General features: G+C 45.9%; 38 protein-coding genes (1 of these 38 running past the window's edge). 19 read left to right on the top strand and 19 right to left on the bottom strand.

Annotation, left to right across the window (positions count from 1 at the left end; all coding sequences use genetic code 11):
- Nucleotides 1-67 precede the first annotated feature (67 nt).
- Nucleotides 68-1,227, top strand: a protein-coding gene (locus WJM94_RS18545) for an IS3 family transposase (protein ID WP_444492974.1) whose coding sequence is annotated in 2 segments (ribosomal slippage) — nucleotides 68-326 and nucleotides 326-1,227 — 1,161 coding nt in all. Because the reading frame shifts where the segments join, the coding sequence is not laid out codon by codon here.
- A 302-nt stretch (nucleotides 1,228-1,529) separates the two neighbouring features.
- Here WJM94_RS18545 and rpmG read toward each other — a convergent pair.
- The 4 genes from rpmG to WJM94_RS18525 form a co-directional block, all read right to left on the bottom strand.
- Complete coding sequence (gene rpmG, locus WJM94_RS18540) at nucleotides 1,530-1,700, bottom strand: 50S ribosomal protein L33 (RefSeq protein WP_004410866.1); 171 nt, start codon at nucleotides 1,698-1,700, stop codon at nucleotides 1,530-1,532.
- Nucleotides 1,701-1,713: 13 nt separating this feature from the next.
- Entirely contained in the window at nucleotides 1,714-1,950 is a 237-nt protein-coding gene (gene rpmB, locus WJM94_RS18535) for a 50S ribosomal protein L28 (protein WP_444495677.1), read from the bottom strand.
- 302 nt (nucleotides 1,951-2,252) lie between these two features.
- Entirely contained in the window at nucleotides 2,253-2,927 is a 675-nt protein-coding gene (radC, locus tag WJM94_RS18530) for a RadC family protein (protein WP_444495676.1), read from the bottom strand.
- A 113-nt stretch (nucleotides 2,928-3,040) separates the two neighbouring features.
- On the bottom strand, nucleotides 3,041-4,714 hold the full coding sequence (locus WJM94_RS18525) for a methyl-accepting chemotaxis protein (RefSeq protein WP_444495675.1): 1,674 nt from the start codon (nucleotides 4,712-4,714) through the stop codon (nucleotides 3,041-3,043).
- Nucleotides 4,715-5,054: 340 nt separating this feature from the next.
- On the opposite strand from WJM94_RS18525, the gene coaBC reads away from it, so the two are divergent.
- The 3 genes from coaBC (at nucleotide 5,055) to lpxL (ending at nucleotide 7,960) form a co-directional block, all read left to right on the top strand.
- Nucleotides 5,055-6,254 (top strand): bifunctional phosphopantothenoylcysteine decarboxylase/phosphopantothenate--cysteine ligase CoaBC, encoded by a 1,200-nt coding sequence (coaBC, locus tag WJM94_RS18520; protein WP_444495674.1) that lies wholly within the window; start codon nucleotides 5,055-5,057, stop codon nucleotides 6,252-6,254.
- 159 nt (nucleotides 6,255-6,413) lie between these two features.
- Nucleotides 6,414-7,004 carry a nucleoid occlusion factor SlmA gene (gene slmA, locus WJM94_RS18515; protein WP_444495673.1) on the top strand — a complete coding sequence of 197 codons (591 nt, stop codon included), beginning with the start codon at nucleotides 6,414-6,416 and terminating at the stop codon, nucleotides 7,002-7,004.
- Nucleotides 7,005-7,009: 5 nt separating this feature from the next.
- The gene (gene lpxL / locus WJM94_RS18510) at nucleotides 7,010-7,960 is read left to right on the top strand and encodes an LpxL/LpxP family Kdo(2)-lipid IV(A) lauroyl/palmitoleoyl acyltransferase (protein ID WP_444495672.1); all 951 of its coding nucleotides are present in this window, start codon (nucleotides 7,010-7,012) and stop codon (nucleotides 7,958-7,960) included.
- Between the two features lie 222 nt (nucleotides 7,961-8,182).
- On the opposite strand, the gene pyrE is transcribed toward lpxL, so the two are convergent.
- Both pyrE and rph read right to left on the bottom strand, forming a co-directional pair.
- Complete coding sequence (gene pyrE / locus WJM94_RS18505; protein ID WP_444495671.1) at nucleotides 8,183-8,824, bottom strand: orotate phosphoribosyltransferase; 642 nt, start codon at nucleotides 8,822-8,824, stop codon at nucleotides 8,183-8,185.
- A gap of 153 nt (nucleotides 8,825-8,977) precedes the next feature.
- A complete protein-coding gene (gene rph, locus WJM94_RS18500; protein WP_444495670.1) occupies nucleotides 8,978-9,694 on the bottom strand; it encodes a ribonuclease PH in 717 nt (238 codons plus the stop codon).
- 198 nt (nucleotides 9,695-9,892) lie between these two features.
- Between rph and WJM94_RS18495 the strand changes: the two genes are divergently transcribed.
- Entirely contained in the window at nucleotides 9,893-10,759 is an 867-nt protein-coding gene (locus tag WJM94_RS18495; protein WP_444495669.1) for a YicC/YloC family endoribonuclease, read from the top strand.
- A gap of 409 nt (nucleotides 10,760-11,168) precedes the next feature.
- On the opposite strand, the gene WJM94_RS18490 is transcribed toward WJM94_RS18495, so the two are convergent.
- Together WJM94_RS18490 and tnaA are read right to left on the bottom strand one after the other, a co-directional pair.
- Nucleotides 11,169-12,383, bottom strand: coding sequence for an aromatic amino acid transporter (locus WJM94_RS18490; protein WP_444495668.1), 1,215 nt, complete (start codon nucleotides 12,381-12,383; stop codon nucleotides 11,169-11,171).
- Between the two features lie 168 nt (nucleotides 12,384-12,551).
- Nucleotides 12,552-13,967: a tryptophanase gene (gene tnaA, locus WJM94_RS18485; RefSeq protein ID WP_444495667.1), complete on the bottom strand. Its 1,416-nt coding sequence runs from the start codon at nucleotides 13,965-13,967 to the stop codon at nucleotides 12,552-12,554.
- 615 nt (nucleotides 13,968-14,582) lie between these two features.
- On the opposite strand from tnaA, the gene WJM94_RS18480 reads away from it, so the two are divergent.
- Nucleotides 14,583-15,026, top strand: coding sequence for a hypothetical protein (locus WJM94_RS18480; RefSeq protein WP_444495666.1), 444 nt, complete (start codon nucleotides 14,583-14,585; stop codon nucleotides 15,024-15,026).
- A gap of 19 nt (nucleotides 15,027-15,045) precedes the next feature.
- Here WJM94_RS18480 and WJM94_RS18475 read toward each other — a convergent pair whose 3' ends face one another.
- From WJM94_RS18475 to WJM94_RS18450, 6 genes are all read right to left on the bottom strand, one after another.
- Nucleotides 15,046-15,471, bottom strand: coding sequence for a phosphate-starvation-inducible protein PsiE (locus WJM94_RS18475; protein WP_444495665.1), 426 nt, complete (start codon nucleotides 15,469-15,471; stop codon nucleotides 15,046-15,048).
- A gap of 128 nt (nucleotides 15,472-15,599) precedes the next feature.
- Nucleotides 15,600-16,439: an ABC transporter ATP-binding protein gene (locus tag WJM94_RS18470; protein WP_444495664.1), complete on the bottom strand. Its 840-nt coding sequence runs from the start codon at nucleotides 16,437-16,439 to the stop codon at nucleotides 15,600-15,602.
- Between the two features lie 73 nt (nucleotides 16,440-16,512).
- Complete coding sequence (locus tag WJM94_RS18465) at nucleotides 16,513-17,370, bottom strand: ABC transporter ATP-binding protein (protein ID WP_444495663.1); 858 nt, start codon at nucleotides 17,368-17,370, stop codon at nucleotides 16,513-16,515.
- A 9-nt stretch (nucleotides 17,371-17,379) separates the two neighbouring features.
- Nucleotides 17,380-19,206, bottom strand: a complete 1,827-nt coding sequence (locus WJM94_RS18460; RefSeq protein ID WP_444495662.1) for an extracellular solute-binding protein — start codon at nucleotides 19,204-19,206, stop codon at nucleotides 17,380-17,382.
- Nucleotides 19,207-19,244: 38 nt separating this feature from the next.
- Nucleotides 19,245-20,288 (bottom strand): ABC transporter permease, encoded by a 1,044-nt coding sequence (locus WJM94_RS18455; RefSeq protein ID WP_444495661.1) that lies wholly within the window; start codon nucleotides 20,286-20,288, stop codon nucleotides 19,245-19,247.
- Between the two features lies 1 nt (nucleotide 20,289).
- Nucleotides 20,290-21,315: an ABC transporter permease gene (locus WJM94_RS18450; protein WP_444495660.1), complete on the bottom strand. Its 1,026-nt coding sequence runs from the start codon at nucleotides 21,313-21,315 to the stop codon at nucleotides 20,290-20,292.
- An 819-nt stretch (nucleotides 21,316-22,134) separates the two neighbouring features.
- Between WJM94_RS18450 and WJM94_RS18445 the strand changes: the two genes are divergently transcribed.
- The 13 genes from WJM94_RS18445 to WJM94_RS18385 all read left to right on the top strand — a co-directional run bounded on the left by WJM94_RS18445 (nucleotide 22,135) and on the right by WJM94_RS18385 (nucleotide 38,643).
- Nucleotides 22,135-24,738, top strand: coding sequence for a TonB-dependent receptor plug domain-containing protein (locus WJM94_RS18445; RefSeq protein ID WP_444495659.1), 2,604 nt, complete (start codon nucleotides 22,135-22,137; stop codon nucleotides 24,736-24,738).
- 72 nt (nucleotides 24,739-24,810) lie between these two features.
- Nucleotides 24,811-25,575 (top strand): DUF3450 domain-containing protein, encoded by a 765-nt coding sequence (locus WJM94_RS18440; protein ID WP_444495658.1) that lies wholly within the window; start codon nucleotides 24,811-24,813, stop codon nucleotides 25,573-25,575.
- Between the two features lie 3 nt (nucleotides 25,576-25,578).
- Nucleotides 25,579-26,940, top strand: a complete 1,362-nt coding sequence (locus WJM94_RS18435; protein WP_444495657.1) for a MotA/TolQ/ExbB proton channel family protein — start codon at nucleotides 25,579-25,581, stop codon at nucleotides 26,938-26,940.
- Between the two features lie 9 nt (nucleotides 26,941-26,949).
- Nucleotides 26,950-27,477: a MotA/TolQ/ExbB proton channel family protein gene (locus tag WJM94_RS18430; protein ID WP_444495656.1), complete on the top strand. Its 528-nt coding sequence runs from the start codon at nucleotides 26,950-26,952 to the stop codon at nucleotides 27,475-27,477.
- A 25-nt stretch (nucleotides 27,478-27,502) separates the two neighbouring features.
- Entirely contained in the window at nucleotides 27,503-27,910 is a 408-nt protein-coding gene (locus WJM94_RS18425) for an ExbD/TolR family protein (protein WP_444495655.1), read from the top strand.
- Nucleotides 27,911-27,914: 4 nt separating this feature from the next.
- Nucleotides 27,915-28,547 (top strand): energy transducer TonB, encoded by a 633-nt coding sequence (locus WJM94_RS18420; RefSeq protein WP_444495654.1) that lies wholly within the window; start codon nucleotides 27,915-27,917, stop codon nucleotides 28,545-28,547.
- A gap of 12 nt (nucleotides 28,548-28,559) precedes the next feature.
- Nucleotides 28,560-29,774 carry a tetratricopeptide repeat protein gene (locus WJM94_RS18415; protein ID WP_444495653.1) on the top strand — a complete coding sequence of 405 codons (1,215 nt, stop codon included), beginning with the start codon at nucleotides 28,560-28,562 and terminating at the stop codon, nucleotides 29,772-29,774.
- Nucleotides 29,775-30,080: 306 nt separating this feature from the next.
- Nucleotides 30,081-30,704 carry a guanylate kinase gene (gene gmk / locus WJM94_RS18410; protein ID WP_444495652.1) on the top strand — a complete coding sequence of 208 codons (624 nt, stop codon included), beginning with the start codon at nucleotides 30,081-30,083 and terminating at the stop codon, nucleotides 30,702-30,704.
- 196 nt (nucleotides 30,705-30,900) lie between these two features.
- Complete coding sequence (gene rpoZ, locus WJM94_RS18405) at nucleotides 30,901-31,173, top strand: DNA-directed RNA polymerase subunit omega (protein WP_005379346.1); 273 nt, start codon at nucleotides 30,901-30,903, stop codon at nucleotides 31,171-31,173.
- Between the two features lie 39 nt (nucleotides 31,174-31,212).
- Nucleotides 31,213-33,333 carry a bifunctional GTP diphosphokinase/guanosine-3',5'-bis pyrophosphate 3'-pyrophosphohydrolase gene (gene spoT, locus WJM94_RS18400; protein WP_444495651.1) on the top strand — a complete coding sequence of 707 codons (2,121 nt, stop codon included), beginning with the start codon at nucleotides 31,213-31,215 and terminating at the stop codon, nucleotides 33,331-33,333.
- A gap of 213 nt (nucleotides 33,334-33,546) precedes the next feature.
- Nucleotides 33,547-34,230: a tRNA (guanosine(18)-2'-O)-methyltransferase TrmH gene (gene trmH, locus WJM94_RS18395; protein ID WP_444495650.1), complete on the top strand. Its 684-nt coding sequence runs from the start codon at nucleotides 33,547-33,549 to the stop codon at nucleotides 34,228-34,230.
- 723 nt (nucleotides 34,231-34,953) lie between these two features.
- Nucleotides 34,954-37,035, top strand: coding sequence for an ATP-dependent DNA helicase RecG (gene recG, locus WJM94_RS18390; protein ID WP_444495649.1), 2,082 nt, complete (start codon nucleotides 34,954-34,956; stop codon nucleotides 37,033-37,035).
- Between the two features lie 222 nt (nucleotides 37,036-37,257).
- Nucleotides 37,258-38,643 (top strand): uracil-xanthine permease family protein, encoded by a 1,386-nt coding sequence (locus WJM94_RS18385; protein WP_444495648.1) that lies wholly within the window; start codon nucleotides 37,258-37,260, stop codon nucleotides 38,641-38,643.
- Between the two features lie 77 nt (nucleotides 38,644-38,720).
- Here the strand turns inward: WJM94_RS18385 and envZ are convergent, their stop codons facing one another.
- The 5 genes from envZ to WJM94_RS18360 all read right to left on the bottom strand — a co-directional run.
- Entirely contained in the window at nucleotides 38,721-40,013 is a 1,293-nt protein-coding gene (gene envZ, locus WJM94_RS18380) for a two-component system sensor histidine kinase EnvZ (protein WP_444495647.1), read from the bottom strand.
- A 126-nt stretch (nucleotides 40,014-40,139) separates the two neighbouring features.
- On the bottom strand, nucleotides 40,140-40,859 hold the full coding sequence (ompR, locus tag WJM94_RS18375) for an osmolarity response regulator transcription factor OmpR (protein ID WP_444495646.1): 720 nt from the start codon (nucleotides 40,857-40,859) through the stop codon (nucleotides 40,140-40,142).
- A 193-nt stretch (nucleotides 40,860-41,052) separates the two neighbouring features.
- A complete protein-coding gene (locus WJM94_RS18370) occupies nucleotides 41,053-41,352 on the bottom strand; it encodes a DUF1090 family protein (RefSeq protein WP_444495645.1) in 300 nt (99 codons plus the stop codon).
- Nucleotides 41,353-41,461: 109 nt separating this feature from the next.
- Nucleotides 41,462-41,953, bottom strand: a complete 492-nt coding sequence (greB, locus tag WJM94_RS18365) for a transcription elongation factor GreB (RefSeq protein WP_444495644.1) — start codon at nucleotides 41,951-41,953, stop codon at nucleotides 41,462-41,464.
- A 128-nt stretch (nucleotides 41,954-42,081) separates the two neighbouring features.
- Nucleotides 42,082-42,096: the end of a putative ATP-dependent zinc protease gene (locus WJM94_RS18360; protein ID WP_444495643.1), read on the bottom strand. It continues 1,866 nt past the right edge of the window; only the last 15 of its 1,881 coding nucleotides appear in the window; the start codon falls outside the window, past its right edge; the stop codon is at nucleotides 42,082-42,084.

Below are 42,096 nucleotides of genomic sequence, written 5' to 3'. Positions count from 1 at the left end.
TGTAGTGGTTTAATGATCCCGGACACCAAATTAGGTGGTAAAGTCTCCACCATAAATGAGGTGTTCCATGACAAAACGACAACGACGTACATTTTCTGCTGAATTCAAAATGGATGCTGCAAGCTTGGTGCTTGACCAAGGATATTCGGTACCTGAAGCAGCACGCTCCATGGATGTTGGTGAAACAGCTTTACGACGTTGGGTCGACCAACTCAAGATTGAGCGTGGTGGTACAACTCCGGCGGCCAAGGCCCTTACGCCTGAACAACAAAAAATCCAGGAATTAGAAGCCAGAATTAGTCGATTAGAAAGAGAGAAAGCCATACTAAAAAAGGCCACCGCTCTCTTAATGTCGGACGAACTCGAACGTTCTCGTTAATTGATCAGTTAAGGGAGCATGAGTCGGTCAAGATGCTTTGCGAACTGTTCAATGTGGCTTCTTCCTGTTACTACGAGTTTAAACAGAGAAAGCCGGACGCTAATCGCATTCGGCTAGCAAGCCGAATTAAAGAGCTCTTCAACATGAGCCGAGGTGCTGCTGGCAGTCGTGCCCTTGTATCCATGTTACGTTCAGAAAACATCGACATCGGGCGATTTAAGGTGCGGAAGATAATGCAAGAAGCCGGTCTGATGAGCAAACAGCCAGGCTCGCATCGATATAAGCAGGCCAAATCAGAGCGGTTGGATATCCCGAATCTGCTGAAGCGTGAATTCTCTGTGGTTGCTCCAAATCGAGTGTGGTGCGGTGACATTACTTATATCTGGTCAGGTTCTAAGTGGAGTTATCTCGCCGTGGTACTTGACCTCTTTAGCCGGCGCGTCGTGGGTTGGTCTCTATCGGATAAGCCTGATGCTAAATTAGCTTCTAAAGCCCTAGATATGGCCTGGGAGCAAAGGGGGCGGCCTCAGAACGTGATGTTCCATTCAGACCAGGGATGCCAGTACAGCAGTCGTAAGTTTCGTCAAAGACTTTGGCGATATCGCATAACCCAAAGCATGAGTCGTCGAGGTAACTGTTGGGACAACGCTCCAATGGAGAGGCTATTTAGAAGCCTAAAAACTGAATGGGTACCAGCAACGGGTTACTTGACCCAAACTCAAGCGAAGAAAGATATCAGCTACTATTTGATGGACTACTATAATCGGCAACGGCCTCATCAAGCCAATGATGGGCTGTCGCCAGTCAATGCCGAAAATCGGCTTAAATCTGTGTCCGGAATTTGTTGACCACTACAAAGCGCTCCGTATTCCAAAGCAACAAGCACCTGAGCTTACGTTTAGCACTGAACTTACCGCAGACACTTCTAGCACCTAGGACCCTAGCCACCTAGGACCTTTCATTACCTGTATTCCGTAAGCGAAGCGCTCCGTATTCCAAAGCAACAAACACCGGAGCTTGCGTTTAGCACTGAACTAACCACATACACGCCTAGGGCCTAGAACCTAATACCTAGGATCCTTTCTTTTACCCAATAAAAAACCCAACTCGAAAGTTGGGTTTTTCAATTCGTAAAAGAGTCAGAAACCAATTATTTGATTTTTGCTTCTTTGTACATAACGTGCTGGCGTACAACTGGATCAAATTTCTTGATCTCAAATTTGCCTGGCATGTTACGCTTGTTCTTATCAGTTGTGTAGAAGTGGCCTGTACCTGCAGAAGATACTAGACGGATTTTCTCACGAACGCCTTTCTTTGCCATTGCTTATTTCCTCTTAAACGTTTTCGCCACGTGCACGGATATCAGCAAGAACAGTATCAATACCTTTCTTGTCGATGATGCGCATACCTTTAGCAGATAGACGTAGTTTAACAAAACGTTTTTCGCTCTCTACCCAGAAACGATGAGTTTGTAGGTTCGGCAGAAAACGACGCTTAGTAGCATTTCGTGCGTGTGAACGGTTGTTACCCGTTACTGGACGCTTACCAGTTACTTGGCATACTCGTGACATGAATGTCTTCTCCAAAATCGTTTCAGCTCGATATCAACCTTGGTGGCCGAACCTCTCTATCTCTCGAAAAGAAGTTAGAGGTTAAGAACCGCTATGGAAAATCCATACAAGGCTATCAAAGGTCGCGCATTATACTAACTTGACATGCATTGCTCAAGACCCGAACAGATCCTTTTTACAGGTTTTCGTGATCTTTTTTTAGACAGCAGGTTTTTCTAGCAGTCCAAGCTGAATTCAGTTTAAAATTTAGTGGCGTGGATAATAGCAGATTTTTTGCAACTAACAACCTAAAAAACGCTCAGTTATATCCATCCTCTTTCAGCAAAAGAGACACTTTCCCCATCACCGATGACGAAATGGTCCAAAATTCGTATATCCACCAGTGCTAAAGCATCGATTAAACGGCGCGTAATTCTTCTGTCAGACTGACTTGGCTCTGCGACACCGGATGGATGATTGTGGGCTAATATCAGTGCTGCTGCGTTGTGATGTAAGGCGCGCTTCACCACCTCTCGCGGATAAACCGACGCCGCATCCAGTGTTCCTTCAAATAAAATCTCATCTTTTATTACTCTGTGCTGATTATCGAGGAAAAGAATATAAAAAGCCTCTCTTTGCCGATCTCTTAAAATAGAAGAGAGATACAGTTTGGTTTGTTCCGGGCTAGTCAAGGCATCGCCACGCTTTAAAGTTTCGGCTAAATAACGCTGAGTCATCTCAAGCACAGCTTGCAACTGGACATATTTCGCTTGTCCTAACCCTTTATGCTGGCAGAACTCTTTCTCTGATGCCGAAAACAACTGCCTGAGCGAGCCAAAGTCCCGAATAAGGAAGTCCGCCAACTCAATCACATTCATCCCCTGCGTGCCTGTCCGCAGAAATATCGCCAGTAATTCAGCATCAGTCAGCGCTTGGGGCCCTCTATTGAGAAGCTTTTCTCTGGGCATCGACTCATTCGGTAAAGATTTGAGTATCATCGACTGTCTCTCTGAAGGTAAGAATCCCTATTCCACAAAACAAAAAGCGAAAGTCGAGGATGACTTTCGCTTTTTTGGTTCTGTTTTGATTTTCTGTGTAATTTAGTAGTTCATCAGAGTTTAAAATTACCAACCAGATCGTTAATCTCGGTTCCGGATTGCGACAGCTTGGTGCTGATCGCTTCCGCATGCTGCAGGGTATCGGTAATGTTATTGACGATCTGTTGAATCGCGACCAAGTTATGATTGATATCTTCAGCGACCGCACTCTGTTCTTCCGCTGCCGAAGCGGTCTGAATTCCCATCTCCCTGATGGTGCCAATAGAGTCGTGAACATTCGAAAGAGATTGCTGGATCAGCGCCGACTCTTCTGCCGTTTTCACTCCGCGCTCCTGACTAGCAGACATGGTGGTCACGGCACGCGAAACGCCGCTTCTCAACTGTTTCAACATGTCGCCAATTTCATGGGTGCTGTTTTGCGTGCGGCTGGCAAGCGAGCGAACTTCATCGGCAACTACCGCGAAACCTCTTCCTTGCTCACCTGCTCGCGCTGCTTCAATCGCCGCGTTCAACGCCAGCAAGTTAGTTTGTTCAGCAATCTCTCCAATCACATCCAGTACTTTGGTAATTTGATCCGTCTGCTGGCTCAGCTCAGAAATAGCATCTGATGTGCTGTTAATTTCCGCAACCAAGTCGGTGATCCCGTCAATAGCCTGCTCAACTTCACGCTGCGCTTCGGTCACTTGACTGTTTGCATCCTCGATCGCCTCTGCGGTCGCGCTGGTATTACTTGCCACCTCTTTTGCGGTCATACTCATTTGCGTTACCGCAGTCACCACCTTATCGGTTTCCAGACAGTGGTTCTGCATCTGGTCACTGGCTGTGATGGTTTTGTCATTCAGCTCTTCAGAAACACTCTGTACTGTAGATGCCGAACGATGAATATCTGTCATTAACGGATGCAGCTTATCCATGAATTCATTAAATGCTGCAGCCAGTTCACCCACTTCATCTTTACTTTCTACTTTCAGTCGAGCGGTTAAATCACCACCGCCAGCAGCAACATCTTTAAGAGAATTGGCCACATACTGCAAAGGCTTGATGCCTTTAGAAACGACGATACTAGTCAGGATACTGGTAAAAATGAGGCCAATGACCGAGATCATCACGGCAAATAAAGTGTTTTGATTCAGCTCCTGAGTACGTAATTCCCGCTGCATGGCAACCTGTTGGTCGATATCATCAATGTAAATTCCAGTACCGAGAACCCAGTCCCATTCCGGTAAATACTCTGCGTAACCTAACTTAGGCGCTTGTGCGTCGATGGTTGGCTTGTGCCAAGAGAAAGACAAAAAACCATCGCCCTGTTTCGATGAGTCAATTAAGCCAGCAATTACTGCCACGCCATTTTCATCTTTAAGGTTGTACAGGTTTTTGCCTTCTAGTGATGGTTTAATGGCATGCAACGTATTCACGCCTTTGGAGTTATAAGCAAAGAAGTAGCCATCGCTTTCAAAGCGCATTGCCTTCAAGATTTCTTTCGCGGCTTCTTTGTTACTGCCATTTACGTCAGAGTCATAAAGCGGCTTAATCGCTGTTACCCCCATCATCATGTAGGCTATCAGCTCTTTCTTGCGCGTTTCTAATAACTCTTGTCTATCGCGAACCAGCTCCTCTTCTAAGCTCTTACTACTATTGATGTAATACACCACAGAGATCAATGTGGTGATCAACAGTAAGGGAATTAAAGTGATCAGCAGCAATTTATTTCGACTTTTTAATACCATGGATTATGACCTTATTTTCCTTTCAATCATTCAAACTAGGCTCAAATTTGCCGTGAAGTATGCGTAATTTTTATAGCTGCTCAATCGAATACTATTCCAAGTTTGATTTCGATTAGTTTCTGATTAGAAATATAACTTTAGAGCGTTTAGCTGGTCCCAATCCAAGCAAAATAACGCCATTGCACTACAAGATCTTGCGAAGTAATTTGATGAAGAAATGCAATCAGTGAAACTCGTGCAAGGGAGGGCTGAACCAGCATCTCGAGGTTATTTTGGGTTATACGGGTGGCAGAAGTTTGAGTTGTGATAAACTCGTCACCAGTAAATTTGGAGATCTCACATGCAAACACTAGCAGGAAAGAAAATTCTACTCGGCATGAGTGGCGGTATTGCCGCGTATAAATGTGCGGAGCTAACCCGTCGCCTCATAGAAAGAGGTGCAGAAGTACACGTCGTGATGACCAAGGCAGCCAAGGAGTTTATTACTCCGCTCACCATGCAAGCGGTTTCTGGTCATCCAGTCTCTGACAGCTTATTCGATCCCGCAGCAGAAGCTTCCATGGGACACATTGAGTTGGCAAAATGGGCAGATTTGGTTCTGCTTGCGCCAGCTACCGCAGATTTGATTGCTCGTCTGGCGGCAGGGATGGGTAACGACCTAGTGACTACCTTAGTGTTAGCCACTGATTCGCCAGTCGTGGTATCTCCGGCAATGAACCAACAGATGTATAGTAATGTGGCAACACAAGAGAACATCGCAACCTTGGCTCGCCGTGGTATGCACATCTGGGGGCCTGGTGCTGGCGAACAAGCATGTGGTGATGTTGGTCCAGGCCGTATGTTAGAACCAATGCAACTGGTGCACCTATGCGAGCAGTTTTTTCAGCCTAAAGTGCTCGAAGGCAAATCCGTATTAATCACAGCAGGTCCAACCCAAGAAGCCATTGACCCTGTGCGTTACATCACCAATCATAGTTCTGGCAAAATGGGCTATGCACTGGCGAGTGCGGCAGCGCAAATGGGCGCGAAAGTTACACTGGTTAGTGGTCCGGTGAGTTTGAACACACCCGCTGGTGTTGAGCGTATTAGCGTCTCAAGCGCTCAAGACATGTTTGATGCTGTGATGGAGCATGCCACCAGCCATGATGCATTTATCAGCTGCGCAGCGGTTGCTGATTACCGCCCTGAAGAAATCGCGTCTCAAAAGTTGAAAAAGACCGAAGACAACGATCAGATGGTCATCAAAATGGTAAAAAACCCTGATATTGTTGCATCGGTTGCCGCAATGACTGACAAGCGCCCATTTACTGTTGGCTTCGCCGCTGAAACTAATAACGTTGAAACTTATGCGCGCGGTAAATTAGTGAAGAAAAACCTCAACATGATCTGCGCCAACGACGTGTCGGTTGAAGGTCAGGGATTCAACAGCAATGACAACGCGATTACCCTTTTCTGGCCAGAAGGTGAACTCGCTCTCGCTTTAGAATCAAAAGAAGCATTGAGTTTTAAAATCCTCGAGAAAATGCACGCATTAATGTAATTAGTGCTCATTTTTTGCTAAAACTTGGCGAAAATTTAGTACAACCATGACAATTGAGGGTGTTATATCTCCCAATCCACCCTCAGTAGTCTAGTTTGATCCAACGTAGCGTCTTATAATCCCCTCCGCTCAACTTTGTATTTTGAAAGGAAATAACTAATGGCCGGCAGTAAAAAATCCAATCGTCGTGAAGAAATCTTGCAAGCTTTGGCAGAGATGCTTGAATCGACAGAAGGCGCTTCACGCATTACTACGGCAAAACTGGCGAAACAAGTTGGTGTTTCAGAAGCGGCGCTCTACCGCCATTTCCCAAGTAAAGCTCGTATGTTCGAGGGTTTGATCGAATTCATCGAAGAAGCATTAATGACGCGCATCAACCGCATTCTGGATGACGAAAAAGATACCTTAGAGCGCATTCGTATGGTGATGCACCTGATTCTGGTCTTCTCTGAACGTAACCCAGGATTGACGCGCATTCTTTCAGGTCATGCTTTAATGTTTGAGAATGAGCGTCTGCGTGATCGAATCAATCAGTTGTTCGAGCGTATTGAAACTCAACTGCGTCAGATCCTGCGCGAACGTAAAATTCGTGAAGGTAAATCCTTCCCGGTAGAAGAACGTATTCTTGCGGCGCAGATTTTAGGACAAGTAGAAGGCAGCCTTAACCGCTTTGTTCGCAGCGACTTCAAATACCAGCCTACTGCAAACTTTGACGAATATTGGGCACTGCTCAGCGCACAAATTAAGTAGAGATTATGAGTAAAGACAACCACATGCAGCCAGAGTTTTCTCTTTCCCTTCTTCACCCACGAAACTGGGGAGTGTGGATTGGGTTTGGTCTACTGGCGATCATCGTCAATATTCTCCCGTACCGCTTGCTACTGTCATTAGGTCAGTCGCTGGGCAAACTGGGTATGCGTTATGGTAAAAAACGCGTTCACGTTGCAAAACGTAATCTGGAACTGGCTTTCCCAGATAAATCCCAAGAAGATATTGACCGTATCGTCACAGAAAACTTCAAAAATACCGGCATGGCGCTGATCGAAACAGGTATCACCTGGTTCTGGCCTACCTGGCGCTTCAAAACCCTGCTGATAGAAAAAGATCTCGGCGCACTGAAAGACAAAGCGGCAGAAGGCAAAGGTGTCCTGCTGTGCTGTGTGCATGCACTAAATCTGGAAATCACCGCACGCGCTTTTGCGGTCATGGGGCTGGCGGGTTACGGCGCATTTCGTCCGCACGACAACCCGGCTTATAACTTTATTCAGTACTGGGGACGCACCCATAACGGCAACAAACTGATTGATCGTAAAGACGTGAAAAAAATGATTCGCGTACTGCGTAGCGGTGAGCGCCTGTTCTACCTACCGGATCACGATTACGGCCGTAACAAGTCGGTGTATGTGCCATTCTTCGCAGTAGAAGACGCGTGTACGACCACTGGCACAAGCATTCTGGCTTACACCTCTAAGTGTGCAATCATTCCGGGCTCAGGCTTCCGTAATGACCAAGGTAAATACGAGATCATCGCAGACAAATGCATTGAAGCGGACTACCCGCAAAAAGATGAAGTCGCGGCAGCCGCATACATGAACAAGTATGTGGAAGAAGTCATCTTGCGCGCCCCTGAGCAATGGATGTGGCTGCATAAACGCTACAAAACCATGCAGGATGAAAACGTACCGAAAGGGATTCGTTATAGATAACCAAGATCCTAGGGGCTAGGATCCTAGGTTCTGGGTTCACTTGTTGAACGTTCGGTGCTTTATTCGACGTTTGTGCTTGTTGTTCGGGAATACAGATTACTGAATACAGAAAAGAATCCGTAATCCGTAATCCGTAATCCGTAATCCGTAATCAAAAATATAAGTTCCTAGGCCCTAGGATCCTAGACACCTAGGACCTTTTTACCTAGGTCCTTTCCTTTATTAAATCCCGTATTCCGCGCGGTACGCTTTTACTGCTTCCAGGTGCTCTGTCGCGTTACCTTTCTCTTCAAGGTAAGTGATAAGGTCGCCCAAGCTCACGATAGAGATCACCGCACAGCCGAAGTCACGCTCCACTTCCTGAATCGCAGAAAGCTCACCTTTGCCTTTTTCCTGGCGGTCGATAGCTACCAATACGCCTGCTAGGTCAGCACCATTCGCCTTGATGATTTCCATCGATTCACGAATCGCCGTACCTGCAGTGATAACATCATCAACCAGCATAATACGACCTTCCAGTGCTGAGCCTACTAAGCTGCCGCCTTCACCGTGATCTTTTGCTTCTTTACGGTTAAAACAGTATGGCGTGTCGATATCGTGGTGATCTGCCAATGCAACAGCCGTTGTCGTCGCGATAGGAATACCTTTATACGCAGGGCCAAATAGCACGTCAAACTCGATGCCTGAGTCTGCCAATGCTGCTGCGTAAAAACGACCAAGGCGAGCAAGGTCACGACCTGTATTGAAAAGACCAGCGTTAAAGAAGTAAGGGCTCTTACGGCCTGATTTCAAAGTAAACTCACCAAACTTAAGAACTTCTTTCTCAAGTGCAAACTCAATAAATTCACGCTGGTATGCTTTCATGGATTTCTCTCAATTGTCAGTGTGTGGATATAGGTATTTAGGTTCTAGGTTCTAGGTTCTAGGTTCTAGGTTCTAGGTTCTAGGTTCTAGGTTCTAGGTTCTAGAATAAGTAAAAAAATAGCTTCCTTTTTGGGGAAGCTATTTTTTAAATAATTAATTCTCTAACGCCGCCTTCTGCGCCGCGACGATCTCGCTAATGCCGACTTTCGCCGACTCTAGCAATGCCATCAGCTGCTCATGACTGAACGGTTCACCTTCTGCGGTGCCCTGGATTTCGATCATCTTACCTTCTTCGGTCATAACAACGTTCATGTCGGTATCGGCTGCTGAATCCTCTACATATTCAAGGTCACATAGCACTTCATCACCCAACAAGCCAACCGATACAGCAGCTACATGGCCTTTCATTGGATTAGCTTTTAATTTGCCATTATTTACCAGATGCTGGAATGCGTCGGCCAACGCAACGCTCGCACCACTGATTGAAGCAGTACGTGTGCCGCCATCAGCCTGAATAACGTCACAGTCAACAGTGATCATGAACTCGCCCATCGCTTGCAAATCAACAACAGCACGTAGGCTGCGCGCGATAAGACGTTGGATTTCCATGGTGCGGCCACCCTGTTTGCCATTTGTCGCTTCACGACGGGTACGAGAGTGTGTTGCACGTGGCAGCATGCCGTATTCTGCAGTTACCCAGCCTTTACCTTGGCCTTTCAGCCAGCGTGGTACAGATTCTTCGACGGTCGCATTACACAACACTTTGGTATTACCGAACTCCACTAATACTGAGCCTTCAGCGTAAGCGGTGTAGTTACGAGTAATTTTGATTGGGCGAACTTGGTCCGCCTTGCGATCGTTTGGACGCATGGGCATCTACCTTAAATATGAGGAGAAGACGATTTGATTGGGCGAAGATTATAGCGGAATCGATTCCGGATTCCTAGGTCACAAGTCATGCAATCGATGCGCATTTCCCCGCGACATTACTCTTCATCGCGCGCACCAATTTCTACTCCGTGATACACTCTCTAGGTAATTTTCAAAAATTGAAGACAGGAAAATTCGATGATTTACAGTATGACGGCGTATGCGCGCAAAGAAGTGAAAGGCGACTGGGGTTCAGCGGTATGGGAAATCCGCAGTGTAAACCAGCGCTATCTGGAAACTTACTTCCGCATGCCAGAACAGTTCCGAGCTTTAGAACCTTTACTACGTGACCGTTTTCGTAAGCGTCTTGCTCGCGGTAAAGTTGAGTGTAACCTTCGTTTTGAAGCCAACCCGGCAGCAAAAGGCGAGCTTAGCATCAACGAAACGCTGGCAAACCAAGTGATAAAAGCGGCAGAACAAGTGATGCACATGACTGGTGAACTTAGCCGCATCAACCCATTCCAGGTTATGCAATGGCCGGGCGTAATGGAAACACCTGAACAGGACATGGATGAAGTCAATAAGATCCTATTAAGTGCTTTTGATGAAGCATTGAGCGAGTTTATTGATGCACGTGGTCGTGAAGGCGACAACATGAAAGTGCTGATCGAACAACGTCTCGATGCAATTACCGCGGAAGTAGTAAAAGTGCGTGCGCGCATGCCAGAAATTCTGGAGTGGCAACGTGAGCGTCTGTTCTCGAAGTTTGAAGATGCCAAAGTCGAGCTGGATCCGTCTCGCGTCGAGCAAGAGCTGATCCTGTTAGCGCAGAAATCAGACGTCGCGGAAGAATTGGATCGTCTGGACTCTCACGTAAAAGAAACCAATAACATTCTGAAAAAAGGTGGCGCAGTTGGCCGTCGTCTGGATTTCATGATGCAGGAGTTCAACCGTGAATCTAACACGCTGGCATCTAAGTCTATCAGCACGGACATCACCGCTTCTGGCGTTGAGCTAAAAGTTCTGATTGAACAAATGCGTGAGCAGATTCAGAACATAGAATAAGTTTCCAGCCTATCTATGCACACCTTTAAAGCCCTTATTTATAAGGGCTTTTTCATGCCCCTGAGCTAAAATTCCTATTCAAAGCAATCAAAAAATCGAACAATAATTAAACTTTTTTTGATTAAATATTTGACACTAATCACACTAGTAGTAAAATACGCCGCGTTCTTAGACACTTACTATTAACAACGGTGAAAAAATGAACTCAGCACTTTTATCAATATTAGATGGCAAAAATAATTTTGAGCTAGGAAAAGTGTTAACGCCTTCAATCTCTGCTGCACTAATGTGCTTTTCTACTACAGCAGTGATTGGACTGTTAAGTCTAATTTCTATGGCATAGTTTATTGCCCGTCAGAATTAAAAGTAAAAAAGACGCTATGTGAAGCGTCTTTTTTATTTTCTGCAATTAACTGCTAAATACAGGGAGCAGATTTAGCATCGACATAAAATGGAACACTGCTGTCGCCACACCAAACAAAATCAATACACCAATCATCACATTGCCACCTGGCGCGACAAATCCTTCGTCACTATCCTCTAAGCGACGAGACTTACGAGCTAATAGTGCAGGAATCAGACAGGCCCACACGGTAGCCGCTGCACCTGCATATCCGATAGCGATAACGAAACCAAATGGAAAAAGTAAAGACAGGATGAGTGGTGGTAAGAACGTGACCAACCATGTTTTCGTGCGCCCTTGTTTGGTGTCTTCAAACTTGAATAAGTCAGCTAAGAAATCGAAAACGCCGAGTCCAACACCGATGAAAGAAGAAAGAATAGCAGCCATAGAGAAGGTGTTAATTGCACTAGCGACTTTGTCAGAGTCAATCGCGGAGCCCAGTGCAGAAAGTAATGCTTCAACGTTGCCACCCTGCGCAATCACTGGCCCAAATTCACTACGAGGAAGATTGCCGTAAATGCTCACCATCCATAAGAAGTAAAGTGTTAGAGCTATGGCTGTACCACCTAAGATGGCATTCTTTGCACGGTGCTCGCAACCATAGTAAGAACGCATACTTGCGACGGAATGATGGTAACCAAATGATGTCAGAGCAACTGGAAGCATCGCCATCGCATAAGGGGCATAGCTTGCTTCTTGATTGACGCGATCCAAAAGAATGGAAATATCGATATTTGCGGCTAAACCAGAGACACCGAAGATAAAGCTCAAGCCCATAAAAGCAATGAGAACTACGGAAATTCTATCGACTGCTCGAGTGGAATGCCATACGAAAAGGGAAAAGATCGCAACAAATAAAACTGAAGCTATTTTATTATTAATACCCAGAACACCTTCTAAAATTAAACCTGAAGAAGTGATATAGGCATATAATAAAATACCGCCAACGAAATATACGGCTAAATTATTAATACGGTTTACGTTATCACCCAACATATCTTTAGTAACTGTATTAAAAGATACTTTTAAATCATAACGTTTAAAGGCTTCCAACAACATCCAGCCAGATACTGTCATCATCACCATAGTAAAAGTAATTGCTATTAACGACCATGCGGTCCAAGCGCCTGCGCCTGCACTTGGTAAACCAAGCATTCCCGCCCCAACACAGACACTTGCGATAATACAAGATCCGCCGACTAAAGATGGACTATTTTCCATGACCATGTCTCTATAATTTGTTTTTAATTAGGGATATACAATAAGCCAACTCTTATAATTAAAACTTAATACTTTTTATAATATTATATTTATCGATAGGTAAGAATTTAGAACAGACGCGCCTCAATGTAGAAAAGAGGCGCGCTAATTATTTAATAATTTCTTTAATTACACTTCTTTTAGTCGAGCAGTGAAGTGACGCAATACTTGTGGCTCGTAAGTGAAATCCAGACCTTTCACGTTGGCCGCGTTTTCTTTCACTTTTTCGAATGCTTCGATAACAAAGTCCATGTGTGTTTGCGTATACGTTGCACGAGGAATTGTTAGGCGTAGTAGTTCAGCCGGACATTCATGTTGCTTACCTGTCGCCGGATCACGACCGAGTAGCAGAGAGCCAATTTCAACTGCACGAATACCCGCTACTTTATACAGTTCACAAGCAAGAGCATGAGCTGGGAACTGGTGCGAAGGAATATGAGGTAGTAGTTTACCTGCATCTACGAACGCAGCATGTCCACCCGCTTGCTGACAAACGACACCAATCGCTTCCAGACCATCAACTAAGTACTGAACCTGGCCGATACGGTACTCCAGCCATTCCTGACGCATACCATCATAAAGGCCAACCGCTAGACGCTCCATTGCGCCGCCTTCAAGACCACCGTAAGTAGGGAAACCTTCCTGAACAACACAGAGTGTACGAGACTCGGTATATACATCCATCATGGATTCATCTTTGAAACATAGCAGACCACCCATTTGCACCATCGCGTCTTTCTTCGCAGACATCGCAAGGGCATCCGCATACTTGTACGTTTCGCGGGTGATCTCTTCAATCGTCCAGTCTTGGTAACCTGGTTCTCGTTGTTGAATGAAATACGCGTTTTCTGCGTAACGCGCCGAGTCCATGACAACAGGGATATCGTAACGTTTTGCGATTTCATACACTGCTTTCAGGTTTGCAATTGAAACCGGTTGGCCTCCAGCTGAGTTACAAGTAATCGTACTTACAATGTATGGCACGTTAGCCGGACCCGCTTCTTCAATAGCAAGTTCTAGTTTTTCCAGGTCAAAGTTGCCTTTAAAGTCAGCATTAACTGAGGTATCGAAGGCTTCTTTTGTATAAACATTTTTCGCTACACAGCAGTTAACCTGAGTGTGACCTTGGGTCGTATCGAAGAAGTAGTTAGATAGAGCCACCATCTTAGAACGATCTAAGCCTTTCTCTTGCTCACGCTTCTTAATAAGAATTGGAATGTAAATTTGCTCCGCACCACGACCTTGGTGAGTTGGGATCGTCAATTCATAACCAAAGATATCTTTAACGGCATTTGCAAGAGCGTAGTAACTGCGGCTGCCACTGTAAGCTTCATCACCCATGAGCATTGCCGCTTGCATTTTTTGTGTGATAGAGCCGGTACCGCTATCAGTGAGCAGATCAATAAATACGTCCTCACTGTCTAGCAAAAATGGGTTCATGCCTGCTTTTAAAATAGCTTCTTCACGGTATTCTCTGGTTGTGGTTTTTACTGGTTCAACAACACGAATGCGGAATGGTTCTGGTAGATGCTTAAAATTTTCCATGATAATACCTATAAATAATATATCTATTAAACAGACGACATTAATTCAGCCAACAGTTTATTAAAGGCGTAAAAGGTCGCACTGCTTAATTAAACAGTTAAATTGAAATCAATTAAATTTAAATAAAATACGACCTATGAACTGGATTAATAAATACAGAACGTTGTTGTCGGATTTTTAACGAAGATGTCGTATAGGTAACGAATATTTAACTAGATTGAAAAATCGTTAAATAGTCGTATAAATTAGGCGTGAAAGCAGGCAGGAAGGAGCTTTAGCTCAAAATCGTGCGTATACCAAGCTAATGAACTTGACCATAACTTATTTTGATTTTTTAGATTTTCTATCATTTCTAATTCCATCATTAGTTACAGCAGATTGACTGATGAACTCATCTTTAGCCAAAAGATAATTAAAGTAAATTATACGAAATAATAAATGTGACAAATATCCTTATTGATAAATTGATAATAAGTCACAGGTCACAAATAACACAGAAGCACTATACTCTTTACCTAAAGGCATTTTTTCGAGAAAGCGAAATGACTTATTCGTGCAGAAGAGAATCATCTTACCCTTTTCGAAGAGAACTCAGAAAAATAGTCAGGATTCCATATGATTAATCAACCTCTTACTTATTGTGCCTTACTGTTAACGCTTTTGTTTTCTCCGCTTAGCAAAGCAGAGCTAGAACCAGAAGTCGACTTAGAACGTACTGAGGAGCTTCTACATTGCTCGTTCATGGCAAACCGGTTGGGATGGACAGGTTATTTATCTATGACATTCGCCTTTGAAGCTTACAAACCCTTCAAAGCTCCCAAACCATGCGGGCATTTGAAAGATGTAGACGAGCGGAACCAGTGCTTAATCCCGATTCGCTCCATAGTCCAGAGAGCCAAAACAGAGCAGCGCTTTACGGAATCGGACTTAGACTACTGCATCAGCCTGCTCGGTGATGAGCAAGAAACGGCGAAGCTCCGAAAAGAGCTCGGTGAGCGACAACGACGGTACTATGAAAAAGTGGCCGAGCAGAATCAGCCCGGCCACTCATCAAAGTAGAAATATCAATATGTCTACATTACTCGTCTTTTTCTGCCGTGCGCTTATCCACGTATGGCCAGTAATGGTGACCCACGCGAATTAATAGTGTCGCAGCCGCAAGAATCAGCGCCGCGAGAGATAGCCACACAACAGGAACGGCATCTAACTCTTTCATGCCCAGCGTGATGTAACGGGCAATCGCCATCATCGCGATATAGATCGGATAACGGACTGGGATTTTTCCGTTCATCACGAACTGTCTTACCATCGCTAACACTTCGAGATAAATAAACATCAACAAGATGTCGGTGAGCAAAACTCGTTTTGCAACAAAAACATGGACGAACTCTTCCACCATGGCATACAAGGTTGCCAAAGTAATGGCGACTAACAATATCGCCTCAAAAAAGTGGAAGACTTTTAAGAACGGTCGACTGAATGATTTAGGTAACTCTGACGCCATAGTCAATTATCCAAACAAAACCAAAGAGATAAGAACGAGTTTAGCACGCCAGTTCAAAAAGAATACAAAAGAAAAACGCTCCGACTATTTAGCGGAGCGTTGGTTATTTAAACTTGCGGTGGCACGGCTTACGCCACTTGCTGCTTCTTTTCTGCTAAACGCTTTTTCTTCCTGAACTTAGGATGCGTAATTGGGATGGCAGAAAGCAGTTTCTTGGTGTACTCATTTTGTGGGTTGGCGTAAATTTCTTTCGCACTACCCGCTTCAACCACCTTACCAAAGTACATCACTGCCACTTTATCGGATACATGCTTAACCACCGATAAGTCATGCGAGATAAAGATGATTGCCAGATTCATTTCCTTTTGCAGTTGTAGCAGCAGATTCAAAATTTGCGCCTGAACGGATACATCCAGTGCCGAAACGGACTCATCACAGATCAGCAACTTAGGTTTAAGCGCAATTGCGCGGGCAATACCGATACGTTGGCGCTGACCGCCTGAGAATTCATGCGGGTAACGGTTTACCGCCGTTTCTGGCAGACCTACTTTAACCAATAGGTCTTTGACCCACTCCTTGCGCTCCGCAGGCGTACCGACTTTATGAATCACAAACGGCTCTTCCAAAATCATACCGATGGTGTGACGCTGGTTAAGTGACTCCATCGGATCCTGAAAAACGATCTGCATATCTTTACGCAGAGAGCGCATCTCTTTTACCGACAGCTTGGTGATATCTTTACCTTCGAAAAAGATTTTACCTTCGGTCGGTTCGTAAAGCTTTAATATTGTCCGACCTAAGGTACTTTTGCCACAGCCTGACTCTCCTACCAGACCCAGCGTTTCCCCTTCTCCGACAGACAGAGACACCCCATCTACCGCTTTAATCGTATAGCCTTTCTTAAACAGGCCTTTGCCAGATACAAAGTGCTGCTTAAGATTTTCAATTCTTAATACTTCTTTTGCCATAACATCCTCTTTTATGACGGATACCAATCAGGATAAGTAAGTACTTGTTTAGATTGGTATCATTCACTTTGCACTAGCTCGCAAACATGCTTGCATCTATTGGTTTGATATCAATCATCTGCTTAGGTTCATTATCTAAGCTTGGCATCAAGCCCATCAATCGCTCAGTGTATGGGTGCTGTGGATTGTCAAACAGTTCAAAAATTTCTGCTTTTTCGACGATACGTCCGCCATACATCACAGCAACGTCATCGCACACTTCCGCCACCACGCCAAGGTCATGGGTAATGAAGATCATCGCCATGCCAGTCTCTTCCTGAAGCTCATTCATTAGTTCAAGAATAGACGCCTGTACGGTAACATCCAGCGCAGTTGTCGGTTCGTCACATATCAGGATGTCTGGTTTACAGGCCAATGCCATTGCGATCATCACACGCTGACGCATACCGCCAGATAGGTTGTGTGGGTATTCATTGAGACGTTTCTCTGGCATTGGAATTTTCACTTTATCCAGCATTTCAATCGCATAGGACTCACGTGATTTTTTATCCAACTCAGGGCGGTGCAGCTCCAACACTTCACAAATCTGACGACCTATGGTGTGAACAGGGTTCAGTGCCGTCATTGGATCCTGGAAGATAATAGAAATATGGTTACCACGCATCGCGTACATTTCGTTGGCTGGCAGCTTCACGAGGTTGGTTCCTCGGTAGTTCACCTCACCCTTAACAATATTACCGTATGGCTTAGGAAGCAGGCCCATGATTGACATCGAGGTTACACTCTTGCCACTGCCCGACTCTCCAACTAAGCCAAGCGTACGGCCAGCACGAACTTCAAAGTTCACGCCATGCAGTACTTTTACCGGACCGTCGTCCGTCATAAATTCTACTTCGAGGTCTTTAACCGTTAAGATTACATCGTTTTTCATAACACCTCCCTACAGCTTATAGGTGTCGTCGATTTCAATTACAGGTTCGAAAGCCTTACCTGATTTCATCGCTTGTTGAGTTTCTTTTTTCACATCACTGTCGATCCAGTATGTGCCGTCACCAATGACGCCATCGCTGTATAACGATTCTGTCATACGGGTCATCGGCTTTTCTGGCAACTTCAGCCAGCGCCAGTGGCCGTAGCGAACATAAGGCACCATATAACCTGAAATGATCACGTATGCGTCGGTAATATCACGCTGGATCTCGTGTCCCAGTTTGATCTTCTTATCCATATCCAGGCTGAAACGATACTCCATAATTTTTTCATCGAGCTCAGGCGTGCTGTAGTTGGTGAAGTTATTCGTTTGTGGCTTATTGGCGTTAGCCGAATGGAAGTATTCCCAATAGGTCGGAATCTCTGAGGTACTCATGGTCAGGAAAGCGAGAGCATGCTTCTTCTCACTTACATATTTAAACATTGATGAGCCATCAATCAGCTTCAGTTCGATGTCCAGACCAGCCAATTTGGCTTGCTCTTTAAGATAAGCAATTCGCGGAGTATGAACTGGCGTTCCGTAAGTCAATTCAAAACTCAGACGCTGACCTTTGTCGTTGATACGAATACCGTCAGTACCGATCTTGTCAAAACCTGCAGCCTCAAATGCAGCAATGGCTTTATCCACGTCAAAGGCTGGCGCTTTTGCATCCGGTAAGGTGTATTTACCATGACCAAAACCGGTTGGATTTGGCTTACGTGTGTAATCACCACGCATGACATTTTCAATCATGCCATCGAAGTCAGTCGCATAGGTCACGCCTTTGCGAATGTTGAGATCGTTTAATAGTGGCTGAGCGGTGTTAATCCAAATACCGCCAGCGCCAACTGGGTACTGGTTGTAGCCCCAGAATTTCTCGATATACCCTTTTTGATACGGTTCTGTGTTAGATTTGTCATGCCACAGACTCGGGAGTATTAGAGCGAAGGCATCGAGATTGCCTTTCTCGAAGTGTTTCATCGCGATGTCATTATCGCGAATGACGGTGATACGAATCTTGTCGACGTTGTAGCGGTTCTGATAGTACTTATTGGTGTAACCCCACCAGTCTTTACCTACGTGTTTGAAGGTAACGCTTTTACCCTTTTTAATATCGTCCAGGTAATAGGCACTCGTGGTTGGTTCACTTTTAAAGTTGTAATAACGGACAAAATCATCGTGGATGCCGTCACCGTTTTCATCTTTAGCTGGATTCGCGTAGAAGTGCGCTGGACGCGGACGCAAAGCGCCCATGCGCAGCAACAACTCTTCAGGGTTGAACTCTTTGGCAGCAGTAACCGAGAAAGTGTGATCGTCATATTTAACAATATCAGCAACGGTTTTACTGTAATAATCGTTGTACCAAGGTTCGAGAATATCTTTTGAGCGGTAGAACTTAAGCATGAAGACGAAATCGTCCGCAGTCACGGGCTTGCCGTCAGACCATTTCGCTTCCGGGTTAAGCTTAAAATAAACCGTTTTATTATCACCGGCCAAAGCCCACTCATTCGCCATCTCAGGAATAAATTCCAAAGTATCCGGATGACGCACGACTAACCCAGGTGTTTCATCTAAGAAGAAAGAGCGCAGGCCAGCATTTGCATCAGGCCCTACGCTACGTAGCGTTTGAGGAAAACTCGCCATATAAGTGTGATAAGTGCCACCACGTTTGGCTTCAGGAGAGCCATATTGCGGCTCATCCCAGTTTGTTTGCCATTTCAACTCAACTGGAAGCGTCGCAGACATCACACCGAAACTCAGGGCGCTCAACGTAGACGCTAAAAGTAATCTATTCATAAAACTTCCCTTTTTTATGTTCTTTTCAACACACTTAATTAAACATAGCGTGTGAATTTTTTCGGGTCGAATGCCGCTCGGATCGCTTCACCAATGAAGGTCACCATCACCAGCACCAATACAATCGAAGTAACAACGGAAGAAACAATCCATGGAGAGTCTAGGTTGGACTTACCTTGTTGCAGTAGTTCACCCCAGCTTGGTGTTGGCGGCATCAGGCCTAGGCCTAAGTAATCTAACGCGGTTAGCGCAGTAATGTTCGCAGCAATGGTAAATGGCGCGAGCGTGACAATCATCACCATCGTATTAGGAAGAATATGATTAAACAGAATTCGACCTGTAGATGCACCCAAAGCACGAGCTGCCATCACGTACTCACGAGCCGATTCCTTATAGGTCATGGTTCGCATGTACCAGGTCATCCCCATCCAGGAGAAGAGAACGTTGATGGCAACAAAGAGGGCAAAGGTTGGCTGAACGATCGAAACCAGAATCATGATCACGTACAGGAATGGCACCATCGACCAGATTTCAATCAATCGCTGAACGAACAAATCGAATTTGCCGCCCCAGAACCCCATCGCACAGCCTACTGCGGTGCCAATGGTGTACGAAACGATCATGGTTAACAAAGCAAAACCCATCGCGGTTCTAAAACCGTAAACCAGACGAGCTAAGATATCTCGACCAATCACATCGGTACCTAAGTAATGCTTGTTCTCAACACTTGGCGCTGTTGGTGGGAAATCGCCACTGAAGTCCTGCTCATATGGGTTCCAAGGTACGATAGGCAGAATGACAAAATTATCGCCCCCTTCCTCTTCAAACGCTTTTTGCAGAATTCGGTAATCTGCTTCACTCGATGAGCCTTGACCAAAATCGCTGCCTAAGCGCACATCACTCACAACGGGAAAGTAGAAATCACCGTCGTATTTCACAACCAGAGCTTTACTGTTGATCAACAACTCAGCGAACAGAGAAAGGATCAACATGATAGACAAAACAACAAACGACCAGTAACCGCGTTTGATCTCTTTGAAGTGGCGAATTTTCTTTTGAGTTAATGGACTGACTTTAATCATCTTACGCTCCAAACTTCACACGTGGGTCGACTAAAGCAACACAGATGTCTGAAATAATGTTACCAATCAGCAGCAATATCGCGTTGATGGCAACAATACCCATCACTACCGGATAATCTCGTTCCATGATTGACTCATAACCCAGGAGGCCAATGCCATCAATATTGAAAATAACTTCGATCAGGAACGCACCTGTCATAAAGAACAGTAAAGAATTACCGAAGTGGCTCGCAATCGGGATTAAGCTATTTCGCAGAGCATGTCTGCGTACGGCCTTCTTGAAAGGCAGACCTTTTGCGATTGCCGTACGGATGTAATCTGATGATAAGTTTTCCATCAGGTTGTTCTTCATCGTCATTGTCAGTGTGGCAAAGTCACCGATGAGGTAACAAATCAATGGCAGTACTGCGTGCCACATGATGTCTTTTGCGCGCTCGAAGAAGGTTTCATAATCATCGAAGTTATCACCAACAAAGCCTCCCATCGGGAACCATTCAAGGTGATAACTGAACAAGGTGATCAACAACACCCCCACCACATAGCCAGGTAAGGCATAACCAACAAATATCAGTATCGAGGAACCTGAATCAAACACGGAGCCATGCTTGAGCGCTTTGTAGTAACCGAGTGGGATGGAGATGAAATAACTGATAAAGAACGTCATTCCTCCGTAAAACAGAGAAACTGGCAAACGTTCCGCGATCATTTCAGATACTGGCTCGTAATAGCGCGTTGACTCACCAAGATCCAAAGTAACCAAACGGCTTAACCACTCAACGTAGGCTTCCATTACCGGCTTATCTAAGCCATAGAAAGCATTTAATTCAGCGATTTGATCATCAGAAAGCGCGGTATTACCACCCGCAGCGGTCATGGCTGCAGCGCCATCTCCCTGAGATTGCATCTGTGACAACATGCGCTCAACAGGGCCACCAGGGACAAAGCGAGTAATGGCAAAAATAAGAATGGTGATTCCGAGAAACGTCGGAATGACTAACGCTAAACGGCGTAAAAAGTACGACAGCATATACAACTTGCTCCTTGTCTACTGTCCAATTTAGACCAACGCAACAAAGAAATCGTCGGCCCCAAAATGGTGCATATTTATATTGCAGATAATCAAGCTGTTGAGCCACGATCCATGTGTTTCAATAGTTTGTTTTTTATGACTGCAATAATGTCAGCGTCATATTTAGCTTGAATCCACATTGGCTTCAAGTGTTTAAAAACAAAACATGACGCACTTCGTCTACTATCAAAAAAAACGCAATGTTTTTGCAAAAAATGATAAAAAACCACAAAAACAATTCATACAGAATATCAATCTGGTCAATTTAGAGCCAAAACACTACATAAAAATGCATAAAATAAGAATAATAAGACATATTCGATTCGGACATATTGACCCCAAAACACGAGTGAGCCCTTTGATAGCAATAGGTATCATATTTTGATACCACCCCATGTGCTAGAGTCAACTTGATTAGCATTTCATATAAAACTCACATCAGAACTATTCACTGGAAAAATACTAAATTTCAGATTCAATTACCCGCTACAAAAGTATAGACGACATAAGCCATTAAAGTTTACAAGAAAGACAAAACACGGTGTTTTATCGATGTTTAATGCCCTCCTCAAAGTTCAACTCAGCAAATAATTCTGTAATTCACAATATCTTCAGATTTTTACATCTTTTTTACATTTAGCTATCTCCGTTTACTACTGGTTTGACTTCCTTTTTTCACCTCGGTTATACATTGGCCGCACGATGACGAAATACTACCGTCACATTTGGTCATTATGTGACCAGGCACAGGAAATAATAATAATTGGAGCAACAAGGATGTATAAAAACACAACAGCTTTATCTGTTGCGATCAGTCTAGCTTTGGGGACGGCCGCAGCTTTCGCCCCAGTAGCAGCTCAGGCAGAAGAGCAACAAGTTGAAAAACTTCAAAAAATGAAAGTTACTGGTTCGCGTCTTACACGTGCATCAATGGAAGGCAGCACTCCGATAGCAGTGATTGGTCGTGCGGAAATCGAGCGTGCAGGTGACGTATCGATTGCAGACGTTCTACGTAAATCTTCATTCAACTCATTTGGCTCACACAACGAACGTTCAGGTAGCTCGGCGCAGAGCCAAGCAACTATCTCTCTACGAGGTCTTGGCGATGAACGTACTCTGGTTCTGATTAACGGCAAGCGTCTACCAGGCTCAGCTTCAATGGGTGGTGGCGCAGCAAACATCAACGTTATCCCATCTGCTATCGTTGAACGTGTGGAAGTCATGGCTGACGGCGGCTCCGCAGTATACGGTTCAGACGCCGTTGCAGGTGTGGTAAACATCATTCTTAAAGAAGAATTTGACGGCATCAACGTTACCGTTGGTTCGGGTATCCCAAGCCAAGACGGTGGTGATGAAGACAACGTTGCGCTAGTCATGGGTACCAGCGGTGAAAAAGGTAACATCATGTTCTCGTTTGAACATGACAGCAAAGATGAAATCTACCAACGTAGCCGTGATTACCTGAGTTCAACCAATACTGGCTCAGCAAACTACTTCGATATGTCGGGCGTGAGCATCTACGGCCGTAACGTTTACCATGACGGCCAGTTAAAAGCGCTTAACGGTTACAACACTGATGCATCATGTGATTCATCGAAAGGTTTTGTTGGCCTGACAAACTACCCAGGTCTGGGTGACATCTGTGGTTACGACTACACTGCAGAAGCCGCTCAAACCGCTTCTCTAGAACGTAACACCGTGTTTGTGAACGGTAATATCTTCCTGACTGACGAGACAACGTTTAACGCACAAATGCTTTTGAACCGCAACGAAAGTTTCGGCCGATTTGCTCCAGCAGCAGGTTATTTTGAAGTAGACCCTACTACCGATGGCGGTGCGGACTTCTTCGCGGAAAACGGATTAGATCCGACTAAAGGCCCTGCGGAAGTTTACTATCGTTTCAACAACGTAGGTACCCGTGATAATACCGTTAAAGATTTCCAGGCAGATTTCAAAGCGGGTTTAGATGGCACGCTTTACACTGACACATTCGGTGAAGTGATCTGGGAAGCGGGTTACCACCTAAACTATTCAAACAGTAACGAGACAGGTACTGGTTACGTATTCCGTTCTCCAGCAGAGCAACTGGCAAACTCAGGTCAATTTGTAAACGGTGAGTTCAGCTCAGACGCTACAGACCAGCTTTCTGCAGGTACCGGACGTGAAACGGAAATGGAAATGCACCAGTTCTCTGGTGGTCTTCAATTCGACCTTGCACAAGTGGGTGACGTAACCATTCCACTCTACCTTGGTGCTGAGTTCACGACTTACGACTACTTCGACCAATATGACCCACAAAGTGAAGCGGGCAACATCATTGGTAGTTCAGGTAACTCGGCCGGCGGTGACCGCGAAACTTACGCATTCTACGCTGAATCTTTGATCGCGTTTACCGATGAGCTGGAAATGAACCTGGCAGCTCGTTACGACCACTACAGTGACTTCGGAGATGAAATCTCGCCGAAAGTCTCTTTCCGCTATCAGCCACTTGATAACCTGATGTTCCGTGCTGGTGCTGGTATGGGCTTCCGTGCTCCAACGTTATCTGACCTATACGGTGCAGACAGCTTCTCAGCAGACTACGCAAAAGACTACAGCTACTGTTCAGCTAACGGTATCTCTAATGCAGACTGTCCAGAAACTCAATACGACGTAACTCGTACGTCAAACGAAGATCTGGATGCAGAGACATCAGTATCGTTTAACTTCGGTGTAAGTTACTCACCAATCGAAGATCTGGACGTAACAGTGGATTACTACAACATCAGCATTGATGACATGATCACACTGAATACACTGCAAAGTATGATTGACCAAGAGCGTAGTTCTGGCGTTTCTAACCCGAACATCGAGCGTGATGCAAATGGCCGCATTAAGGAAGCAACAGCAGGTCTGCAGAACCTAGGTACACTAGATACTTCAGGTATTGACCTGAAACTGGGTTACCGTTATGACTTCGATTACGCGACTGTTCGTTACGACTTTATGGGCAGCTACGTACTAGATTACAGCACACCTGAATACGTTGGTGGCCCAACTAACAACCAAGTTGGTCGCAACGGCTTGCCTGAGTACCGCTTCAACACAGGTGTTGGTGTAAGCTTCCTTGAAGATCATGACATCTACCTATCTGCAGACCACATCGCAGACCAGGCGCAAGATGTTGATGAAAACTACAAGAAAACTGGCCATATCTCTTCTCAAACAACGTGGAACGTAGCGTACAACTACATGGCTCCGTGGGACGGAAAATTCACAGCGGGTGTACGTAACCTGACTGATGAAGATCCTGCATTTGAATCTGATGGTGTTACATACGACACAAACCTATACAGCATTCAAGGCCGCGTTTACTTCTTGAAATACTCTCAAAACTTTTAATTAAGACCTTTGGCGCAGGAGTTTTTCCTGCGCCCTATTTGACTGACTTTACACACTAACAAGGATGCTACTATGACGTTAAAGGAATTTGGCGTAAGTGCAGTGACTGCCGCGATCCTCACGGTAAGTGGTGCAGCAATGGCTACTGACTCAGGAACCGTAGTCGACAACCAAGCACAAACAACAAAGTCTTCACAGGCTTCGCAACAAAAAATCGACAACTATGCCGAAAGCACAGAAGGCATGTTGGCGGAATACAAAGGCTTACTTCGTCAAATCGACAGTATGAAAGTCTATAACGAGCAAATTAACCGTATGGTTCAGTCTCAGCAAGGTGAGTTGGACTCATTAAATAACCAAATTGCTCAAATCGATCAAACCGCAACTGAAGTTGTTCCTTTGACACTAAAAATGATCGATGCACTAGACGAGTTCGTTACTCTCGATCTGCCGTTCCAAAAAGAAGAACGTAATAAACGCGTTCAAGAGTTACATCGCCTGATGGATCGTGCTGACGTAACGACTTCAGAGAAATTCCGTAAAGTGATGGAAGCGTACCAAATCGAAGAAGGCTTCTCTCGCTCAATCGAATCTTACAAAGCTAGCCTCGACCGTAATGGCGAAGTTGTCACTTACGACTTCTTGCGTATTGGTCGTACGGCACTTCTATTCCAATCTCCAGACGGCGGTGAAACAGGTATGTGGAACCAACAAACACGTCAATGGGAAACACTACCTGAAAGCTACCGTATCGCTGTACAGCAAGGCCTTCGTATCGCTAAGAAGCAAGCGCCACCAGCGCTGATCAAATTGCCTGTATTTGCTGGGGAGGAATAAGAGATGAAAGGATTCAAAACTCTAGCTGCTAGCCTGTTAGCGAGCTTATTTATGGTTTCTGGCGTACAAGCGGAAACCCCTCAAACACTGTCTGAACTACTGAAAAACGTAAAATCAGAAAGTATTGTTGAATCAAATGAAAACAAAGAACGCGAAGCCATCTTCAAGCGCGATCGCGATCAGCAATCTGCGCTGCTACAACAAGCACGCAACGAACTGGCTTCACAACAAGCACTGGGTGACCAGCTAAAAGCAACGTTCGACGAGAACGACAAACAGCTTACCGATCTATCCGAAACTCTACGTGTTCGTTCAGGTACTTTGGGTGAGATGTTTGGTGTGGTTCGTCAGTACGCGGGGGAGTTTAAAGGTCTGTTCGCGGCTTCACAAAATGCGGTTCAGTTCCCAGAGCGTGATACACTGCTGACTAAACTGGCAGAAAGTAAAGAACTGCCATCGACTCAAGAGCTAGAAGCATTCTGGCACACCATTCTTCAACAAGTTGTCGTCTCTGGTGAAACCTCAACAACACAAGCAACGGTTGTTTACGGTGAAGGTAAAGAAGCGGTTCGCGACGTGACTCTAGTTGGTGAATTTAACGCGATTGCTGACGGAAAATACGTTATTTACGTACCTCAAACTGGCAAGTTCGAAGAACTATCTCGCCAGCCAAGCAAAAACATCACAAGCCAAGTTTCTGGTTTTGAATCAGCAAAAGGTACTTACGAGCCGCTATTTCTTGACCCGTCTCGTGGTGTAATTCTGTCGCTGCTTGTACAAAGCCCGACTGTTCAGGAACGTATTGACCAAGGTGGTATTGTTGGTTACGTCATCCTGGCTATGGGTGCTGTTGGTGCAATCATCGCGCTAATCTGTTTCCTACGCCTTCAGGTTATTGGTGGCAAAATGCGTAAACAGGCGAAATCAGATACGGTTATCCCTGGTAACCCACTGGGTGAAGTTATCCAAGCTTACCAAGATCACAAAGGCGATAACCTTGAAGATCTGGAAGCGAAACTGGACGAAATCATCCTACGTAACGCTCCAAGCATCGAACGTTTCATTAGCTCAATCAAATTGTTTGCTTCTGTAGCACCTCTACTTGGTCTACTAGGTACAGTAATGGGTATGATCGGTACCTTCCAGGCAATCACGCTATTTGGTACAGGCGATCCAAAACTGATGGCAGGCGGTATCTCTGAAGCACTCGTAACCACAATGCTAGGTCTGGTTGTAGCAATTCCTCTACTGTTCCTTTACACCCTTGTACACAGTAAAGGTCGTCGTTTGGTTCAAACTCTTGAAGAACAGAGTGCAGGTTTCATCGCTCGCTATCAGGAAAAACTACATAAAGCCGAAAGCTAAGGAGGCATTATGTGGTGGTTAGTTGGAGAACTTGAATCAATTAGGCGCTTCTTGGGAATGGGTGGTGATGTACTCGTCGCCATCTTCATCCTCAGCTTCATGTTGTGGGCAGTACTATTAGAACGTTGGTTCTACTTTAGTGCCGTCGCTCCTAAGGCCATGAAAAAAGCAGTAAGCCTTTGGAGTGAGCGTTCAGAACATCAAAGCTGGAACGCAAAGATGATCCGACAAGAAATCGTTTCTCGTCAGGATATTGAGAATAAAAAGGGACTGCCAATCGTTAAGGTTCTGATTGCACTCTGTCCCCTGCTTGGTCTGCTCGGCACCGTTGTCGGCATGATTCAGGTATTCGACATCTTAGCGGTAACAGGAACAGGAAGCCCTCGAGCAATGGCCTCGGGGATCTCAAAGGCAACAATCCCAACTTTAGCCGGGATGGTGGCTTCTCTGTCAGGACTGTTCTTTAGTTCACGTCTTGATCATTTAGCCAAAGTCACAACGCAAAAGCTGGAAGATAAGCTAAAGCATATTGCCTGAGTAAATGGAATTAGAGGTATAGGTCATGAAAAGACGCTATAGCAGTGATAGCAGTGATGAGACCGCTATCGATATGACACCGATGCTCGACATCGTATTCATCATGTTGATCTTCTTTATCGTAACAACGTCATTTGTTAAAGAAGCTGGTATTGAAGTAAACCGCCCAACGGCAAGCTCAGCACAAACCGTGAAAAAAGGTAACATTATGGTTGCTATCGGTGCGGCTGGTGATGTCTGGGTTGATAAGCGACGTATTGAAGTCGACGCAGTTCGCGCCAACATCGAGCGTCTTCGCGCTGAAAGCCCAGATGGCGCTGTTGTTATCCAGGCGGATACAGAAGCGAATGCAGGGGTAGTCGTGAAGGTGATGGACCAGATTAAGATGGCGGGTGTAGAAAGCATCTCCATTGCCGCAACCGGTAAGGATTAAGCTTATGCGGTATCTGGCCTCAATTGCACTGGCGCTCATTGTCTCCCTCGGACTGTTCTGGGGGATGGACAAGCTGGTAAACAAAGAGCGCCACGAGCTAGTGTCGAATGATGACCAGCGTATGGTCGATTTCATTCGCATTAAACCAGACGAAAAATTACAGGAGAAAAAACGCGAACTCCCGAAACCACCACCACCAAAACGTCCGCCGCCACCACCAGAAATGAAGGTGACGTCGACCGTGAAGCCGGTGATGGATCAGGTTCCAATGGACATGCCTAATCTAAACCTCCCAGTCAACGTGACAGGTGGTTCGGTACTGGGTCACTACGCACAAGGTGGTGGTGCTCAGGTCATTGGCGGCGGAGGCCCGGTTCCTCTGGCAACGTTCCAGCCGCAGATGCCTCGTAAAGCGGCACGTTCGGGACTTGAAAAAGGTATCGTACTTGTAGAGTTTACTGTTAACGAACGCGGTAGTGTTGAAGACGTTAAAGTCTTAAAAGAAACACCACGTAAGTTAGGCTTGGGACAAGCAGCGAAAACCACGGTAGCCAAATGGACCTTCAAACCTAAGATGGTCGACGGTAAAGCGGTCAGTTCTCGCCTTTCTCAAGAAATTGAGTTCTCTACGAACTAAGGAGTCGCAATCATGAAATCATATACAAAATTGTTGGCTTCTCTGGTGTTAATGGCGGGCGCGTACGGCGCGCCTGCTTTCTCCAGCACTCCTGAGTTGTCAGACAAAACATTCAGAACCGTAAATAAAGTTCAGGAACTGATCGCCACTGAGCAATACTCAGAGGCACTTTCTAAACTGAACTCTGCATTGGGTAGCACTGAGAAAAGAAAGTACGATCGTGCGGTACTCTTGCAACAAATGGGTTTTTTGTATTCTTTACAAGATAACTACTCGAAAGCAGTAAAATACTTTGCTGAAGCGCTAAGTCTGGATGCGTTACCTGTGCCTGTCGCACAACAAGTACGCTACAGCGTGGCTCAGCTATATCTTGCTGAAGGACAGTTTAAAAAATCCGTCTCTACGATGAATGAATGGTTCAAAATTGCTGAGACAACGGAAGAAAAACCACAAGCTCATGCTTATATCACACTAGCCAGTGCTTATATTCAGCTAGAAGACTACAAAAACGCGATTCCGCCGACTAAGCAAGCCATCGCGATGAGTAAAGACCCTAGTGAATCCTGGTACCAGCTTCTGATGTCAGCACACTATGAGTTGAAGCAGTACAAGAGCGTTGCGGGTGTTCTGAAGACGTTAACCACCAAGTACCCGAAAAATAAGCGTTACTGGACTCAATTATCTGGTATTTACATGGAGTTAAATCAAGAGCGTAATGCCCTTTCGACTCTGGAGATGGCTCATAAACTGGGACTTCTGGAAGGCGAAAAAGAGTACTTACGTTTAGTGAATTTCCAGGCTTATCAGGGTGTGCCATTCCGAGCTGCAAAAACGCTTCAATCGGCCTTTGAAAATGGCCATGTAGAGCGTAATGCAGAGAACTTAGAAAAGCTGGGATCATTTTGGCAGCAAGCACAAGAGCTTGGGCGTGCAATCGACGTCTACCAACAAGCTTTCAATCTTGCGCCAACCGCTGAAACTCAAATTAAAATTGCTCGTCTGATGATTTTAGACAAGCAATACACAGCAGCGACGAAGTTTACTCAAAACGCCGCTCCTGATGCCAAGCGCGACCAGAAGGGCGAACTGTCCTACATTCGTGGCATGGCGTATTTTGAGCTAGATCAGCCAGATAATGCTCTCAAAGCAATGCAAAGTGCCGCTCAGTCACCAGGCTTGCAAGGCGTCGCGAACCCTTGGATTAACTTCTTAGAATCCCAGGGTTAGGCCCAGCCAGGTCAATATAATTAAAATTAAGTGTGAGTCAGTCGCACGCCTGGGGAAGTGAAAGCTTCCCCTTTTTTACGTCTACTTTTGTATAACTGCTTTATTTATCGGGAATTCACCAAGACAGAAAGATCAACTGGCAACAATATAGAGATCATGATACTCTTCGCCTCCATTTTTCTGGCGGGATTATCACCAATATCCATCCCTTTGGTGGTTTACTCCTCATTGCCAGTGCTATCGTTAAAAGACTGTCGGGACTTTCCTTCGGCACTCTATCAATCCAATCAAAAGTGGAACAGTACAATGGGCAAAGGTACTCTCTATATCGTATCTGCACCTAGCGGCGCAGGTAAATCTAGCTTGATCTCAGCAATGTTGGAGCGAAACCCAACATACGCAATGAAAGTGTCTGTGTCTCACACCACTCGCAACATGCGTCCTGGTGAAGAAAATGGTATCCACTACCACTTCGTATCTAAAGACGAGTTCGAAGCTTTAATTGCGAAAGGTGACTTTTTAGAACACGCGGAAGTGTTTGGTAACTATTACGGAACCTCTCGTGTCTGGATTGAAGAAACGCTAAATAAAGGTATCGACGTATTCTTAGATATCGACTGGCAAGGTGCACGACAAATTCGTGAGCAAATGCCAGAAGCGAAAAGCATCTTCATTCTACCGCCATCAAATGGTGAGCTAGAGCGTCGCCTTAACACGCGCGGCCAAGACAGTGATGACATAATCGCAAAACGCATGGCAGAAGCGAAGTCAGAAATCTCTCATTACAATGAATACGATTATGTGATTGTAAATGACGACTTCGACACGGCATTAGTCGACTTTAAGGCCATTCTCCGTGCGGAAAGATTGAAGGAAGAAAAGCAAGCTGCTAAATATAAAGGTATGCTTGACGCGCTGTTAGCAGAGTAGCTTCAATAGAATAGAGATTACGCTGTATAGCACAAAGAATTTTGTTTCTTTGCTCATATTTGCACGTAGTAAAGAACAGACAATCAAACCCGAGAAAGCCCACAAACGGTGGCCTGTCTAATTGCTAGTAAATAAAGTAGTTAGGCTGTATACTTTCTCGTCATTCTAAAATTTTAGTTAACTATTTGGAGTCCTCATGGCACGCGTAACTGTTCAAGACGCTGTTGAAAAAGTTGGCAACCGTTTCGACCTAGTACTGATTGCGGCTCGCCGCGCTCGTCAAATGCAAACTGGCGGTAAAGATGCACTAGTGCCAGAAGAGAACGATAAACCAACGGTTATCGCTCTTCGCGAAATCGAAGAAGGTTTAATCACGAAAGAAGTTCTGGACGCTCGTGAACGTCAAGAACAACAAGAGCAAGAAGCGGCAGAGCTAGCGGCAGTAAGCAGCATCGCTCACAACCGTTAATTCTGACTCGAGAATTCAACAACCTCCCGGGCCTATAATTTGTATCTATTCGATAGCCTCAAAGACGTTGCCCAAGAATACCTAACAGAGCCTCAGATTGAGGCTCTGCGTCAATCTTATGTGGTAGCGCGAGATGCCCATGAAGGGCAAACCCGTTCTAGCGGTGAACCATACATCATCCACCCCGTCGCTGTTTCTCGAATCCTGGCCGAAATGCGCCTTGATATTGAAACTCTTCAAGCAGCTCTATTGCATGACGTGATAGAAGATTGTGATGTCAGCAAAGAAGATCTCGAAGAGAAATTCGGCAATACCGTCGCTGAACTGGTTGATGGTGTATCCAAACTGGACAAACTCAAATTCCGTGATCGGAAAGAGGCTCAGGCTGAGAACTTTCGTAAGATGGTTCTGGCTATGGTGCAAGACATCCGCGTAATCCTGATCAAACTGGCTGACCGCACGCACAACATGCGCACGCTCGGCGCGCTTCGACCAGATAAAAAACGCCGAATTGCCCGCGAAACTTTAGAAATCTATGCCCCACTCGCTCACCGTCTTGGTATTCACAATATCAAAACCGAGCTGGAAGAGCTGGGTTTTGAAGCGCTTTACCCGAACCGCTATCGCGTGCTTAAGGAAGTCGTGAGAACGGCGCGTGGTAACCGTAAAGAGATGATCCAACGTATCCACAGTGAGATAGAAGGTCGACTGCAAGATGTCGGTCTGAGCTCACGCGTTGTGGGGCGTGAGAAGAACCTGTTCTCTATCTATAACAAGATGAAGACCAAAGAGCAGCGCTTCCACACCATCATGGACATCTACGCATTCCGAGTGGTTGTTGACACCGCTGATACTTGTTATCGCGTTCTGGGCCAGGTGCATAGCCTGTATAAACCACGCCCGGGTCGTATGAAAGATTACATCGCGGTACCGAAAGCAAACGGCTATCAATCGCTGCATACTTCAATGGTCGGCCCTCACGGTGTTCCGGTTGAAGTCCAGATCCGTACTGAAGATATGGATCAAATGGCGGATAAAGGTGTGGCTGCGCACTGGTCTTACAAAGACAAAGGCGACAAGTCTGGCACCACAGCACAAGTTAAAGCTCAGCGCTGGATGCAAAGCCTGCTTGAACTGCAACAAAGCGCGGGTAACTCATTTGAATTCATTGAAAACGTAAAATCGGATCTGTTCCCAGACGAAATTTACGTCTTCACACCGAAAGGCCGTATCGTCGAATTACCACTTGGCGCGACGGCGGTTGACTTCGCTTATGCGGTACACACTGACGTAGGTAACTCTTGTGTTGGTGCTCGCGTTGACCGTAACCCTTACCCTCTTAGTAAGGCACTGAAAAACGGTCAGACAGTAGAAATCATCAGTGCTCCTGGCGCTCGTCCGAACGCAGCATGGCTGAACTACGTAGTGACGTCCCGTGCACGAACTAAAATTCGTCAGGTTCTTAAAACCATGCGTCGCGCAGAGTCCATTACTCTCGGTCGCCGCTTGTTGAACCATGCACTTGGTCGACATTCTATTGACTCTATTTACCCAGACAACGTCAAAGAAGTTCTGACTGATCTTCGTTTAGAAAGCGTCGATGACTTACTGGCTGCGATTGGCCTCGGCGAGTTAATGAGCATTGTCATTGCCCGTCGTCTGCTTGGCGATACTGAAGAGCTCACAACAACCAGTTCGATTTCAACAGATTCGAAGAAAAAGCTACCAATTCGCGGTGCGGAAGGGTTATTGCTGACATTTGCTAACTGTTGTCATCCGATCCCGGACGATCACATTATTGCTCACGTATCACCGGGGCGTGGTCTGGTCGTACACCGTGAGACTTGTCCAAACGTACGTGGTTACCAAAAAGAACCGGATCGCTATATGGCTGTTGCCTGGTCTGACGATTACGACAAAGAGTTTATTGCAGAACTCAAAGTCGATATGCTCAACCACCAAGGTGCGCTGGCAGAACTGACTAATGTTATTTCGAACACCGGCTCAAATATCCATGGTCTTTCAACAGAAGAGCGCGACGGTCGACTGTATACCGTAACGGTACTGTTAACCACCAAAGATCGGGTCCACCTTGCTAGCATCATGCGTAAAATTAAAGCGATGACGCATGCGACTCGAGTCCGACGCAGAAGAAGATAAACCCCATCGCCACCTACTCACTAGGTGGCGATTTTTATAACAATACCAGTAATTTAATTATCAAAGTATTGCGCAGGAAAAATCGCTTAGAGCAAGGCAGGATTTGCAGTAACTAGTGGTTCTAATTACAAAAATCCTAACGCAGCTATCAGTGATTTTAACCAGGAAGAATGATGAGATAATTACTGGAATTGGTCCAATACCTAAAAAATTATGAATCTAGAACGCTACGAGCGCATTCACCAAGTCCTGAATGCTCGCCAAACCGACCTGACTTTATGTCTTGAAGAAGTTCATAAGCCAAACAATGTTTCTGCGGTAATACGTACCGCCGATGCCACGGGCTTACACAAAGTCCATGCGATTTGGCCAAACAAGATGCGCACATTACTACACACCTCCGCGGGTGCTCGTAACTGGGTAGAAGTCGACACTCATGACTCTATCGAAAACGCCATCACTGAGCTAAAAGCACAAGGCATGCAGGTTCTGGTCACCAACTTGTCAGAAACTGCGATCGATTTTCGTGAAATCGACTACACCAAGCCAACAGCGATCATTTTAGGCAGCGAGAAAGTGGGTGCCTCTGAACAAGCCAAGCAGCTCGCCGATCAAGACATTATCATTCCCATGATTGGCATGGTTCAGTCGCTTAATGTTTCTGTCGCAAGCGCGGTGATTTTGTATGAAGCGCAGCGTCAGCGCGAAGCCGCTGGCATGTACGATCGCGAAGAAAGTGCGCTACCAAAAGAAGTCATTAATCGAATTCTTTTTGAGCGTGGCCACCCTGTTCTGGCCAAAGTCGCTAAGCGCAAGGGGCTAGACTACCCACCACTTGACGATGAAGGCCAAATCATCGCAGACGAAGCGTGGTGGAAAGAGATGCAGAAGAAGTAGGTTAAAAGGGGCTAGGTTTCTAGATCCTAGGGGCTAGGTTTCTAGATCCTAGGTCCTAGGTCCTAGGTCCTAGGGGCTAGGTTTCTAGATCCTAGGTCCTAGGTCCTAGGTCCTAGGGGGGCTTGTTGGAAATGAAGCGATAGACGTAGATTCTTATGTTTGCGTTTTGGGAATACGGAATACGGATTACGGATTACGGATTACGGATTACGGATTACGGATTACGGATTACGGATTACGGATTATTTCCCAACCTCCTAAGTCCGATGTCAAGTTCTGACTAAGATCCTAAGGGGAGCTTGTTGGAAATAAAGCGATAAACGTAGATTCTTATGTTTGCGTTTTTGGAATACAGACTACCGAATACTGATTGTTTTCTCTCCGTATTTAGCCTCCTTTTTCCGTCATTCCGAGGAGCCATAGCGACATCAGGAATCTACGTACAACTAATGCAGGGGCGAAACTAACACCTTAAGCACCAGCACACGTGGCTAGTAGATTCTGAATCACGCTGCGAAAGACTAATATCCTGTAATCTGTAAGCGAAGCGCTCTGTAATCCAACACCGCGAGATCCCAATTTTACGTAGATCACTGAACTAACCGCAAACTCACCTAGGCCCTAGGATCCTAGGTCCTAGCACCTTCCCTTGATTTTTTCCTGTACAAAAACACAGCTAAATGGTTAACATATTGCAATGTTAACCATTTTCTTGAGCCTTCTATGTCTGCCCAACTGTTATCTGCTGTCCCTTTAACCTCACTTTCTGGGGTTGGCGCTAAAGTCGCAGAAAAACTTGCCAAAATCGGCCTACATTCGGTTCAGGATTTACTGTTTCACTTGCCACTTCGTTACGAAGATCGCACCCGTATTTATCCTATCGTCAAGCTTCATGCAGGTCTTTGGGCTGCGGTTCAAGGCAAGGTGATGGCGGTGGATACCATTTTTGGTAAACGCAAAATGCTGACGGTAAAAATCAGCGACGGAAATGGCACCATCACGCTGCGTTTTTTCAATTTTACTGCAGCCATGAAGAACAACTTCTCTCAAGGTAAGTTAGTGCACGCTTACGGTGAGATAAAGCGTGGCGGAATGGGGCTGGAAATCGTCCACCCAGATTATAAATTCTATATCAGCGAGCAAAAACCAGATCTAGAACAAAGCCTGACACCCGTATATCCAACCACAGATGGCTTGCGACAAATCACCCTGCGTAACCTGACGGAACAGGCATTAGCACTACTCGATAAAGCCGCCGTCCAAGAGTTGTTGCCTTCAGGTTTATATAATCATCAGCTCACCATGTCTGAAGCGCTGCACACCATTCACCGACCGCCTCCGACGATCAACCTGGATGAGTTTGATGACGGTAAGCACCCGGCTCAAATCCGCCTGATCATGGAAGAGCTACTGGCACAGAATCTCTCAATGTTGGCCGTACGCAGCAAAGGGCAACAAGATATCGCCTTGCCTCTTGCCCCTTGTGAAAAGCTGAAGAACCAGTTGCTGGCCCAATTGCCATTCTCACCAACCAACGCACAGGCGCGCGTGGTAAAAGAGATTGAAGCCGACCTCGAAAAAGCACATCCGATGATGCGCCTTGTTCAGGGTGATGTTGGGTCAGGCAAAACATTAGTAGCTGCGCTGGCCGCCGTTCGTGCGATTGAACACGGTTATCAGGTGGCTCTGATGGCACCAACCGAACTGCTTGCAGAGCAACACGCGATCAACTTCGCTAACTGGTTTGAAGCCATGGGAATTCAGGTAGGCTGGCTGGCTGGTAAATTAAAGGGGAAAACCAAAGAAGCGGAACTCGCACGCATTGCCAGTGGTGAAGCGCAAATGGTAGTGGGTACTCACGCGCTTTTTCAGGAGCATGTTGAATTCCATCATCTGGCTCTGGTGATTATTGATGAGCAACACCGTTTTGGCGTCCACCAGCGATTAGAGTTGCGCGAGAAAGGCGCCAAGCAAGGTGCTTATCCGCATCAGTTGATCATGACCGCAACCCCGATTCCGCGTACGTTGGCGATGACTGCGTATGCCGACCTGGAAACTTCAGTGATTGACGAGTTACCGCCGGGACGAACGCCAATTCAAACCGTGGCGATTCCAGATACAAAGCGCGACGACATCGTAGAACGGGTGCGTAATGCCTGCCTTAACGAAGGTAAACAAGCTTACTGGGTGTGTACCTTAATTGATGAATCTGAAGTCTTGGAGGCACAAGCCGCCGCTGATACCGCAGAAGACCTACAGCGCAAACTGCCTGATGTGAAAATTGGCTTGGTTCACGGCCGCATGAAACCCGCTGAAAAACAGGCCGTGATGCAGGATTTTAAAAATAACCAACTCCACCTGCTCGTCGCAACAACCGTGATAGAGGTCGGAGTAGACGTGCCAAACTCAAGCCTGATGATTATCGAAAACCCGGAACGACTCGGTCTAGCTCAGCTACACCAGCTAAGAGGCCGCGTAGGGCGCGGCTCTGTCGCCAGTCACTGCGTTCTGCTCTACCACTCTCCATTGTCCAAAACGGCGCAAAAGCGTCTTGGCGTACTACGTGAAAGCAATGACGGTTTTGTTATTGCGCAAAAAGATTTGGAGATCCGAGGCCCTGGTGAATTGTTGGGGACCAAGCAAACGGGTCTGGCAGATTTTAAGATTGCCGACTTGGTTCGAGATCAGCGTTTAATTCCCGAAGTTCAGCGCATTGCACGCCATATTCACGACAATTACCCTACTAGTGCCACTGCCATTATCGATCGTTGGTTAGGCGAGCGAGACATCTATTCAAAAGCATAAGTCCAACGTAGGTCAATCGACGGATTTTCAAGTTGCCACCCAAAGCAACCGTTTGCTTTTTAGGTGAATCGCTCTATAATCGCGCACAAATTTAGGGGATTTACCCAAGCCAATCTGAGTTGACACTGATTAACAGCAATCACAGATCAAAACGTCAGCTCATCCCAGTGCTCCCATTCAGCGAGTTCTGGGGAATACACATTGCGACAAGCGAGACAAACCATGACAACTTCAAACCGATCTTCGGAACTGGTCTATCAATTAAATGATCGCCCACCACTGCCACAAACCATTTTCGCAGCCATTCAGCACCTGCTTGCGATGTTCGTCGCAGTTATCACACCTTCATTGATCATCTGCCAATCTTTAGGTGTTCCGGCTGATCAGACCAACACTATTATCAGCATGTCTCTATTTGCTTCTGGTGTCTCTTCATTTATCCAGATTCGTACCTTCGGTCCGGTAGGCTCTGGATTACTGTCTGTGCAAGGCACAAGCTTTAACTTTTTAGGCCCAATTATCGGTGCTGGTTTGTCATTAAAAGCTGGCGGCGCTGACATCAACACCATGATGGCAGCGATTTTTGGCACCATTCTGGTGGCCTCATTCGCCGAAATTCTGCTTTCACGTGTCCTTGAATACGCGCGCCGTATTATCACCCCACTGGTTTCGGGTATCGTAGTGACATTAATTGGCCTGACGCTGATTCAAGTCGGTTTAGTCTCGATGGGCGGTGGCTATGCTGCAATGGGTGACGGCACGTTCGGCAGCCTGGATAAACTGGCTCTGGCTGGTACCGTTCTTGGCCTGATAGTGATTCTGAACCGTTCAAATAACCCGTATATTCGCGTTGCTTCTATTGTTATTGCCATGCTGGTTGGTTACGTGATGGCCTACTTTATGGGTATGGTAGACACATCAGCGCTGAGTGAAACCAATCTGGTTGCGCTACCAATTCCAATGCAATATGGCTTAGCTTTTGACTGGTCGCTATTTATCCCGCTGGTACTGATTTTCTTCATTACTGCGCTGGAAGCCATTGGTGATATTACTGCAACGTCAGAAGTATCAGGCGAGCCAGTCAAAGGCCCAGTTTACATGAAACGCATTAAAGGTGGTGTGTTGGCTGACGGCCTGAACTCCGCTATCGCAGCCATCTTTAACAGTTTCCCTAACTCTACCTTCAGCCAAAACAACGGCATCATCATGCTGACGGGCGTGGCAAGCCGTTACGTAGGCTACTTCATCGCTGCTATGCTGGTTTTACTTGGCTTATTCCCAGGCGTGGCAAGCTTCGTACAGCTGATTCCTGAACCTGTACTTGGCGGCGCAACCATCGTCATGTTCGGTACGATTGCGGCTGCAGGTGTGCGTATTATCTCTCGTGTGGATCTAGACCGTCGTGCCATTCTTATCATGGCGCTGTCCTTCTCTATGGGCCTGGGTATTGCTCAGAAGCCTGAAATTCTACAATTCATGCCTGAGTTTATTAAGAGCATCTTCTCAACAGGTGTGGCTGCCGGTGGTATCACAGCAATCATCTTGAACTTGTTATTGCCTGAAAAACTGGAAGAAGAGTCAGCTACTCAAGAAGTCAAAGAATCCTAAACTGATCATAGGATAAGACAAAAGGCCAACCTAGAAACTTAGGTTGGCCTTTTTAATTTGTAGTCAGGTTAGGTGATTTACTTGGTTGGGAAGCTGATTTGAGCGATTAAACCGCCTTCACTGCGATTGCGCATCACAACCGAACCTGAATGCTGGCTGACGATACGCTTAACTATCGCCAGACCCAAACCAGTACCTTCGCTACCACGGGCAGTGTCCCCCCGAGTAAACGGTTCAAACAACTTACCGATCTGACCCGGCTCGATGCCAGGACCGTTGTCTTCAACCGTTACCCAAACTAACTTCTTGTCCGCTGTCATGCCAGTAGAGACTTTAATCCAGCCATTTCCGTAGCGAACCGCGTTGACCACTAAATTAGTCACTGCGCGTTTTATCGCAATCGGATTACCCAGAGCCGGTTTGATTGACTCTACAATTTGTGTCTCAATTTCCTGCTCATAACCGCCTTCTGCACTCGCCACATCACGTGCAATATCATTGAGATAAACGGCTTCAAACGTCTGGTTGCTTACCGGCTTCAGATAGTCCATAAACTGGCTAATGATCTCGTTACACTCTTCGGTATCACTGATGATGCCTTCGGCTAAATAGCTGTCCTCTGGCGACATCATTTCCGTCGCCAGACGAATTCGCGTCAGTGGCGTACGTAAATCGTGGCTGATCCCCGCCATCAGTAATGCTCGGTCTTCTTCCAGCTCTTGAATGCCTTTCGACATCTGATTAAAAGCTCGGGTTACAGAGCGAATCTCAGTTGCCCCTTTCTCCGGTAACGGCGGTGGAATTTCGCCTCGCCCGACGCCTTTGGCTGCCTTCGCCAGAGTCAGCAATGGGCGGTTCTGCAATCGGATAAAGAGCCAGCCACCAGCGATAATCAATAGTGCCATAATCAGACTATTACGGAACAGCGGGGCAAAGTCTTCTTCTTGCAGCTCCGATAGAGGAATACGAATGAGCGAGTTCGGCAGCTTCTCGATGTGCATCCACAAAATGTAACTCTCATCGCCTAACATCAAACGCACTTCCGTCGGAGAATCCAGCTCTTGCGTCATCTCTTCCGACATCAAATCTATCGTCATTGCGTGGTTAAACTCGTTCGCCTGTTCGCTGTCGACGTTGTGTACCGTCACGCCTAACCTTTCCAGCAGCTGACGTCGTAGCGGCGCATCTGACTTCAGTTCTCCATTAGCATCGAGAACCAGATTCAGTTCGTGGGCAAGAATTTTGTTGAACTGCTGCAAACTCGGCATCAACGCATAGTTGAAAACGGCGTAATACGAAAAGACTTGGCTAGCGAGAAGCAAAGAAATAAACAGCAGAATGGATTGAGTGAGTGAACTTCGGATTCGCATGGACAGTTCCTGGTGATCCTAAGAGAGTAGTGCAAAAAGAAAGTGCCTGACCGCGAGTTTTCGCCCTCAAACAGGAAGATTGAGGACGAAATAGCAGACCGATTATCGGCGATGAAGATAACGTGATTACGCTTCTTTGCCGTCTGGGACAAATACGTAACCTAAGCCCCACACCGTCTGAATGTAGCGTGGCTTACTTGGGTCCTCTTCCAGCATACGACGAAGACGAGAGATTTGTACGTCGATAGAACGTTCCATCGCTGAATATTCACGACCTCGTGCCATATTCATCAGTTTGTCGCGCGACATTGGCTCTCGCGCATTCGTCACCAGCGCTTTAAGTACCGCAAACTCGCCCGATGTTAACGGCATAGCCTCATCACCACGGAACATTTCACGAGTCCCCAGGTTCAAGCGAAACTCACCAAACTCAACAATTTTTTCTTCGGTACTTGGCGCACCCGGCAGCTCGACCGTTTGTCGGCGCAGCACCGCTTTAATGCGAGCTAGCAGCTCACGCGGGTTAAATGGTTTTGGCAGATAATCGTCTGCGCCGACTTCTAAGCCAACAATACGGTCAACTTCGTCACCTTTTGCTGTCAGCATCAGAATTGGCAACATGTTGTTTGCATGGCGTAAACGGCGACAAATGGACAAACCATCTTCACCTGGCAGCATTAAATCCAGCACCATCAGGTGGAAATTTTCGCGCGTCAGTAAACGGTCCATCTGTTCGCCATTGGCAACACTACGAACCTGAAAACCTTGCTCAGAAAGGTAACGCTCCAATAGAGCACGTAAACGAGCATCGTCATCAACCACTAATATTTTATGATTTTCCTGCATTGAAACATCCTTTCAGAAGCATCTGTTGTCGAAAATGTATCACTGTTTTTTCAAGCGTGCTTGTGCAAATTGTTACTCTTTTTATCTGAACGGCGCTTTTGATGCACAATCTCTCTTTTCAAAGCAAGATTCATCAGGCTCTCAAATACAAATTGATTGCTTGATTTGAAAAAAACAGCCGATGAAGTCGAGACTACTGCCTCAATTCCCACTCTGATTTGCTCGTGGCTTGCAATTTTTCTTTATGAGTACTTTTTTCAACTTCCGCGTGTAATTGCTGGCGCTGTTCTTCTCTGATGCACTCGCTTTGGATGGAGGCCAGTGCGCGCTCTAGCCCCTCAATGTGCTTCTCTTTGCCTTGTACTTTGGCGTACTCTAGCTGTTGTTCGACAGCAAACTCTTTGGCGTCACACCCTTTTAACTCGTCTTGGGAAAAAGCGGAAAATGAACATCCGACGGTTAATACTGTGCCACTAATCACTGCTCTCATCATTTATGTTCTCCTTTAAAAGCGCACTGCGCCTTTTGTTTCAGGATGAATGAGGATATCGGTTAAGCTTAGTCGGCACGTTTACTTGCCAACCATTCAAAATTTCAGAAACTTAAGCGTCTGCACGCGATACGTTGTACTCAATCGAGTTGATGAACCACTCTTTATCGCCGTCTGGCGTCTTAACCGTGAACTCTTCATCGACTTGCTTTTTTAACATCGCACGCGCCATCGGTGAGTCGATAGAGATATAGCCTTTTGCATCGCCATATATCTCTTCCGGACCGACAATACGAAACTTCTTCACATCACCCGCTTCGTTTTCTATCTCAACCCATGCACCGAAAAAGACCTTACCTTCTTGCTGAGGAGAATAATCGACAATAGTAACTTCAGGTAAAAACTTTCTTAAAAAACGAACCCGACGGTCAATCTGACGTAATAATCGTTTGTTGAAGGTGTAATCCGCATTTTCAGAGCGGTCTCCCAGGCTGGCTGCCCAAGTAACGATCTTAGTGATTTCCGGACGCTTTTCGTTCCAGAGATAATCGTGCTCTTGTTTGAGTTTGTTATAACCTTCTCGTGTTATCAGCTTAGTTTTCAATTTTTTTCCTTTGGAGATGGGTGGTATTAGTTTGGTTTATGACCCGACTCGAATCCTGAGATTATACCAATCACCGTAAGTAAAACACGCAGCGACTTTGGGGTTGAGCCCACAAATTGACTGAGTTTTTACTTATCGGCATC

This window comes from Vibrio sp. YIC-376 (assembly GCF_052353105.1).
GTDB lineage: Bacteria > Pseudomonadota > Gammaproteobacteria > Enterobacterales > Vibrionaceae > Vibrio.
The sequence above is the reverse complement of the archived record's forward strand: the minus strand, read 5'-3'. Positions and strand labels throughout refer to the sequence as shown.

What these genes read in the sequence shown, in the direction of transcription:
- rpmG (WP_004410866.1), bottom strand. Translation starts at nt 1,700, where the DNA reads ATGGCAAAGAAAGGCGTTCGTGAGAAAATCCGTCTAGTATCTTCTGCA.
- rpmB (WP_444495677.1), bottom strand. Translation starts at nt 1,950, where the DNA reads ATGTCACGAGTATGCCAAGTAACTGGTAAGCGTCCAGTAACGGGTAAC.
- radC (WP_444495676.1), bottom strand. Translation starts at nt 2,927, where the DNA reads ATGATACTCAAATCTTTACCGAATGAGTCGATGCCCAGAGAAAAGCTT.
- WJM94_RS18525 (WP_444495675.1), bottom strand. Translation starts at nt 4,714, where the DNA reads ATGGTATTAAAAAGTCGAAATAAATTGCTGCTGATCACTTTAATTCCC.
- coaBC (WP_444495674.1), top strand. Translation starts at nt 5,055, where the DNA reads ATGCAAACACTAGCAGGAAAGAAAATTCTACTCGGCATGAGTGGCGGT.
- slmA (WP_444495673.1), top strand. Translation starts at nt 6,414, where the DNA reads ATGGCCGGCAGTAAAAAATCCAATCGTCGTGAAGAAATCTTGCAAGCT.
- lpxL (WP_444495672.1), top strand. Translation starts at nt 7,010, where the DNA reads ATGAGTAAAGACAACCACATGCAGCCAGAGTTTTCTCTTTCCCTTCTT.
- pyrE (WP_444495671.1), bottom strand. Translation starts at nt 8,824, where the DNA reads ATGAAAGCATACCAGCGTGAATTTATTGAGTTTGCACTTGAGAAAGAA.
- rph (WP_444495670.1), bottom strand. Translation starts at nt 9,694, where the DNA reads ATGCGTCCAAACGATCGCAAGGCGGACCAAGTTCGCCCAATCAAAATT.
- WJM94_RS18495 (WP_444495669.1), top strand. Translation starts at nt 9,893, where the DNA reads ATGATTTACAGTATGACGGCGTATGCGCGCAAAGAAGTGAAAGGCGAC.
- WJM94_RS18490 (WP_444495668.1), bottom strand. Translation starts at nt 12,383, where the DNA reads ATGGAAAATAGTCCATCTTTAGTCGGCGGATCTTGTATTATCGCAAGT.
- tnaA (WP_444495667.1), bottom strand. Translation starts at nt 13,967, where the DNA reads ATGGAAAATTTTAAGCATCTACCAGAACCATTCCGCATTCGTGTTGTT.
- WJM94_RS18480 (WP_444495666.1), top strand. Translation starts at nt 14,583, where the DNA reads ATGATTAATCAACCTCTTACTTATTGTGCCTTACTGTTAACGCTTTTG.
- WJM94_RS18475 (WP_444495665.1), bottom strand. Translation starts at nt 15,471, where the DNA reads ATGGCGTCAGAGTTACCTAAATCATTCAGTCGACCGTTCTTAAAAGTC.
- WJM94_RS18470 (WP_444495664.1), bottom strand. Translation starts at nt 16,439, where the DNA reads ATGGCAAAAGAAGTATTAAGAATTGAAAATCTTAAGCAGCACTTTGTA.
- WJM94_RS18465 (WP_444495663.1), bottom strand. Translation starts at nt 17,370, where the DNA reads ATGAAAAACGATGTAATCTTAACGGTTAAAGACCTCGAAGTAGAATTT.
- WJM94_RS18460 (WP_444495662.1), bottom strand. Translation starts at nt 19,206, where the DNA reads ATGAATAGATTACTTTTAGCGTCTACGTTGAGCGCCCTGAGTTTCGGT.
- WJM94_RS18455 (WP_444495661.1), bottom strand. Translation starts at nt 20,288, where the DNA reads ATGATTAAAGTCAGTCCATTAACTCAAAAGAAAATTCGCCACTTCAAA.
- WJM94_RS18450 (WP_444495660.1), bottom strand. Translation starts at nt 21,315, where the DNA reads ATGCTGTCGTACTTTTTACGCCGTTTAGCGTTAGTCATTCCGACGTTT.
- WJM94_RS18445 (WP_444495659.1), top strand. Translation starts at nt 22,135, where the DNA reads ATGTATAAAAACACAACAGCTTTATCTGTTGCGATCAGTCTAGCTTTG.
- WJM94_RS18440 (WP_444495658.1), top strand. Translation starts at nt 24,811, where the DNA reads ATGACGTTAAAGGAATTTGGCGTAAGTGCAGTGACTGCCGCGATCCTC.
- WJM94_RS18435 (WP_444495657.1), top strand. Translation starts at nt 25,579, where the DNA reads ATGAAAGGATTCAAAACTCTAGCTGCTAGCCTGTTAGCGAGCTTATTT.
- WJM94_RS18430 (WP_444495656.1), top strand. Translation starts at nt 26,950, where the DNA reads ATGTGGTGGTTAGTTGGAGAACTTGAATCAATTAGGCGCTTCTTGGGA.
- WJM94_RS18425 (WP_444495655.1), top strand. Translation starts at nt 27,503, where the DNA reads ATGAAAAGACGCTATAGCAGTGATAGCAGTGATGAGACCGCTATCGAT.
- WJM94_RS18420 (WP_444495654.1), top strand. Translation starts at nt 27,915, where the DNA reads ATGCGGTATCTGGCCTCAATTGCACTGGCGCTCATTGTCTCCCTCGGA.
- WJM94_RS18415 (WP_444495653.1), top strand. Translation starts at nt 28,560, where the DNA reads ATGAAATCATATACAAAATTGTTGGCTTCTCTGGTGTTAATGGCGGGC.
- gmk (WP_444495652.1), top strand. Translation starts at nt 30,081, where the DNA reads ATGGGCAAAGGTACTCTCTATATCGTATCTGCACCTAGCGGCGCAGGT.
- rpoZ (WP_005379346.1), top strand. Translation starts at nt 30,901, where the DNA reads ATGGCACGCGTAACTGTTCAAGACGCTGTTGAAAAAGTTGGCAACCGT.
- trmH (WP_444495650.1), top strand. Translation starts at nt 33,547, where the DNA reads ATGAATCTAGAACGCTACGAGCGCATTCACCAAGTCCTGAATGCTCGC.
- recG (WP_444495649.1), top strand. Translation starts at nt 34,954, where the DNA reads ATGTCTGCCCAACTGTTATCTGCTGTCCCTTTAACCTCACTTTCTGGG.
- WJM94_RS18385 (WP_444495648.1), top strand. Translation starts at nt 37,258, where the DNA reads ATGACAACTTCAAACCGATCTTCGGAACTGGTCTATCAATTAAATGAT.
- envZ (WP_444495647.1), bottom strand. Translation starts at nt 40,013, where the DNA reads ATGCGAATCCGAAGTTCACTCACTCAATCCATTCTGCTGTTTATTTCT.
- ompR (WP_444495646.1), bottom strand. Translation starts at nt 40,859, where the DNA reads ATGCAGGAAAATCATAAAATATTAGTGGTTGATGACGATGCTCGTTTA.
- WJM94_RS18370 (WP_444495645.1), bottom strand. Translation starts at nt 41,352, where the DNA reads ATGATGAGAGCAGTGATTAGTGGCACAGTATTAACCGTCGGATGTTCA.